57 protein-coding genes (1 of these 57 only partly in view) are annotated in these 54,954 nt (G+C 72.6%); 37 read left to right on the top strand and 20 right to left on the bottom strand.

The genetic code is table 11. From position 1 onward, the window contains the following. On the bottom strand, positions 1-290 hold the start of the coding sequence (locus ACZ47G_RS37695) for an inorganic phosphate transporter (protein WP_465750706.1). The gene continues 706 nt to the left of window position 1, outside the view; only the first 290 of its 996 coding nucleotides appear in the window; the start codon lies at positions 288-290; its stop codon lies beyond the left edge, outside the window. A gap of 5 nt (positions 291-295) precedes the next feature. Continuing rightward, positions 296-916, bottom strand: coding sequence for a DUF47 domain-containing protein (locus ACZ47G_RS37690; protein ID WP_380461634.1), 621 nt, complete (start codon positions 914-916; stop codon positions 296-298). A 357-nt stretch (positions 917-1,273) separates the two neighbouring features. Between ACZ47G_RS37690 and ACZ47G_RS37685 the strand changes: the two genes are divergently transcribed. Then, positions 1,274-1,654: a metal-sensitive transcriptional regulator gene (locus tag ACZ47G_RS37685; protein ID WP_465750704.1), complete on the top strand. Its 381-nt coding sequence runs from the start codon at positions 1,274-1,276 to the stop codon at positions 1,652-1,654. 29 nt (positions 1,655-1,683) lie between these two features. On the opposite strand, the gene ACZ47G_RS37680 is transcribed toward ACZ47G_RS37685, so the two are convergent. Together ACZ47G_RS37680 and ACZ47G_RS37675 are read right to left on the bottom strand one after the other, a co-directional pair. Further along, positions 1,684-1,872, bottom strand: coding sequence for a hypothetical protein (locus ACZ47G_RS37680; protein ID WP_465750702.1), 189 nt, complete (start codon positions 1,870-1,872; stop codon positions 1,684-1,686). Positions 1,873-2,092: 220 nt separating this feature from the next. Further along, on the bottom strand, positions 2,093-2,992 hold the full coding sequence (locus tag ACZ47G_RS37675) for an SCO4651 family lipoprotein (RefSeq protein ID WP_465750700.1): 900 nt from the start codon (positions 2,990-2,992) through the stop codon (positions 2,093-2,095). Between the two features lie 162 nt (positions 2,993-3,154). Here ACZ47G_RS37675 and ACZ47G_RS37670 point away from each other — a divergent pair, with 162 nt between their 5' ends. Then, positions 3,155-3,349 (top strand): hypothetical protein, encoded by a 195-nt coding sequence (locus tag ACZ47G_RS37670; protein ID WP_465750698.1) that lies wholly within the window; start codon positions 3,155-3,157, stop codon positions 3,347-3,349. Between the two features lie 25 nt (positions 3,350-3,374). On the opposite strand, the gene ACZ47G_RS37665 is transcribed toward ACZ47G_RS37670, so the two are convergent. Next, the gene (locus tag ACZ47G_RS37665; RefSeq protein WP_465750696.1) at positions 3,375-4,112 is read right to left on the bottom strand and encodes a phosphatase PAP2 family protein; all 738 of its coding nucleotides are present in this window, start codon (positions 4,110-4,112) and stop codon (positions 3,375-3,377) included. A 225-nt stretch (positions 4,113-4,337) separates the two neighbouring features. Further along, the gene (locus ACZ47G_RS37660; protein WP_465750694.1) at positions 4,338-5,462 is read right to left on the bottom strand and encodes a C40 family peptidase; all 1,125 of its coding nucleotides are present in this window, start codon (positions 5,460-5,462) and stop codon (positions 4,338-4,340) included. A gap of 248 nt (positions 5,463-5,710) precedes the next feature. Between ACZ47G_RS37660 and ACZ47G_RS37655 the strand changes: the two genes are divergently transcribed. The 6 genes from ACZ47G_RS37655 (at position 5,711) to ACZ47G_RS37630 (ending at position 13,303) form a co-directional block, all read left to right on the top strand. Then, positions 5,711-6,061: a hypothetical protein gene (locus ACZ47G_RS37655; RefSeq protein WP_380461641.1), complete on the top strand. Its 351-nt coding sequence runs from the start codon at positions 5,711-5,713 to the stop codon at positions 6,059-6,061. A 166-nt stretch (positions 6,062-6,227) separates the two neighbouring features. Next, positions 6,228-7,043 (top strand): hypothetical protein, encoded by an 816-nt coding sequence (locus tag ACZ47G_RS37650; protein WP_465750691.1) that lies wholly within the window; start codon positions 6,228-6,230, stop codon positions 7,041-7,043. Then, positions 7,033-8,310, top strand: a complete 1,278-nt coding sequence (locus ACZ47G_RS37645) for a hypothetical protein (RefSeq protein WP_465750689.1) — start codon at positions 7,033-7,035, stop codon at positions 8,308-8,310. Before ACZ47G_RS37650 ends, ACZ47G_RS37645 begins: the two co-directional genes overlap by 11 nt. A gap of 7 nt (positions 8,311-8,317) precedes the next feature. After that, a complete protein-coding gene (locus ACZ47G_RS37640) occupies positions 8,318-9,892 on the top strand; it encodes an SCO6880 family protein (protein WP_465750687.1) in 1,575 nt (524 codons plus the stop codon). Between the two features lie 65 nt (positions 9,893-9,957). After that, complete coding sequence (locus tag ACZ47G_RS37635; protein WP_465750685.1) at positions 9,958-11,307, top strand: ATP-binding protein; 1,350 nt, start codon at positions 9,958-9,960, stop codon at positions 11,305-11,307. 196 nt (positions 11,308-11,503) lie between these two features. After that, complete coding sequence (locus tag ACZ47G_RS37630) at positions 11,504-13,303, top strand: bifunctional metallophosphatase/5'-nucleotidase (protein WP_465750683.1); 1,800 nt, start codon at positions 11,504-11,506, stop codon at positions 13,301-13,303. 69 nt (positions 13,304-13,372) lie between these two features. On the opposite strand, the gene ACZ47G_RS37625 is transcribed toward ACZ47G_RS37630, so the two are convergent. From ACZ47G_RS37625 to ACZ47G_RS37605, 5 genes are all read right to left on the bottom strand, one after another. Continuing rightward, positions 13,373-14,815: a HAMP domain-containing sensor histidine kinase gene (locus ACZ47G_RS37625; protein WP_465750681.1), complete on the bottom strand. Its 1,443-nt coding sequence runs from the start codon at positions 14,813-14,815 to the stop codon at positions 13,373-13,375. A gap of 41 nt (positions 14,816-14,856) precedes the next feature. After that, a complete protein-coding gene (locus tag ACZ47G_RS37620) occupies positions 14,857-15,627 on the bottom strand; it encodes a response regulator transcription factor (protein WP_465750679.1) in 771 nt (256 codons plus the stop codon). 110 nt (positions 15,628-15,737) lie between these two features. Beyond that, complete coding sequence (locus ACZ47G_RS37615; protein ID WP_465750677.1) at positions 15,738-16,940, bottom strand: S1C family serine protease; 1,203 nt, start codon at positions 16,938-16,940, stop codon at positions 15,738-15,740. A 129-nt stretch (positions 16,941-17,069) separates the two neighbouring features. After that, positions 17,070-18,128, bottom strand: a complete 1,059-nt coding sequence (locus ACZ47G_RS37610; RefSeq protein ID WP_465750675.1) for a LacI family DNA-binding transcriptional regulator — start codon at positions 18,126-18,128, stop codon at positions 17,070-17,072. A 124-nt stretch (positions 18,129-18,252) separates the two neighbouring features. Next, the gene (locus tag ACZ47G_RS37605; RefSeq protein WP_465750673.1) at positions 18,253-18,984 is read right to left on the bottom strand and encodes a response regulator transcription factor; all 732 of its coding nucleotides are present in this window, start codon (positions 18,982-18,984) and stop codon (positions 18,253-18,255) included. 654 nt (positions 18,985-19,638) lie between these two features. On the opposite strand from ACZ47G_RS37605, the gene ACZ47G_RS37600 reads away from it, so the two are divergent. From ACZ47G_RS37600 to ACZ47G_RS37570, 7 genes are all read left to right on the top strand, one after another. Further along, positions 19,639-19,932, top strand: coding sequence for a MoaD/ThiS family protein (locus ACZ47G_RS37600; RefSeq protein ID WP_380464106.1), 294 nt, complete (start codon positions 19,639-19,641; stop codon positions 19,930-19,932). A gap of 5 nt (positions 19,933-19,937) precedes the next feature. Further along, positions 19,938-21,329, top strand: a complete 1,392-nt coding sequence (locus ACZ47G_RS37595; protein WP_465750670.1) for a hypothetical protein — start codon at positions 19,938-19,940, stop codon at positions 21,327-21,329. Positions 21,330-21,486: 157 nt separating this feature from the next. Then, positions 21,487-22,209 carry an LmeA family phospholipid-binding protein gene (locus ACZ47G_RS37590; protein WP_465750668.1) on the top strand — a complete coding sequence of 241 codons (723 nt, stop codon included), beginning with the start codon at positions 21,487-21,489 and terminating at the stop codon, positions 22,207-22,209. 224 nt (positions 22,210-22,433) lie between these two features. Next, complete coding sequence (locus ACZ47G_RS37585; protein WP_350517234.1) at positions 22,434-22,514, top strand: Ms5788A family Cys-rich leader peptide; 81 nt, start codon at positions 22,434-22,436, stop codon at positions 22,512-22,514. A 233-nt stretch (positions 22,515-22,747) separates the two neighbouring features. Next, on the top strand, positions 22,748-23,584 hold the full coding sequence (locus ACZ47G_RS37580) for a sulfurtransferase (protein ID WP_465750666.1): 837 nt from the start codon (positions 22,748-22,750) through the stop codon (positions 23,582-23,584). Positions 23,585-23,621: 37 nt separating this feature from the next. Then, on the top strand, positions 23,622-23,912 hold the full coding sequence (locus tag ACZ47G_RS37575; protein ID WP_030059605.1) for a DUF1416 domain-containing protein: 291 nt from the start codon (positions 23,622-23,624) through the stop codon (positions 23,910-23,912). A gap of 64 nt (positions 23,913-23,976) precedes the next feature. After that, positions 23,977-24,249: a DUF3099 domain-containing protein gene (locus ACZ47G_RS37570; protein WP_465750664.1), complete on the top strand. Its 273-nt coding sequence runs from the start codon at positions 23,977-23,979 to the stop codon at positions 24,247-24,249. Between the two features lie 3 nt (positions 24,250-24,252). On the opposite strand, the gene ACZ47G_RS37565 is transcribed toward ACZ47G_RS37570, so the two are convergent. Further along, positions 24,253-24,615 (bottom strand): DsrE family protein, encoded by a 363-nt coding sequence (locus ACZ47G_RS37565; protein WP_380461708.1) that lies wholly within the window; start codon positions 24,613-24,615, stop codon positions 24,253-24,255. 405 nt (positions 24,616-25,020) lie between these two features. Between ACZ47G_RS37565 and ACZ47G_RS37560 the strand changes: the two genes are divergently transcribed. From ACZ47G_RS37560 to ygfZ, 3 genes are all read left to right on the top strand, one after another. Next, the gene (locus ACZ47G_RS37560; protein WP_363654256.1) at positions 25,021-25,605 is read left to right on the top strand and encodes a heme-binding beta-barrel domain-containing protein; all 585 of its coding nucleotides are present in this window, start codon (positions 25,021-25,023) and stop codon (positions 25,603-25,605) included. 107 nt (positions 25,606-25,712) lie between these two features. Next, positions 25,713-26,177 carry a Fur family transcriptional regulator gene (locus ACZ47G_RS37555; protein ID WP_380461710.1) on the top strand — a complete coding sequence of 155 codons (465 nt, stop codon included), beginning with the start codon at positions 25,713-25,715 and terminating at the stop codon, positions 26,175-26,177. A 10-nt stretch (positions 26,178-26,187) separates the two neighbouring features. Further along, entirely contained in the window at positions 26,188-27,159 is a 972-nt protein-coding gene (gene ygfZ, locus ACZ47G_RS37550) for a CAF17-like 4Fe-4S cluster assembly/insertion protein YgfZ (protein ID WP_465750662.1), read from the top strand. 89 nt (positions 27,160-27,248) lie between these two features. On the opposite strand, the gene dtd is transcribed toward ygfZ, so the two are convergent. Then, positions 27,249-27,689, bottom strand: a complete 441-nt coding sequence (gene dtd / locus ACZ47G_RS37545) for a D-aminoacyl-tRNA deacylase (protein ID WP_465750661.1) — start codon at positions 27,687-27,689, stop codon at positions 27,249-27,251. A gap of 483 nt (positions 27,690-28,172) precedes the next feature. Here dtd and ACZ47G_RS37540 point away from each other — a divergent pair, with 483 nt between their 5' ends. The 3 genes from ACZ47G_RS37540 to ACZ47G_RS37530 all read left to right on the top strand — a co-directional run bounded on the left by ACZ47G_RS37540 (position 28,173) and on the right by ACZ47G_RS37530 (position 30,159). Further along, positions 28,173-28,790: an RsiG family protein gene (locus ACZ47G_RS37540; RefSeq protein WP_380461713.1), complete on the top strand. Its 618-nt coding sequence runs from the start codon at positions 28,173-28,175 to the stop codon at positions 28,788-28,790. Positions 28,791-28,865: 75 nt separating this feature from the next. Continuing rightward, positions 28,866-29,825 (top strand): asparaginase, encoded by a 960-nt coding sequence (locus ACZ47G_RS37535; RefSeq protein WP_465750659.1) that lies wholly within the window; start codon positions 28,866-28,868, stop codon positions 29,823-29,825. Positions 29,826-29,949: 124 nt separating this feature from the next. Next, positions 29,950-30,159 (top strand): dodecin, encoded by a 210-nt coding sequence (locus ACZ47G_RS37530; RefSeq protein ID WP_380461715.1) that lies wholly within the window; start codon positions 29,950-29,952, stop codon positions 30,157-30,159. Positions 30,160-30,248: 89 nt separating this feature from the next. Here ACZ47G_RS37530 and ACZ47G_RS37525 read toward each other — a convergent pair whose 3' ends face one another. Beyond that, the gene (locus ACZ47G_RS37525; protein ID WP_465750657.1) at positions 30,249-30,917 is read right to left on the bottom strand and encodes a biliverdin-producing heme oxygenase; all 669 of its coding nucleotides are present in this window, start codon (positions 30,915-30,917) and stop codon (positions 30,249-30,251) included. Between the two features lie 217 nt (positions 30,918-31,134). Further along, the gene (locus ACZ47G_RS37520) at positions 31,135-31,626 is read right to left on the bottom strand and encodes an inorganic diphosphatase (RefSeq protein WP_030244505.1); all 492 of its coding nucleotides are present in this window, start codon (positions 31,624-31,626) and stop codon (positions 31,135-31,137) included. Positions 31,627-31,702: 76 nt separating this feature from the next. Between ACZ47G_RS37520 and dacB the strand changes: the two genes are divergently transcribed. The 6 genes from dacB (at position 31,703) to folE (ending at position 39,698) form a co-directional block, all read left to right on the top strand. Beyond that, entirely contained in the window at positions 31,703-33,319 is a 1,617-nt protein-coding gene (gene dacB / locus ACZ47G_RS37515; RefSeq protein ID WP_465750655.1) for a D-alanyl-D-alanine carboxypeptidase/D-alanyl-D-alanine endopeptidase, read from the top strand. Positions 33,320-33,481: 162 nt separating this feature from the next. Beyond that, positions 33,482-34,666 carry a zinc-dependent metalloprotease gene (locus ACZ47G_RS37510; RefSeq protein WP_465750653.1) on the top strand — a complete coding sequence of 395 codons (1,185 nt, stop codon included), beginning with the start codon at positions 33,482-33,484 and terminating at the stop codon, positions 34,664-34,666. A gap of 288 nt (positions 34,667-34,954) precedes the next feature. Continuing rightward, positions 34,955-36,082 (top strand): tRNA lysidine(34) synthetase TilS, encoded by a 1,128-nt coding sequence (gene tilS / locus ACZ47G_RS37505; RefSeq protein ID WP_380461719.1) that lies wholly within the window; start codon positions 34,955-34,957, stop codon positions 36,080-36,082. Positions 36,083-36,152: 70 nt separating this feature from the next. Further along, the gene (gene hpt, locus ACZ47G_RS37500) at positions 36,153-36,707 is read left to right on the top strand and encodes a hypoxanthine phosphoribosyltransferase (RefSeq protein ID WP_045692298.1); all 555 of its coding nucleotides are present in this window, start codon (positions 36,153-36,155) and stop codon (positions 36,705-36,707) included. A 226-nt stretch (positions 36,708-36,933) separates the two neighbouring features. Further along, complete coding sequence (gene ftsH, locus ACZ47G_RS37495) at positions 36,934-38,985, top strand: ATP-dependent zinc metalloprotease FtsH (protein WP_465750650.1); 2,052 nt, start codon at positions 36,934-36,936, stop codon at positions 38,983-38,985. A gap of 107 nt (positions 38,986-39,092) precedes the next feature. Continuing rightward, a complete protein-coding gene (gene folE, locus ACZ47G_RS37490; protein ID WP_465750648.1) occupies positions 39,093-39,698 on the top strand; it encodes a GTP cyclohydrolase I FolE in 606 nt (201 codons plus the stop codon). Positions 39,699-39,764: 66 nt separating this feature from the next. Here the strand turns inward: folE and ACZ47G_RS37485 are convergent, their stop codons facing one another. Further along, complete coding sequence (locus tag ACZ47G_RS37485; protein WP_465750646.1) at positions 39,765-40,553, bottom strand: ferritin-like domain-containing protein; 789 nt, start codon at positions 40,551-40,553, stop codon at positions 39,765-39,767. A 117-nt stretch (positions 40,554-40,670) separates the two neighbouring features. Beyond that, on the bottom strand, positions 40,671-41,822 hold the full coding sequence (locus ACZ47G_RS37480; protein ID WP_465750644.1) for an alpha/beta hydrolase: 1,152 nt from the start codon (positions 41,820-41,822) through the stop codon (positions 40,671-40,673). A 379-nt stretch (positions 41,823-42,201) separates the two neighbouring features. On the opposite strand from ACZ47G_RS37480, the gene ACZ47G_RS37475 reads away from it, so the two are divergent. From ACZ47G_RS37475 to ACZ47G_RS37445, 7 genes are all read left to right on the top strand, one after another. Next, positions 42,202-44,043 (top strand): phosphatidylglycerol lysyltransferase domain-containing protein, encoded by a 1,842-nt coding sequence (locus ACZ47G_RS37475; RefSeq protein WP_465750642.1) that lies wholly within the window; start codon positions 42,202-42,204, stop codon positions 44,041-44,043. 67 nt (positions 44,044-44,110) lie between these two features. Beyond that, positions 44,111-44,983, top strand: coding sequence for a dihydropteroate synthase (gene folP, locus ACZ47G_RS37470; protein ID WP_465750640.1), 873 nt, complete (start codon positions 44,111-44,113; stop codon positions 44,981-44,983). Positions 44,984-45,044: 61 nt separating this feature from the next. Continuing rightward, positions 45,045-45,491, top strand: a complete 447-nt coding sequence (locus ACZ47G_RS37465) for a nuclear transport factor 2 family protein (protein WP_380461729.1) — start codon at positions 45,045-45,047, stop codon at positions 45,489-45,491. Positions 45,492-45,738: 247 nt separating this feature from the next. Next, positions 45,739-46,098, top strand: a complete 360-nt coding sequence (folB, locus tag ACZ47G_RS37460; protein WP_030288941.1) for a dihydroneopterin aldolase — start codon at positions 45,739-45,741, stop codon at positions 46,096-46,098. Between the two features lie 43 nt (positions 46,099-46,141). Then, on the top strand, positions 46,142-46,741 hold the full coding sequence (folK, locus tag ACZ47G_RS37455; RefSeq protein WP_380461726.1) for a 2-amino-4-hydroxy-6-hydroxymethyldihydropteridine diphosphokinase: 600 nt from the start codon (positions 46,142-46,144) through the stop codon (positions 46,739-46,741). A gap of 183 nt (positions 46,742-46,924) precedes the next feature. Next, entirely contained in the window at positions 46,925-47,413 is a 489-nt protein-coding gene (locus tag ACZ47G_RS37450; protein ID WP_465750638.1) for a DUF3180 domain-containing protein, read from the top strand. A gap of 154 nt (positions 47,414-47,567) precedes the next feature. Beyond that, positions 47,568-48,737, top strand: coding sequence for a hypothetical protein (locus tag ACZ47G_RS37445; RefSeq protein ID WP_465750636.1), 1,170 nt, complete (start codon positions 47,568-47,570; stop codon positions 48,735-48,737). A gap of 70 nt (positions 48,738-48,807) precedes the next feature. Here the strand turns inward: ACZ47G_RS37445 and ACZ47G_RS37440 are convergent, their stop codons facing one another. Both ACZ47G_RS37440 and ACZ47G_RS37435 read right to left on the bottom strand, forming a co-directional pair. Then, positions 48,808-49,383 carry a TerD family protein gene (locus ACZ47G_RS37440; protein ID WP_465750634.1) on the bottom strand — a complete coding sequence of 192 codons (576 nt, stop codon included), beginning with the start codon at positions 49,381-49,383 and terminating at the stop codon, positions 48,808-48,810. Positions 49,384-49,528: 145 nt separating this feature from the next. Further along, positions 49,529-50,026, bottom strand: a complete 498-nt coding sequence (locus ACZ47G_RS37435; protein WP_465750632.1) for a hypothetical protein — start codon at positions 50,024-50,026, stop codon at positions 49,529-49,531. Between the two features lie 332 nt (positions 50,027-50,358). Between ACZ47G_RS37435 and arfB the strand changes: the two genes are divergently transcribed. After that, positions 50,359-50,790, top strand: a complete 432-nt coding sequence (gene arfB / locus ACZ47G_RS37430) for an alternative ribosome rescue aminoacyl-tRNA hydrolase ArfB (RefSeq protein WP_465750630.1) — start codon at positions 50,359-50,361, stop codon at positions 50,788-50,790. Positions 50,791-50,845: 55 nt separating this feature from the next. Here the strand turns inward: arfB and ACZ47G_RS37425 are convergent, their stop codons facing one another. Further along, on the bottom strand, positions 50,846-51,373 hold the full coding sequence (locus ACZ47G_RS37425; protein WP_380463903.1) for a flavin reductase family protein: 528 nt from the start codon (positions 51,371-51,373) through the stop codon (positions 50,846-50,848). Between the two features lie 368 nt (positions 51,374-51,741). Between ACZ47G_RS37425 and ACZ47G_RS37420 the strand changes: the two genes are divergently transcribed. Both ACZ47G_RS37420 and ACZ47G_RS37415 read left to right on the top strand, forming a co-directional pair. After that, positions 51,742-53,535, top strand: a complete 1,794-nt coding sequence (locus ACZ47G_RS37420) for a GGDEF domain-containing protein (protein ID WP_380463901.1) — start codon at positions 51,742-51,744, stop codon at positions 53,533-53,535. A gap of 247 nt (positions 53,536-53,782) precedes the next feature. Continuing rightward, positions 53,783-54,778: a carbohydrate-binding protein gene (locus tag ACZ47G_RS37415; protein ID WP_465750627.1), complete on the top strand. Its 996-nt coding sequence runs from the start codon at positions 53,783-53,785 to the stop codon at positions 54,776-54,778. The last annotated feature ends 176 nt before the right edge of the window (positions 54,779-54,954 follow it).

Here is a 54,954-nt window from a genome sequence, read left to right as displayed (position 1 = left end):
CAGGTGATCAGGTTCCACGCGATCGCGCCGACCAGGGCCGCGAACAGGATCGCCATCCCCTGGTTGCCGGTGGGCGTCTCGATGATCCCCTTGGAGACGGTGTGTGCCACGCCGCTGCCGAGGAAGGCGCCGGCCAGGTTCATCACGGCGGCCATCGCGAGCGCGGCCTTCGGGGTCAGAGCCCGGGTGGAGACCGACGTGGCGATCGCGTTCGCCGAGTCGTGGAAGCCGTTGGTGTACGTGAAGAAGAACGCAACCCCGATGACGGCGATGAGTGCTGCCATGTCCACGAGGGTCAGGACTCCTTGACGGCGATGGTCTCCACCGTGTTGGCGACGTGCTCGAACGCGTCCGCCGCCTCCTCAAGGACGTCCACGATCTGCTTGAGCTTGAGGACCTCGATGGCGTCGTACTGACCGGAGAACAGGTGGGCGAGGAGCTTGCGGTGGATCTGGTCGGCCTGGTTCTCCAGCCGGTTGACCTCGATCCAGTACTCGGTGAGGTTCGACATGCTGCGCAGGTTCGGCATCGCCGCGGCGGTGAGCTCCGCGGCCCGGGCGAGCACCTCGATCTGCTGCTCGACGCCCTTCGGCAGGGTCTGGACGTCGTAGAGGACGACCAGGTCGACGGCCTCCTCCATGAAGTCCATGATGTCGTCCAGCGACGAGGCGAGGCTGTAGATGTCCTCGCGGTCGAAGGGCGTGATGAAGGAGGAGTTCAGCTGGTGGAAGACGGCATGGGTGGTGTCGTCCCCGGCGTGCTCGGCGGCGCGCATGCGCTCGACGATCTCCGCGCGGGCCGACACGTCTGATCCCAGCAGTTCCAGCAGGAGCTTCGATCCGACGACGAGGTTCTCCGCGGCGGCGGCGAACATGTCGTAGAAACTCGTCTCCTTCGGGGTCAGGCTAAAACGCACGGAATTCTCCGATGTGCGGGGTAGGGACTGAACGATGCTAGGTGCAACCAAGCGCGATCGCGCAAACGGGGTGGTGCCCGGGGAGGCGGAACCTCCCCTTCCGTTTGGCTGTCACGCCGGCTGCCCGGACCGCACCGCCAGGTACGGACGCAAGGACTCAGTCTGACGGAACCTCGGCGGGATTGCCCCGTCCCGCGTGCGGAAGACCGGGGCGCCGCTCAGACGGGTGAACCCCGCCACGACCCCCACCAGGCCGTTCGGCACATGCCGGGTGAGCCGTCGGAACACCACACACGGCCCCGGTGTTGGACACTGGTGGCCGACGCAGCCACCAGGCACTCAGACGAAGGCGGGCCGATGACCACGACGCAAGCGCGCACCGAGCCGGACCACGCGCCGGGCACCGACCCGCAGGTCGGCGCCCCCGCCGCCGCGGGCCACGGCGGCGGGCACGGCCCGCACGGCTACAGCGCGCAGAAGGACGCCCACCTCAAGCGGCTGCGCCGGATCGAGGGCCAGATCCGCGGCCTCCAGCGGATGGTCGACGAGGACGTCTACTGCATCGACGTGCTCACCCAGGTCTCGGCCAGCACCAAGGCCCTCCAGTCCTTCGCACTCTCCCTGCTGGAGGAGCACCTGCGGCACTGCGTCGCCGCGGCCGCCGAGCAGGGCGGCGTCGAACTGGACGCCAAGGTGGCGGAGGCCTCGGCCGCGATCGGCCGACTGCTGCGAAGCTGACCCGGCCCCGGGGCGGCCCGGGGCTCCCGTCAGCCGTCGCCCTCCCGCTCGACCCGGGCCGGGTCCACCCGGTCCAGCAGCACCTCGTCGATCCGCTCGGTCGGCAGCCGGTCCCCGCTGCTGGCCGTCGCGGCGATCATCAGCTCGCCGGCCAGCTCGATCTCGTCGAGGGCCGCGTCGTCGTGGCCGCCGTTGCGGCCGCCCGTGGACGACACCACCTGCACCACCCCTTCAGTGCCTCGCCAGCCCGGGCGGCAGCCACCCGGCGTCCAGCCTAGGCACTCCGGGGCCCGTCCACATGGCACGGACGGGCCATCTCGGCGCCGCCGAAACGGGTGGCCGTCGCTCCCCGGACGGCCACCCGCCCCGGCGGCGCCCCGTTACGCCCCGGCGCCGGAGCGCTGCCCCCCGGCGGCCCCGGGGCGTGTTCGAGCAGCTCTACTTCGGGCTCTCCGAGGGCTTCATCTGATAGATGTCCGAGGACGGCGGCTCGGCCGCCTCGACCGGCTTGCCGAAGTCCGACAGCGCGGTCGTCGAGGTGACCTTCACCTGGTCCTTGGCCTCCTTCGAACCGGCCACCCCGGCGAAGGTGAACACCTCCACCACCTTGTGCAGCCGGCCCTGGTCGTCCAGCCAGGCGTCGTACGGGACCTCCTTGACGGTGAAGGTCTGCCCGCCCATCCGCAGACCGTCCCCGCCCCGGCCGCCGGTGGCGTCGGCCGCCTTGGCCAGGTCCAGGGTGCCCCGGTAGTGGTGCAGCGGGGTGCCGTCCACGGTCTCGGTGCCGACCAGGTCGGCCTTCTGGACCCCGCGCAGCGCACCCGCCGCGGTGGCCGGATCGGTAGCGCCGCTGCTGACCAGGTTGCCGTCCGGCAGCTGGCGCACGTCCAGCTTGACCCACTTGCCCTCGGGCACCTTGGCGCCGCTGTTCTGCAGGTAGACGGTGCCCGGCAGGACCACCTCGACGATCTTCCCGGTGGTCGCCGCCCCCGGCGGCACCTGGACCTCCAGCCGGCCGATCCGCTTCACGTAGTCGTAGCCGCCGGCTCCGGAGAAGGAGGCCTTCTTGTCGGCGGACTCCGTGACCAGCTCGGTGGCGGCGTGCGCGGAACCCGTCCGACCCGTGATGTCGGCGGCGTTGCGCACCGCCGTCACCGGGTCGCCGGCCAGCTGGTCCGGGGCGCTCGACTGCTGGTCGGAGGAGCCGCCACCGGAACCACCGGAGCACCCGGCGGCCCCCGCGGCCAGGGCGGCGGCGAGCAGGGCGGCCCCGGCCGCCGAGCGCAGGTGCGGCCCCGGGCGGCGCGCTGGCCGCCCGGTTCGCTGCTGGTCGGTCATCTTCATCCTCGCGACAACCCCCTCGGGCCCGACTGCCCCGCCGGCCACCACCGGGCGGGCAGAGCTCTTTCCGGGCAAACGAGTTGGGCCGCCAGGGGTTACGGGCCCGGCGGAAACCGGCGGCGTCGCGCCCGGGGCGTCCGGCACGTTACGGTGAATCCCGTGCACAGTGAGCTGCCGGTGGCCCCCGGCACCACCCCGATGCCCGAGCACCGCGTCGCGGTCAGCGAGCGCGGCTCCTTCGCCTTCGCGGCCTGCAGCTGCGGCTGGTACTCTGCGGCCCGCCGCTCCCGCGACCTGGCCCGTCGTGAGGCGGCCGACCACCTCACCGAATCCGGCGGCGGGGCGCCGGACTAGCTTCGGTCCGGCGGATCCGGTCGGATCAGGCCGCGAGGTCGGACTCCGGCGGCTGCTCCTCGGAGCGCACCGCCCCCCGCCCGCGTCGGCGGCCGCGCTGGGCGCCGCCACGGCCGACCCCACTGGCCCCGCCGGTGCCGCCGCGCTCCGGGGCCCGGATCAGCGGGGCGACCGCCGTCCGGCTCAGCGCGTGGCAGAACGGGACCAGCACCGCCATCGCGATCGGCGCCAGCAGCAGCACCACGGCCACGGCGAGCGCGAAGCCGCCGATCACGTCGGTCGGGTAGTGGACGCCCATGAACATCCGGCAGAAGCCCTGCAACAGGGCCAGCCCGCCGGCGATCCAGCCCAGTCTCCGGTTCACCAGGAACAGCGACACCGCCACGGCCATCGTCATGGTCGAGTGGTCGCTGACGAAGGAGTGGGTGCCCGCCTTGCCGTCCACCAGCACCAGCAGGCCCGGGTGGTCGACGAAGGGCCGCGGCCGGTCCACGATCGCGGCGATCGGCAGATTGGCCAGCTCGGCGATGGCCACCGAGAGCGGCACCCAGAGCAGCCCGGCGATCGCCACCGGCGCGTCCGGGCGGCGTCTGGCCTGCAGCCACCCCACCAGCCCGAGCATCGCGAGGCCGATCAGGATGCCGTACTCGCCTGTCCACGAGACCAGGTGGTCCAGCCACTGGGGGGCGCGCTTGGCCAGGCCGTTGACGGCGTAGAGCAGGCCGAGGTCGGGGTTGGTCGTGTCGGCAAGCGGCGTCGACACGCCGTACCTCCTTCTTCTGGTCCGCTGCACCTGTTCGTTCCCGCCGGGGCCCCCGACGCGTGAAGCTGACGAGGGGCCACCGGACCCAACGTCATCGCCGGGACACAGCGTTCCACGGAAACGCGCGGTTATGGAAACTTGACTCAGCGTCCACAGGCCGCACACAGGTGCACGGACGTTTCGGCCGGTCCCACCGGTTCCGCCGGTCCCGCCGGTCCCGCCGCCTCAGCCGGTCCGCCCCGGGGCGGTCGGGGCGGGAGGGGCGGCGAGCGCGGGCTGGGCCGGGGCCGCCGGGGTGGTCGGCGCCGTCGTGCCCGGGCGGCTCGGGGCGTTGACCGCGCCGCTGTTGTCGTTGCGGGTCGGCAGCGCCTGGGCGCCGTCCGTGGTGACCCGGGTCGCCCCGATGTACTCCTTGGTGTCGATCTTGTCGTAGCGGATCACCGCTCCGGTGTGCGGCGCGTTGATCATGTAGCCGCCGCCGACGTAGATCCCCACGTGGTGGATGGTCCGCGGATCGCTCAGGTCCGTCGCGAAGAACACCAGGTCACCCGGCCGCAACTGATCCCGCGACGGGTGCGGCCCGGCATACCACTGGTCGTTGGCCACCCGGGGCAGGGTGATGCCCACGGTGCCGAACGCGGCCACGGTGAGCCCGGAGCAGTCGAACCGCCCGTTCTGCCAGGCCGCCCCGTCACCGCCCCACAGGTACGGGGTGCCGAGCTTGGTCTGCGCGAAGTAGATCGCGGCGGCCGACTGCGCGGACACCGCCACCGGCGCGGTCGGCGCGGTGAAACTGCGGGCCATCGCCTGGATGTTCCGCACGTACCCCTGGGTCTCCTTGTACGGCGGGATGCCCCGGTTCGTCGTCACCGCGTACGGGCCGGCGTTGTAGGCGGCCAGCATGTTGGCCTGCGGATCGCCCGGCACCCCCGCCACGTCCTTGGCGAGGGCGCAGTCGTAGACCGCCGCCGTGGCGATCGCGTCGTACGGGTTCCAGACGTCCTTCTTGCCGTCCCCGTCACCGTCCGTGGCGTACCCCGGCCAGGTGCCCGGCATGAACTGCGCCATTCCCTGGGCCCCGACGCCGGATTGGGCCTTGGGATCGAAACCGCTTTCCTGGTACAGCTGCGCCGCGAGCATCGGCGGGGAGATCTCCGGGCAGAGCGAGCCCCACTTCTGGATCGCGTCCTGGTAGGCCGCCGGCACCGTCCCCGGAGAGAGGGCGGAACGATTCGCCGACTGCTGCGGCGCCCCACTCGCCGCAAACGTCCCCATGGTCACCAGACCGAGGAACCCGAACGCAACAACTCCCGCAGCAGCGGCGGCCGTACCGCCCTTCCGGAGTACCATCAGCACCATCCCGACGAATCGTCAGTCGAAGTGTCCCGGAAGGCGTTGCTCACCGCAATCATCAGAGATACAAAGAGTGAGCGCTATCCTTCGTACGGTGGACATCCTCGCGTACGTGTCCGATGCCTCACGACCAATCCGCGAGAAGTAGCCAAGTCGACATCAGATCTGGCCAAGAATAGGCACCGGCCCTTCGCGCGGACGGGGTCCGGGCCCTTGAATTTGCCTGATCGGGCGGTGAGATGGAAATGAACCTGAGCAGCGTGCACAGCTATGCGGTCGGCCACCTGGCCGAGGACCCCCCCAAGAAGCCGAATATCGACACCATCATCGGCGGGATCGCCCCGGACTGGGGCCCGTTCGCGAGCCTCGGGTCGGAGGCCCGGGTGATGGTCGAGGTCATCATGGCCGTCGCCATCCTCGTCTGCCTCGGCCTCGCGGTCTGGGGTGCGGCCAAACAGCGGATCGGCGCGACCGCGATGCGCGACAGCTTCGGAGCCGAACAGGGCAAGGGGCTGATCGTCGCCGGCCTGACCGGCGTGTTCATCATTGGATCACTCGGCACTCTGTTCACCATTGTCTACGGCATGGCTATCTGACGATCGGACAGCAGCGACCCGGCCCTCCTGAGGGCAGGTTCCCGCCCGGACCTCCCCAGCGGGCCGACCGCCAGGAGTCCACCCCCGTTCCCACCCTCCGTCCGCGCCCGCCCCCGGCCGGAGGGCCCCCGGAGCCGCCCCGGCTCCCCGCACCAGGAGGGCCGCCGTGCCGTTGTCCGACGACCAGCCGCACACCCGTACGCGGCTGCCGGTCGACGAACAGCCCTCCGCTCCGGCGACCGCCCGTCAGTCCCGGCCAGTGAGAACCCTGCTGACGGTCCTCGTGGTCGTCACCCTGCTCGTCGTCGCCATCTCCATCGCCAACCGCGGCAAGCCCGGCCCCGGCGGCAACGGCAGCTCCGCCGACCGCGCCGCCCCCACCACTGGCACCGGCGCCGGCCCGGCGCCCAGCGGCGACCAGCCCGTCGGCACCACCGTCAACGGCATCGCCTCCGGCTTCCCGCACAGTGACCAGGGCGCCCAGTCCGCCGCCGCCAACTACGCGGTGGCCATCGGCTCCGCGGACATGTTCCGCACCGACAGCCGCCACACCATCGTCGCCACCATCGCCGACCCGGGCGCGGCGGGGGCCCTGCAGAGCCGACTGGACCAGGGGTTCGGCGGCGACACCGCCGCCCGCTACGGCCTCGACGCCCAGGGCCGTGCACCCAAGGGGCTCACCTTCGTCAGCCGCACCGTCCCGGTCGGCACCAAGTCGACGGCCTACGGCGACGGGGACGCCAAGGTCGAGGTGTGGTGCACCGGCCTCACCGGCCTCGCCGGCGAACGCTCCGTCCAGCCGGTGACCGCCAACTGGTTCACCCTCGCGCTCTCGCTCCACTGGACGGGGAGCGACTGGAAACTCAGCGACTTCACCAGCAGGCAGGGCCCCGCGCCGATGCCCGGAGACCAGCAGGCCGCCACCGCCGAGGAGATCACCGGCGCCGTCCAGCAGTTCGGGGGGTTCCGCTATGCCCGTTGACCAGACCGCACGCCGTACGACCGCACGCCGCGCGGGCGCACTGGCCGGTGTCCTGGCCACCTTGCAGGTGGTCGCGATGCTGGCGGCCCAGCGGGTGGTCGCCGACCCGTCGCCGACCGCGACGCCGACCTGTCAGAAGGTCGACCTTCCGATCCCGGGCAGCGATGCCGGATGTGCTCCCAACGGAGCCGTCGTCATCCCCGGCAGTGGGACCGTCGGGACCGTGACCGATCCGCTCGGGTCGTTGGCCAAGGGGTGTGCCCAGGCGGCGGCTTGGGTGGTGCGGAAGTTGTCGGGGGCGATCGACGGGACGACGGCGGTGGACTTCACCAACCAGTCGTTCCTGCAGCAGTACGCCGTGGTGTTCGCGGTGTCGACGGTGATCACGCTGGTGCTGTGGCTGCTGGCGGTGACCAAGCGGGCGGTGCGGGGGGCGCCGTTGACGACGGCGATCTCGGAGGCGGTCGGCTTCCTGTGGCTGACGGTGGTGGCCTCCGCGTTCACGCCGTTGATCCTGTTCACCGTGGTGAGCGTGACGGACGGGCTGACGAAGGCGATCGCGGTCGGGACGAAGTCGGACACCGGGACGTACCTGGGCGGGTTCGCGGACACCCTGGAGAAGGGGGACGTCGGTGGCGGGCCGCTGATCCTGGTGATCGTGTCGCTGGTCGCGGTGCTGGCGGCGGCGGTGCTCTGGATCGAGCTGGTGATCCGCGCGGCGATGCTGTACGTCGGGGCGCTGCTGGGGACGGCGGTGTACGCGGGGCTGGTGGACCGGCAGTTGTGGAAGCACGTGCGCCGCTGGGCCGGGATGATGCTGGCGGTGGACCTGGCGAAGCCGATCATCGTGATCATCATGGGGCTGGCGGGCGCGGTGGCGACCGGGGCCGGGGCCAACGACGACTTCGCCCGGGTGCTGTCCGGGCTGGCGATCCTGTTCCTGTCGATCTTCGCGAGTGCCGCGGTGTACCGCTTCGTCCCGACCTTCGGCGACGAGATGCTGAACATGCGCCGGGCCCGGGCCAGCGCGGTGCAGGCCGGTTCGGCGATGATCAACGGCACCGCGAACCTGATGAAGCAGGGCATCAGCACCCACGGCGACCGCGGTGCGCCGGCGGTCGGCGGGGGCGGCGGTGCGGGGGGTGGCTCGGTGGCGCCCGGCATCGCCGCGCACGCCGGCCGGACGCCGGCCCCACCGCCGCAGGCCGGGCCGCCGCAGGCCGCCCCGGTTCCGATCCGCGACAGCAATCCAGCGAAGGGAGGGTGACGGGTAAGTGAGCAGCGAACCGCTCGGTCAGTACGGTGCCCAGTACGCCCAGCCGTACGTGCACCAGCGCCGCACCTACCTGATCGGCAAGGCCCGCCCGAACGCGCCGATCGGCCGGAACCGGGAGTCCGGCGAGATCATACTGATCATCTTCGGGGCGTTCCTCGGGATGCTCTGGGGTCTGCTGATGCCCGTCCTGCCGCTGCGGATCGCCGGTCTGATCGGCCTGCCGCTGCTGGCCATCGCGGCGGTCTACGTGCCGTACCGCAAGCGGACGTTCTACAAGTGGGTGGAGATCAACCGCACCTACCGCCGGACGATCCGCAGCGGGCGCGCGGTGTGGCGTTCGGAGGCGATGGACTCGGGCACCCGGATGGACGGCCGCGAGGTGGAGATCGGCCCGCCGCCGGGGGTGGGTCGGCTGCGCTGGCTGACCGCGCCGTTCGGGCCGGACGAGGTCGGGGTGCTGATGCACCTGGAGCGGCGGACGGTGACGGCCGCGATCGAGATCGAGGGTCCGGGCGTCGGGCTGCGGGACTCGGAGGACCAGGAGGCGCTGGTCGACCGCTTCGGCACGCTGCTCAAGCACGTCGCCAACGGGGACGGCTTCGTGACCCGGCTGCAGATCCTGGCCCGCACCCTGCCCGCTGACCCGGACGCCCACGCCAAGGACGTCGAGCGGCGCGGCGACCACGACGCGCCGCGCTGGCTGCAGGAGTCGTACGACCAGCTGCAGTCGATGGTGTCGACCTCCTCGGAGCAGCACCGGGCGTACCTGGTGGCCTGCATGCACTACACCCGGGACCTGGCCGCCGAGGCGCACGCGATGGGTCGCACGGCCACCGGCGGGCGGGCCCGGGACGACGACGGGCTGGCGGCCGTGATGGCCCGCGAGCTGACCGACATCTGCGCCCGGCTGGCGGAGGCGGACATCCGGGTGCGCCAGCCGCTGGGCCAGGCCCGGCTGTCCTCGCTGCTGCACTCGATGTACGACCCGGACCACCCGATCGACCACATCCAGGCGATGTCCCGGCGCAACGCCTGGCCGGCCGAGCTGGACGCGACCCACCCGCAGTACTTGACCGCGAAGACCCGCGAGTCGGCGACCCGGGAGCCGTGGTGCCACGCCACCGCGTGGGTCAAGGAGTGGCCGCTCACCCCGGTGGGCGTCAACTTCCTGGCGCCGCTGCTGGTGCACACCCCGGACGTGATCCGGACGGTCGCGGTGACGATGGACCTGGAGCCCACGGACGTCGCGATCGAGCGGATGCTGACCGAGAAGACCAACGACGAGGCGGAGGCCAGCCGCGCGGCCAAGATGAACCGTACGGTCGACCCGCGCGACCTGGCCCACACCGGCCGGGTGGACCAGCGCGGTGACGACCTGGCCTCCGGCGCGGCCGGGGTGAACCTGGTCGGCTACATCACGGTCTCCTCGCGCAACCCCGAAGCGCTGGCCCGCGACAAGCGGACCATCCGGGCCTCGGCCGGCAAGAGCTACCTCAAGCTGGAGTGGTGCGACCGGGAGCACCACCGGGCGTTCGTCAACACCCTGCCGTTCGCCACCGGCATCCGCCGCTGACCGTCGCGCCGGTCCGCCCCGGACCGCGCTCGTCCACCCCTACCGCTGGCACCAGGAGGCCGCCCATGGCGCTCGGCAACCTCACCGACGCGTTCACCAGCCTGATGTTCGGCAAGGTGGAGACCACCCGGCTGCCGGTGCGCACCTCCACCGGCCAGGCGCAGGCGGTCTACCTGCCCACCGCCGCACCGGGGTTGGGCGATTCCGGAGTGATCATCGGGCGCGAGGTGTACAGCGGCAAGGGCTACGTCTACGACCCGTTCCAGTTGTACGGGCAGCAGCTGCCGGCCCCGCACTGGCTGGTGCTGGGTGAGTCCGGCAACGGCAAGTCGGCGTTGGAGAAGACGTACGTGCTGCGGCAGTTGAGGTTCCGTGACCGGCAGGTCGTGGTGCTCGACGCGCAGGGCGAGGACGGCGTCGGCGAGTGGAACCTGATCGCGAACGCGCTGGGCATAAAGTCGATCCGGCTCGACCCGATGGCGGCCCGGGACGGCGGGGTGAAGCTCAATCCGCTGGATCCGGCGATCACCCAGACCGGCCAGCTGTCGCTGCTGCGCACCATCATCGAGGTGGCGATGGGGCGCGGTCTGGAGGAGCGGGCGGGCTTCGCGCTGAAGGCCGCGCACGCCCATGTGGTGGCCACGGTGAAGGACCGCCAGCCGGTGCTGGACGACATCATCGACACCCTGCGCAGCCCCGAGCTGTCCTCGGTGGAGTCGCTGGGCGTGGCGGTGGACGAGGTGCAGTCCTGGGGCCTGGACGTGGCGCTGGTGCTGGACCGGCTGGTCGACGGTGACCTGCGCGGCATGTTCGACGGCCCGACCAGCGACGGCATCGACCTTGACGCGCCGCTGATCGTCTTCGACCTCTCGCACATCGACCGCAACTCGATCGCGATGCCGATCCTGATGGCGATCGTCGGGGTGTGGCTGGAGCACACCTGGATCCGGCCGGACCGGAGGAAGCGCATCTTCCTGGTCGAGGAGGCCTGGCACATCATCAACAGTCCGTTCGTGGCCCAGCTGTTCCAACGGTTGCTGAAGTTCGGCCGCCGGCTCGGGCTCTCGTTCGTGGCGGTGGTGCACCACCTGTCGGACGTGGTGGACGGCGCGGCGGCCAAGGAGGCGTCGGCGATCCTGAAGATGGCCTCCACCCGGACGATCTACATGCAGAAGGCCGATGAGGCGCGGGCCACCGGCCGGGTGCTGGGCCTGCCGCGCTGGGCGGTGGAGATCATCCCGACGCTGTCGCCGGGCATCGCGGTGTGGGACGTCAACGGCAACGTCCAGGTGGTCAAACACATCATCACCGACACCGAGCGGCCGCTGGTCTACACCGACCGCGCGATGACCGAGGACGCGGTGGCCGAACGCACCCGGGCCGAGCGGCAGTTGGCGGCCGAGCCGGGGGTCTGAGCCGGGCCGGGGAATTGGTGCGCAGGCTGCCCGTCCGGCTCCGGCGGCGATGGTTCGTCAGCAGGTAATCCTCTCGTTACGTCCGACCTCCTGACAGCTACGCGCGTTGACCCTAGGCTGCACTCGCGCAACACATCGCCCGCACGCCGCTGCGCTCCGCTGCCGCGTGCTCCTCCAAGGTGCAGGGGAACCTCTCATGCTCACCGTCAGATCCCGACGGTCGGCGTTCGCCGTCGTCGCCGCCGCAGGTCTGTTCGGCACGGTGGTCGTGCCGACGGCCGCCCAGGCCGCCGACGCCAACGCCAAGCGTCACAAGACCGTCAACCTCCAGCTGTTGGCGATCAACGACTTCCACGGCAACCTGGAGCCGCCGGCCGGCTCCTCCGGCACGATCAAGGAGGTCGACCCGGCCACCGGGCAGGTCGTCTCGACCCCGGCCGGCGGCATCGAGTACCTGGCCACCGAGCTGCGCAAGGCGCGGATCCCGGCCGACGACTCGATCACCGTCGCGGCCGGCGACATCGTCGGTGCCAGCCCCCTCACCTCGGCGCTGTTCCACGACGAGCCGACCATCGAGGCGATGGACAAGCTCGGCCTGGACGTCACCTCGGTCGGCAACCACGAGTTCGACCAGGGCGCGGCGGAGCTGCTGCGCAAGCAGGAGGGCGGCTGCCACCCGACCGACGGCTGCTACGAGCCCGGCCGCACCTTCAAGGGCGCCAACTTCAACTACCTGTCGGCCAACGTCACCGACGAGAAGTCCGGCAAGCCGCTGCTGCCGCCGTACTGGGTGACCAAGTCGCAGGGCGTGAAGATCGGCTTCATCGGCGTCACCCTGGAGGGCACGCCGAACATCGTGACCGCCGAGGGCGTCAAGGGCCTGAAGTTCGCCAACGAGGTCACCACGATCAACAAGTACGCCGCGGAGCTGAAGGCCAAGGGCGTCAACTCGATCGTCGCGCTGATCCACGAGGGCGGGTACCCGGCCAGCAGCGTCTACAACTACGACTGCGGCGCGGCCGGCCAGGGCATCTCCGGCCCGATCGTCGACATCGCCGAGCAGATCGACCCGGCGGTCGGCGCCATCGTCACCGGCCACACCCACAACGCGTACGCCTGCACCATCCCCGACCCCGCCGGCGTGCCGCGCTCGGTGACCAGTGCCGCCTCCTTCGGCCGGCTGTTCACCGAGATCGACATGAAGCTGGACAAGACCACCGGCGAGATCGTCCGCCCGTCGGTCAAGGCCGAGAACCACGTGGTGCGCCGCACCGTCGAGAAGGCCCCGGACATGACGGCGCTGATCGACCACTACTCCAAGCTGGCCGCGCCGAAGGCCAACCGCCCGGTCGGCTACATCTCCGCGGACATCAACGGCCGCGGCAGCGCCGACCTGGAGAAGCCGCTCGGCGACGTGATCGCCGACGCCCAGCTGGAGGGGCTCGCCCCGGCCGGCAAGGGCGGGGCCCAGGTCGCCTTCATGAACCCGGGGGGCCTGCGCTCCGACCTGGTCCACAAGGCCTCCGGCGGTGAGGGCGACGGGGTGGTGACCTACGGCGAGGCGTTCACCGTCCAGCCGTTCACCAACATGATGCAGGTCAAGACGCTGACCGGCGCCCAGCTCGTCCAGGTGCTCCAGCAGCAGGTGAGCGGATTCAACGACGCGGCGCCGAAGATCCTCCAGGTGTCCTCGAACCTCCACTACACCCTGGACATGCGCAAGACCGGCGCGGACCGCGTCGTGCTGGACTCGATCCGGCTGAACGGCGCGCCGGTCGACCCGGCCGCCACCTACCGGGTCGCGGCCAACGAGTTCCTGGCCGGCGGCGGTGACGGCTTCCCGGCCTTCGCGGCCGGCACCGACAAGCTCGTCGGCGCGTCCGACCTGGACGTCTTCACGGCCTACCTGACGGCCCACAGCACGGCGGGCTCGCCGCTGAAGCCGCCGGCGCAGGACCGGATCAAGGTCCTCGGCCCGGGCAGCGACATCGACTGACCCGTGAGCCGGACATGAGGAGGGGCGGGGCGCTGTCGGGGCGCCCCGCCCCTCCTGTTCTCCCGGCGGCTACTCGGGGGCGGGGCCGCCGGGAAGTCGTACGGTCGCCAGCGCGCCGGGGCCGCCGTCCGCGGCCGGGCCGAGCGTGACCTCGCCGCCGGCCTCCCGGACGCTCTGCGCGACGATCGACAACCCCAGGCCGGAGCCGGGGAGTTGACGTGAGGACGGGGAACGCCAGAACCGGTCGAAGACGTACTGGAGTTCGTCCGGCGGGATGCCCGGGCCGTGGTCGCGGACGGTCAGCACGCCGTGCCGGAGCCGGACGTCGATGGTGCCGCCGGGCGGGCTGTACTTCACCGCGTTGTCCAGCAGGTTGATCACGGCCCGCTCCAGGCCGGCCGCGTCACCGTGCGCGTACCAGGGCTCGGTGCTCGTCTCGAAGACCAGCCCGGGGCCGCGGAGCTTGGCCCGTTCGACCGCCCGTCCGGCGATCTCGTGCAGGGCGACCACGGTGAGGTTCGGCCCGGCCTTGGGGGTGTCGGGGCGGGAGAGCTGCAGCAGGTCGCCGATCAGCACGGTGAGTTCCTGCATCTGGGCCTTCATGTTGCCCAGCAGCTTGGTCTTGGTCGCCGGGGGCAGCGGGCGGCCGGTGTCGTTGCTGCGGATCAGCAGGTCGACGTTGGTCCGCAGCGAGGTGAGGGGCGTGCGCAGCTCGTGGCCCGCGTCGGCGATCAGCCGGGTCTGGCGCTCGCGGGAGTTGGCCAGGGCGGTGCTCATCGAGTTGAAGGAGGTGGACAGGCGAGCGATCTCGTCGTCGCCGTTGACCGGGATGGTGGTGCCGACCTCCTCGGTGCGGGCGATGTGCTCGACGGCGTCGGTGAGTTGGTCGACGGGCTTGAGGGAGGAGTGGGCGACGAGACGGCCGGCGACGGCGGCGAGCAGGATGCCGCCGAGGGAGACGGCGCCGAGGAGGATGGCGAGGCCCTGGAGGGAGTCCTCGATGGGCTGGGTGGGGGTCGCGACCATCGCGACGGTGGGCTGCGAGTAGTGCGGCACGGAGGTGAGCCGCACGAGTGCCGGGTCGCCGTTCGTGTAGCGCCCGTCACGGATGATGTATTGACCGGGCTTGAGTCGGAACGCGGCCGCGTCCTCCGGCTTGATCACAATCGCTCGGGTCGAGCCGGGGGGCAGGCCCACGCCGCTCGGTGTCACGAACTGAGTGTCCCGGGGAGCCGCCCCGCTGAACTCCGGTGTGGTGGTACGAGGTTGGTTGGCTGCCAGGGCAGCTTCCGGGCCGTCGTACAGGTTGAGGTTCTTCCCGACCATGGCGGGGGGCGCACTGACCAGGTCGGTCCGGACCTGGCCGTACAACTGCTTGTCCACGATGAACCAGCAGGCCAGTGCCGACAGGGCGATGGCCACCGCCACCGCGGCCGCGCTCAGGAAGGTGAGGCGGCCGCGCAGCGAGCGGGAGCGGTACCAGCCGACGAGGCGCCGGCGTCTACCGGGCACCACACGTGGCGGCGCCAGCGGCGGGGGAGGCGGAACAGTGCTCACGCGCTGGTGCCGGTGGCCGGGCGCAGGGCGTAGCCGACGCCTCGTACGGTCTGGATGAGGCGCGGCATGCCGCCCTGCTCGGTCTTGCGGCGCAGGTACATCACGTACACGTCCAGGGAGTTGGAGGACGGCTCGAAGTCGAAGCCCCAGACCGCCTTGAGGATCTGCTCGCGGGTGAGGACCTGGCGGGGGTGGGAGAGGAACATCTCCAGCAGCATGAACTCGGTGCGGGTGAGTTCGACGGACTTGCCGGCCCGGGTGACCTCGCGGGTGGCGGTGTTCATCCGCAGGTCGGCGAAGGCGAGGACCTCGCTGTCGTCCTCGACGACGGCGCGGGCGGCGGCCTCGGCGGCGAGGGCGTTGCGGCGCAGCAGGGCGCGGACGCGGGCGAGGAGTTCGTCGAGTTCGAACGGCTTGGCGAGGTAGTCGTCGGCGCCGACGTCGAGGCCGGTGACGCGGTCGCCGACGGCGTCGCGGGCGGTGAGCATCAGCACGGGGACGGTGTCGCCGCGGGAGCGCATCCGGCGGACGGCGGTGAGGCCGTCCATCCGGGGCATCATGATGTCCAGCAGGACGAGGTCGGGCTTGTCGCGTTCGACGGACTCCAGGGCCTCGTAGCCGTCGGTGGCGGTGGCGACCTCGTAGCCCTCGAAGGCGAGGCTGCTCTCCAGGGCGTCCCGGAGGGCGGGTTCGTCGTCGACCACGAGGAGCCGGGCGGAGGGGTGACCGGCCTCGGCGGTGCTGCGGTCGTCGGCGGACGGGGTCATGGGCTGGTGCCCTTTCTCGTCGGGTGGAGGGCGTGCTGGGTCGCTCTGCTGGGTCTGCTGGAGGTAATTGTCCGCCTCGCGGACGCCTACCGGTTCCTACGGATTGTGGCTCACAGGCTCTGGCCGGATTCGAGCTTCGGCAGGACCTGCTTGATGTCGTTGATCGGGATGGCGAAGCCGAGGCCGACGCTGCCGGCGCCGCTGCTGCCGGAGGAGCTGGATCCGCCGGGCGCGTACATCGCCGAGTTGATGGCGATGACCTGCCCGTTGGCGTTGATCAGCGGGCCGCCCGAGTTGCCGGGGTTGAGGGCCGCGTCGGTCTGGAAGGCCTTGTAGGTGGTGGTGTCGCCGTTGCTCTGCTGCTGCTGGGCGCCGCCGCCGCGGGTACCGGGCAGGCCGGGCAGGAACGGGAGGCCGAAGCCGCCGTTGCCGCTGGTGGAGCCCTCGTCGAGCTGGACGGTGACGTCGCGGTTCTCGGCGCTGATGATGCCGGAGGTGACGGTGCCGGTGAGGCCGTCGGGGTTGCCGATGGCGACGACCGGGTCGCCGATGGCCGTGGTGGAGGAGTCGCCGAGGACGGCGGGGGTGAGGTTCTTGGCGCCGCTCGCGGTGATCACGGCGACGTCGAGCTTCTTGTCGGTGCCGGTGACGGTGGCGGAGGCGGTGGAGCCGTCCTTGAAGGTGACGGTGATCTGTCCGCCGTCGGAGGCGGTGGCGATCACGTGGAAGTTGGTGAGGATCCGGCCGTCGGTGTTCAGGACGACGCCGGTGCCGGTGGCGGTGCCGGTGCGGTCCTTGACGGTGATCTGCACGACGCTGGGCGAGACGGCGGCGGCGACGGCGGGCACGTTGGCGGTGCCGTCGGTACGGGCCGAGACGGGGCTGGCGATGGTGCCGACCCGGGTGTCGGCGGACTGCCGGTCGGCGGCGATGACCCCGCCGGTGACCCCGCCGATCACGGCGGCGATCGCGGCGACGGCGGTCACCAGGGCGATCCGCCCGCGCAGCAGTCCGCGCCGGGCCCGGCCGCCGTGGTCGCCGTGGTCGCCGGGGCCCTCGGGGCCCGAGGGGTGACCGAGCAGGGTGGGCGGCTCGGGCGGCATGGGCGGCGGGGGCGGCGTCGCGCCGAAGGCGCCGCCGGAGTGGTCCTCGTGGTGGCCGTACCCGGCGTACGGGTCGGTGCCGCCCTCGCGGTGGCCGTACCCGGCGTGCGGGTCGGTGCCGCCGGTGTCGGAGCCCAGCACGGTGCCCTCGATGACGCGGGGCTCGTACTGGCCGTACTGCTCGCTGGGGTTGTGCCGCTGTTCGCTCATGCCGACCAAGCTCCGCCTGGTGGATGAGGACGGGATGAGAAGCGGCTCAGAACGTGCCGAGAACCCCGTTGGGTTCTCATAAAGCCTGGTCAGGCCGCCGATGGAGCGGAACCGGCAGTTCCGCTCCGGTTACTCCTGGGCGGCCCGGCCGGGGGCGGCGCCGTCGCAGCCGCAGGAACGGCGGATGACCAGGCGGGACGGGAACTTGCGGACCCGTTCGGTGTCCGATCCGGGCACCATCAGGGAGTCGTCCAGCACCAGGTCCACGGCGGCCCGGGCCATCGCGTCGCGGTCGGAGGCGACTGTGGTCAGCGGCGGGTCGGCGAGCGCGGCCTCGGGCACGTCGTCGAAGCCGGCCACCGCGAGGTCCTCGGGGACGCGCAGGCCGACCTCGCGGGCGGCCCGCAGCACGCCGATGGCCTGGTCGTCGGTGGAGCAGAAGACCGCCCGCGGCCGCTCGGGGGAGCGCAGCAGTTCGAGCGCGACCTCGTAGGCGCCGTAGCGGTGGAAGGGCGCGTCGATCAGGTGTGGTTCGGTGGGGATGCCGTGGGCGTCCATGGCGCGCTGCCAGCCCTCGACGTGGTCGATGACCGGGTCGCCGGGCGCGGGGGACTCCACCGGGCCGCCGAAGCAGGCCACGTACGGGTGTCCGTGCTCCTCCAGCAGGTGGCGGACGACGGCCTCGGCGCCGCCGACGTCGTCGGTGACCACCGCGACGTCGTCGATCGCCTCGGGACGGCGGTGCAGCAGGACGACCTTCGCCCCCTCCATCGCGGCGAACTCCTCGGCGGCGCGCTGCGAGGGGCCCTGGCTGACCAGGATCAGGCCGGAGACCCGCATGCCGAGGAAGGCGCGGACGTAGTGCACCTCGCGGTCGTCGACGTAGTCGGAGTTGCCGATCAGCACGAGCTTGCCGCGCTCGGAGGCGGCCCGTTCGACGGCGTGCGCCATCTCGGCGAAGAAGGGCTGGCGGGCGTCCGGGACGACCATGCCGATCAGGTTGGTCCGCCGGGAGGCCATCGCCTGGGCGACGCTGTTCGGCCGGTAGCCGAGCTGCTCGATCGCCGCGAGGACCTTCTCCCGGGTCGCGGGCGCGACCGGGCGCGGACCGTTGTTGATCACGTAGCTGACGACCGCGGTCGAGGTCCCAGCCAGTCGGGCTACATCGTCGCGCGTCACCTTGGCCACGGGGGGAGTCTACGCGTGTGGCCCCCGGGGCGGCAGTGGGAGCGGGGCCGCTCCGGGGGCGCACCGGGAGCAATCCGGACGAGCCGGGCGGGGGACGGCCCGCCCGGCTCGTCGGGCGGGGAGGTCAGGCCTCCAGCGGGGTCGCGGGGCGCTGGGCGCGCTCCGGGCGCTCGCTCTTCTCGGCCTTCTCCGGGACGACGAAGCGGTAGCCGACGTTGCGCACGGTGCCGATCAGCTGCTCGTTCTCGACGCCGAGCTTGGCGCGCAGCCGGCGGACGTGCACGTCCACCGTGCGGGTGCCGCCGAAGTAGTCGTAGCCCCAGACCTCCTGCAGCAGCTGGGCCCGGGTGAAGACCCGGCCGGGGTGCTGGGCGAGGTATTTGAGCAGCTCGAACTCCTTGAAGGTGAGGTCGAGTGCCCGGCCCTTGAGCTTGGCGGAGTAGGTGGCCTCGTCGACCGAGAGGTCGCCGTTGCGGATCTCCATCGGGCTGTCGTCGGTGACGACCTGGAGGCGGCCGAGCGCCAGCCGAAGCCGGGCCTCGACCTCGGCCGGGCCGGCGGTGTCCAGCAGGACGTCGTCGATGCCCCACTCGGCGGTCACGGCGGCCAGGCCGCCCTCGGTGACCACCAGGATCAGCGGGCAGCCGATGCCGGTGGAGCGCAGCAGCTGGCACAGGCTGCGGATCTGCGGCAGGTCGCGCCGCCCGTCGACCAGGATGACGTCCGCGCTGGGGGTGTCCACCAGGGCCGCTCCCTCGGCGGGGGCCACCCGGACGTTGTGCAGCAGCAGGCCGAGGGCCGGCAGCACTTCGGCGGACGGCTGCAGTGCGTTGGTGAGGAGGAGGAGTGAACTCATACCCGGTGGTCCCCTTTCCGGGTCGTCGCGGTAGCGCCACGGTTGCCGCCGCAGCCGGAGGGCGCAAGTGCTGAGGGGAGGGGGAAGGACGCCCGGGCGGGGTCGGGGGAGCGCTCGACGGGCCGGGGGTCCCGCAACCCCTGGTGCACCGTTCCTGCCCTGCTCATCCCGCGAACCCTCCGGTCTGGTCCGGTCCCGGGTGGCGGCCCGGCGCCGGGTGGCGTCACCCCGCCGACCCGGCACGTCCTTGTGCCGCGAGAGGCGGGGCGGTCCCTGCGGCGCGCCGGGGGTGGGCCGGCGAATCGCACGAACGTCCGTACTGGCGTCCTGAAAGCACAAAAGGACCCGGGGGCGACTCTGCCCGGATCCCTCTTGGTCCATGAGGATAGCCGACCGCCTTCCGCGCCGGGAGTGCGCGAATCCGGCGGTTCGCCCAATCCGGGCGCACGCCGGGTGAGCCTGGACACAGCTTCGAGCGCCGCCGCGGGCCCGTCCGACCGGGGCGATTGCCGCTGGGACCGGCGGACACGCCATCATGGGACCCACATCGGCGGCGATGTCGGGGTCCATCGTTCGGGTGGTCGGACGGCGCTGCGGTGGCGAGCCGGACCGGGTCACCGGGGCCGGGCGAGGACGAACGGAAGGGGTGGCCCGATGGGCGCGACCACCGAGCCCGCCAGCGGCGCCCGGGTGCGCGGGACGATCCGCTACTGGGCGGCGGCGAAGTCCGAGGCCGGGCTGGCCGAGGAGCCGTACGAGGCGGCGACCCTGGCGGAGGCGCTGGCGGCGGCCAAGGAACGGCACGCCGACCGGCCGAAGTTCGTCGGGCTGCTCGGGCACTGCTCGTACCTGGTCGACGGGGCGCAGGTGGGCGGCCGGGACCACGCGACCGTGGCCCTGACCGAGGGCGGGACGGTCGAGGTCCTCCCGCCGTTCGCGGGAGGCTGAGCGGCGTGACGGACATGAACTACCCGAACGACGGCGGCGGCTACGGCGACTGGCCGCAGCAGCCCCGGCAGCCCCATCCGCATCCGCAGCAGCAGGCGCCGTACCCGCCGCAGCACGCGCAGCACCCGTACGGCTATCCGGTGGACGACGACGCGGCGACCACGGTGCTGCCGCCCGTCCCGCCGATGGACGACCCGGCCGCGACCACGCTGCTGCCGCCGGTGCCCCCGATGGACGACGCGGCGACCACGCTGCTGCCGCCCGTCCCGCCGATGGACGACGCGGCGGCCACCACCCTGCTGCCGCCGGTGCGGGTCTCCGGTGCGATGCCGGTCGCCCCGCCGCAGCACGCCGGCCGGCCGCCGCGGCAGCCGGTGCAGCAGCCCCCGATGCAGCCCCCGATGCGGCATCAGCCGATGCCGCAGCCGGTGATGCCGCAGCAGCCGCAGCAGCCGTCCCGGGCACGGCACGCGGCCCCGGTGCCGCAGCCCGCCCCGCAGCAGGCCGCGCCCGTCGGCCACCCCGCGGCCGGGATGCCGCCCGCCGCCGGGCTCGGCTTCGACCCGCCGACCATGACGCTCAAGCGCCCGGACGCCCCCGCCGCCCCGCCGCACGCCGCCCCGCCGTACGGCGCCCGGCCGGCGCAGCCGGTGCCGGCCGCCCCGGGGGCCGCGGCCCCGCAGGGCCGGACCGGTTCGCCGATCATCGACCCGGGCCTCCAGCCCGCCCTGATCACGGCCGGCGCGGCCGCGCTGCTGGCCGGCGGCGCGGCGCTGGGGCAGGTGGCGCTGGCCCTGGTGGTGGCGCTGCTGCAGCTGCTGACGGCGGCCGGCTGGTTCCGGCTGAACGGCATGTGGCCGGCCCGGCAGGGCATCCTGCTGGCGGCGCTGTCCGGGTTCGTGGCCGACGCGGCGGTGCTGCTGGCGGACTCGGACGGCGGCGTGGCGGCCGTGGTGGGCACCCTGGGCGGGTTCTTCCTGCTGGTGCTGGTGCTGCAGACGTTCCGGCCGTCGGACCCGAAGGAGCGGTTCTACGCGCTGACCGTGCTGGGTTCGGCCACCGTGGTGACGGCGCTGTGCACCACGCTGCTGCTGGCCGACTGGGTGCCGGCCGGGGTGGGCGCGGTGGCGCTGGCCACCGTGCTGGCGGCGGCGCCGCTGCCCGGGCCGAAGCAGCTGGGCCCGGTGCTGGGCCTGGTCGCGGCGGTGCTGCTGGGCTTCCTGGTGGGCGCGCCGGTGGCGCTGGGTGCGCTGGCCGGGCTGGGTGCGCTGGTCGGCCGCCGGGTCGCGGCGTACGACTTCCCGTCCCGCTTCGTGCACATGACGGCGGGCGTGGCGCTGCCGCTGGCGGTGGCCGCGCCGCTGATCTGGATGGCCACCGGCCCGCTGGCCGGCTGAGCCCGGTCCGCCGCGACCGCGTCCCGCCCCGGAACCACCTTCCGGGGCGGGACGTCGTACGGTCGTGCGGTAGGGGCCGCGTCCGGGACGGTCCAGGGACGGGACGGCGGCGGACCGCGGCGGGCGACGACGGCGACCGGTGACGACGGGGGACACGATGCGCGGATGGCTGAAGGCGACGATCGGCGTGGCGGTGCTCTTCGGGCTGCTGCTGGGCGCGGACCGGATCGCGGTCGGCGTGGCCGAGGACGAGGCCGCCGACCAGCTGGTGAAGAGCGGCCGGATGAGCAAGCGGCCGGACGTCACGATCGAGGGCTTCCCGTTCCTCACTCAGGTGGTGTCGAAGAAGCTCGACGACGTCCGGATCTCCTCGGACGGACTGACCGTGCGCGACAACGGCCAGCAGGTGGCGCTGCACTCCTTCAAGGCCAAGCTCTCCGGGGTCGAGGTGAGCGACAACCTGAACAGCGCCACGGTGGACACCGGCACCGGCAGCGGCGTGATCACCTACCAGGACCTCGCCCAGTTGCTGCCCCCGGCCTCCCAACTGCTGGGCGGCGCCTCGCTGCCGGTCGGCGGCAACTCCCGGCTGAGCCTGTCGTACGGCGGGCCGGGCAAGGTCAAGGCCTCGCTGGGGCCGGTCTCGGTCGGCGAGGCCACCGTGCACAACGACGGCAACACCATCACGGTGGACGGCCTCCGGCTGAGCTCGTTGGCCGAGATGTTCGCCGGGATCTCCAACCGGAAGGTCGAGCCGGCCAGCGTCACCCTGGACTCGATGCCGGCCGGGCTGAAGCTGGCGGCGAAGGACGGTGTGACGCCGCTGCCGGAGGGCCTCCAGCTGTCCTTCGAGGGCAAGGGCGTGAAGCTGCTGGGCTGAGCCCGGCCCGTGTGCTCCGTTCCGCTCCGCGAGACGCGCTGTCCAGCGCGGACCGCGGAGCGGCGTCGTTTCCGCCCGTTGTGCGCCGCCGCGGGGTGCTCGGTCGGGGCCCGGCGGGGCGCCGGTCGGGCGGCGTGGAGGCGAATCCCAGCATTCGATCATTTTGATCTCGGCATTCGATACGCTGATGACAGGCGGCCCCCGGTGTCCCTAGCATCGTCGGCATGAAGCGACAGACGGATCTCACGAAGCGGCGGGCGGTCGACCTGTGCCGCGTGGCCGCCTGTCTGTGTCGAATGCGCTAAGTCGGCATCCTGGCAGGGCAGTTGACGCCCGCCGCCGATTCCCCGGTGACCTCGTGGAGCCCTTGCGGCCGCTGGTCGCCGCCGTACTCCGCAGTCCCCCGCCCGGTCGTCCCGGCTTCGCTCCTCCGTCCCATCATTCGGACGGGTATTCGGACCGCACCCGTTTCGGGCACCCCTGCAGCACCTGTTGAGCAGCACCTTCCGCCAACCGCCCCCGGATGGAGAACACCACCATGAGCCGCAGTGACGTCCTGGTCGACGCCGACTGGGTCCAGGCCCGCCTGGACGACCCGAAGGTCGTCATCGTCGAGGTCGACGAGGACACCTCCGCGTACGACAAGAACCACATCCGCAACGCCGTCCGGATCGACTGGAAGAAGGACCTCCAGGACCCGGTCCGCCGCGACTTCATCGACCAGGCCGGCTTCGAGGCGCTGCTCAGCGCCAAGGGCATCGCCAACGACGACACCGTCGTCCTGTACGGCGGCAACAACAACTGGTTCGCCTCGTACGCCTACTGGTACTTCAAGCTGTACGGCCACGGCGACGTCCGCCTGCTGGACGGCGGCCGCAAGAAGTGGGAGCTGGACTCCCGCGACCTGGTCTCCGAGGTCCCGGCCCGCCCGGCCACCGAGTACACGGCGCAGGCCGCCGACTCCTCGATCCGCGCCTTCCGCGACGACGTGATCGCCGCCATCGGCACCCTCAACCTGGTCGACGTCCGCTCGCCCGACGAGTTCTCCGGCAAGCTGCTCGCCCCGGCGCACCTCCCGCAGGAGCAGTCGCAGCGCCCCGGCCACGTGCCGAGCGCCCGCAACATCCCGTGGGCCAAGAACGCCAACGACGACGGCACCTTCAAGAGCGACGAGGAGCTCAAGGCCCTGTACGAGGCCGAGGGCATCGACCTGGCGAAGGACACCATCGCCTACTGCCGCATCGGCGAGCGCTCCGCGCTCACCTGGTTCGTGCTGCACGAGCTGCTGGACCAGCAGAACGTCAAGAACTACGACGGTTCCTGGACCGAGTACGGCAGCCTCGTCGGCGTGCCGATCGAGCTCGGCAACAACTGAGCCCCCGGCTCGACCCGTAAGTCAGAAGGAGACAGACATGTGCGGTGCGAAGGCCGGCGGCCCGGACCTGGCAGGAGTTGACGTGGCGAACGAGACGATCATCCAGGGTTCGGTGACCCGCGACGGTGAGCCGGTCAACGGCTACGTCCGGCTGCTCGACGAGGGCGGCGAGTTCACGGCCGAGGTGCCCACCTCGGCGACCGGCCAGTTCCGGTTCTTCGCCCGCCCGGGCAAGTGGACCCTGCGCGCGCTGGTCCCGGGCCAGACCGTGGACCGTCAGGTGGTGGCCTCCCAGGGCACCGCCGTCGAGGTCGCGATCGCGGTCTGACCGGTTTGGACGATCACACCGGGGCCCCTGCCGTGCAGGGGCCCTCGGTCGTACCGTGGAAGACGTGCAGACGAGGCGCCGGCGGCGCTACTACTACGCCATGATGGGCGTGTGCCTGGGCCTGTTCGTCCTGGCCTGGGGCGTGGTGCGGTTCTTCTCGGTGGCCGCGGCGGTCGGCCTGTGCGTGGTCGCGATGGTCATCCCACCGCTCGCCGCGGTGTTCGCCAACAAGCGGGACCCGGACGACGACTGGTGGAACGACCCGCGCTGGGACGACCCGAAGTGGGACGACCCCGGCCATGACCGGGACCGCCCCGACCACGACGACCGGTCGTAGCGGTCAGTAGACGAGTGCCTGGACGCCGTCCGCCATGATCTCGCTGAGGAAGACCTGCGCGCCCGCGATCCGGACGCCCTCGACGGTGTCCTTCTGCTCGATCCCGCGCCGGGCCGCGCACTGGGTGCACAGGGTCACCGAGCCGGCCGCCAGGACGGACTCCAGGAGGTCCGGCAGCGGCGCGGCGTGCGGCAGCTCGAACTCCGCCGCCCGACCCGGCACGGCGAACCAGGACGACTCCCCGGTCAGCCAGAGCGAGACGTCGATCCCGCTGGCGACGGCCACGGCCGCCACCGTGAAGGCCTGTGAGCACCGCTCGGGCGCATCCGCCCCGGCGGTCACCTTGATGACGAGCTTCTTCGACATGGCGCCACCTTAGAGGCCGCGCGGGCCCCGTCCGCCGTCATCGCGGAATCCCTTGGGCAAACCTTGGACGGCGCCCGGACGCGGCCCCGGCCGGTCGGCCCGGCAACCGGCGCGGCGGGGCTCGAAACCCGACGCGGCGGGACGCGAAACCCGACGTGGTGGGGCTCACCGCGACCGGCCGTAGCCCGCCGGATAGAGTGAGCGCGAGCAAAATCCACCACACTGTCGCCGCCTGGGAGCCCCCCGTGTCCGGTCTGGAAATCTTCTTCGACGGTCTGCTGGCCCTGATGGCCGTGCTGATCACCTGGTTCGCCATCTTCTCGGTGATGAAGCTGTACCAGGGCCAGCGCTGACCCTGCCGTACGGTTGAGGCAGACCGCACCGACCACGACAGCGACCAGGAACATGATCGAGATCCCTTCTGACCTCCACAGGGACGTCGTCCCGCTCGCCTTCCTCCTCGGTACCTGGGAGGGCGCGGGCGTGTACGACTTCCCGGGCACGGAGAAGTGCAACTTCGGCCAGGAGATCGTGATCCGGCACGACGGCCGTCCCTTCCTGGAGTTCCGCTCCCGCACCTGGGTGCTGAACGAGGAGGGTGAGAAGGTCCGTCCGCTGGAGAACGAGCACGCCTTCTGGCGCATCACCAGCAACCACGACGGCACCAGCGGCGCCCGGGGGATCGAGATCTCCTCCGTCCGCGACGACGGTACGGTCGAGATCTGGTACGGCGAGCTGGCCGACGGCAAGCCGCAGGTCGACGTCTCCACCGACGCGGTGGCCCGCATCGAGGGCTCCCCGGAGTACTCCGGCGGCAAGCGGCTGTACGGCTTCGTCAACGGCGAGCTGCTCTGGGTCGGCGAGAAGGCCGCCCCGAACGTGCCGCTGCGCCCGTACATGTCCGCGCAGCTGAAGAAGGTGCTCAGCCCGGCCCAGCTGATCAAGGACATCAACGACCTGCCGGACGACGGCATCGCGTTCTTCAAGTGACCGGCTTCTCCGAGTAGGCCCGCACGATCCGTGCACGAGGTAGGGACCGGCCCCCGGCCGGTCCCTACACTTGCCTCAGGACCCCCGACCTTGGCAGGGACAGAACCGTGGCGGACACCGGCACCACCGACTGGCAGCTCTCCGGCGACTGGAAGGCCGACCTGCGCGAGCGCGGCTACCGCCTCACGCCGCAGCGACAGCTCGTCCTGGAGGCCGTGGACGTCCTCGACCACGCCACCCCCGACGACATCCTCTGCCACGTCCGCAAGACCGCCAGCGGCGTCAACATCTCCACCGTCTACCGGACCCTGGAGCTGCTGGAGGAGCTGGGCCTGGTCTCGCACGCCCACCTCGGCCACGGCGCCCCGACCTACCACCTGGCCGGCCGCCACCACCACCTGCACCTGGTCTGCCGGGACTGCGAGAAGGTCACCGAGACCGGCACCGAGATCGCCCAGCCGCTGATCGACCGGCTGCGCGAGCAGCACGGCTTCGACACCGACCTCAAGCACTTCGCCATCTTCGGCCGCTGCGCCGACTGCGCCGCCGGGCAGGACGACGGCCGGTCGTAAGCTGGCCGGTATGACCGGTGAGAAGAGCCCGCTGCTTGCCCTGCCCGGAGCCGTCCCCGCCGAGGGGGCCGACGAGGGAGTCGCCGCCCACTACGGCGACATCTTCCGTGAGCAACGGAACCTGTCGCGGGGCACCGGCTTCGTCGACCTCTCGCACCGCGGCGTGGTCACCGTCACCGGCGCCGACCGCCTCGCCTGGCTGCACCTGCTGCTCACCCAGCACGTCAGCGGGCTGGAGCCGCAGCACGCCACCGAGGCGCTGGTGCTCTCCCCGAACGGGCACGTCGAGCACGCGCTCTACCTGGTCGACGACGGCACCACCACCTGGGCCCACGTCGAGCCCGGCACCCAGGGCGCGCTGGTCGGGTACCTGGAGAGCATGAAGTTCTTCTACCGGGTGGAGGTCGCCGACGCGACCGCCGAGTACGCCGTGGTGCATCTGCCGGCCGGCTCCACCGGCTCCGTCGAGGGCGCCGCCGCCGTTCGCGAACTCCCGTACGGGCGCGACCTGTTCGTGCCGCGCGCCGAGCTGGAGAAGCTCACCGCCGGGTACGGTCCGGCGGCCGGGGTCTGGGCGTACGAGGCGCTGCGGATCGAGGGCCACCGGCCCCGGCTCGGCTTCGAGACCGACCACCGGACCATCCCGCACGAGGTGGACTGGCTGCGCACCGCCGTCCACCTGCAGAAGGGCTGCTACCGCGGCCAGGAGACCGTCGCCCGGGTGCACAACCTGGGCCGCCCGCCGCGCCGGCTGGTCTTCCTGCACCTGGACGGCACCGAGGAGACCCTGCCCCCGCACGGCACCGAGGTGCGGCTGGCCTCCGACCCGGACGGGCGGTCGCTGGGCTTCGTGACCTCCTCGGCCCGGCACCACGAGCTGGGCCCGATCGCGCTGGCGATCGTCAAGCGGAACGTCCCGGTGGACGCGGTGCTGCTGGCCGGGACGGTGCCGGGCACCCAGGACGTGATCGTCCCGCAGTAGCCCAGTAGCCCAGTAGCCCAGTAGCCCAGTAGCCCAGTAGCCCAGTAGCCCGGTAGCCCGGTAGCCCGGTGTCTCGGCGGCTCTCTGGCTCAGACCTCGACCAGGACGGTGAACGGGCCGTCGTTCACCAGCGCCACCTGCATGTCGGCGCCGAACCGGCCCGTCTCCACCTTGGCGCCGAGCGCGCGCAGTTGGGCGACCACCTCGTCCACCAGCGGCTCGGCGACCGGGCCGGGGGCGGCGGCGTTCCAGGTGGGGCGGCGGCCCTTGCGGGTGTCGCCGTAGAGGGTGAACTGGCTGATCACCAGCAGCGGGCCGCCGATGTCCGAGCAACTCTGCTCCACGCCCTGGTCGTCGGCCGGCAGGATCCGCAGCGTCCAGAGCTTGCGGGCCAGTTGGGCCGCCTTGGCCGGGGTGTCCTCGTGGGTCACGCCGACCAGGACGCACAGTCCGGGCCCCTCGATCGCGCCGACGGTCTCTCCCGCCACGGTCACCCGGGCCTCGGTCACTCGCTGCACCACTGCTCGCATGCCGCCATTGTGCCGGAGCGCCGCCCCGCCCCGCGGGGAGAGGTGCGCATGAGGGGCGCACATCAGGGGCGCGCGAAAGGGTGGCGCACGCCATGCAGCGCGCGCCTGCGCAGGGTCGGGCGCCACTCTTCCTGCGGAAAGGCCCGGTCATATCAGCCACCCCCGTTCGCCAGGGGGGCCGTTCGGGTGCACGGGCGGTGCGCGCGCGCCGGGTGGGGTGGCACGCTGGGGGCCGTACGAAGGGCCCGGCGCGCCTGAAGGTCCGCCGCACCGGGCCGGGGTTCGGCCGGGCGGTCGAGCCGGTAGGTCAGGCGTTCTGTCGGGGTCGCCCCGGCGGGTGGTCCCGGCCGGGGTGTGGAACCCTTCGGGGCTCCCGGGCGTGCCAACGGACGGGACGCCCGAGCCCGTCGGGGGACGGGCCGGGCCGGCGGCAGGGACGGGCTGCCGCGAGCGGGCGGGATCGGACGACGGCAGGTGGGCTGGATGATGGACGCGAGCAGCGCGGCGTGGAGTCGCTCCGGGCAGGTGGCGCAGGCCCCCGGGGGCCCGTCCTGGGCGGTCGGCCCGGACGGCGAGCCCGACCTGGAGCGGCTGGGCCTGGACCAGCTGCGGGTCCTGCGCCGGGAGACCCTGGAGCAGGAGGCCGACCTGTCCTACCTGCGGCGGCTGCTGCACGGGCGGATGGACATCCTGCGCGCCGAGCTGGACCGGCGCCCCGGCGGCGGCCCGGCCCACCCCGCCCGGGCGGCCGGCGAGGAGCCCGGCGGCGACCTGCTGGACCGGCTGCCGGCCATCCTGACCGACGCGCCCTCCACCGTGCGGCGCTCGGCCCGGCACGTCACCCTCGGCCCGCCGCGCACCCAGGAGTCGCAGCTGGAGGCGGACGCCCTGATGGGAGACGTCCAGCTCGCCGACCTGGCGGCCCACCCGGCCGAGGAGCTGCTGGCCGCCCTGGAGCGGCTGCGGGCGCACGAGCGCGAGGTGTCCGGCCGGCGCCAGCGGCTGCTGCGGACGGCCGACGGTTGCAATGCCGAGATCACCCGCAGGTACCGTGATGGGGAAGCACGGGTCGACGACCTGCTCTCGGAGAGGCCGCTCTGACCGGCTGAGGCGTCGCGGGCGGGTGGGACTCCGGCTTCCTCCCGGCCCACACCCTCGCCCCCGGAAGGCTCCCCGATGTCCCAGTCCGCCAACCCGCCCGTGCTCGCCGAGGTCATACGCTCGGGCTTCACCGAGGGCCGTCACCACGGCTCGCTGGTCCTGCTCGCCGCCGACGGCTCGGTGGAGTTCGCGCTCGGTGACCCCGACGCGCCGGTCTTCCCGCGCTCCACGGCCAAGCCGTTCCAGGCGGTGGCCACCCTGCGGGCCGGGCTGGCGATCGAGGGCGAGCTGCTGGCGTTGGCGGCCTCCAGCCACTCCGCAGAATCGTTTCACCTCGACGGTGTGCGGGCCATCCTCGGTTCGGCCGGCCTCGACGAGTCGGCCCTGCGCACCCCGGCCGACCTCCCGCTGGACGAGACCGAGGCGGAGCTGCTGCTCGCGGCCGGCGGCCGGCGCGCCCCGATCCTGATGGACTGCTCCGGCAAGCACGCCGGCTGGCTGGCCGCCTGCGTCGCCAACGGCTGGAGCACCGAGGGCTACCTCCACCCGGCGCACCCGATCCAGGAGCTGGCCCGCGAGGCCCTGGCGGAGGCCACCGGCGAGACCCCCGGGCACACCGGGGTGGACGGCTGCGGCGCTCCGCTGCTGGCCGTCTCGCTGACCGGCCTGGCCCGCGGCTACCGCAGCCTGGTGCTGGCCGCCGAGGGCACCGCGCAGCGCCGGGTGGCCGACGCCATGCGCACCCACCCCGAGTACGTGGCCGGCACCCGCCGGGCGGACACCTGGCTGATGCGGGCCGTCCCGGGCGCGCTGTCCAAGATGGGCGCCGAGGCCGTCCAGCTGGTCGCGCTGCCGGACGGCCGGGCGCTCGCCTTCAAGATCGACGACGGCGCGGAGCGGGCCCGCGGCCCGGTGCTCGCGGCGGCCCTGCGCCGGCTCGGCGTGACCGGCGCGGACGACACCGTGGAGCGGATCGGCGCGGCCCCGCTGCTCGGCGGCGGCGCCCCGGTCGGGCTGGTCCGGGCGGCGTTCTAGGGCGGCGTTCCAGCCGGCCCCGGCGGCCCGCCGCGGCGGCGGCCCCGGCGGCCGTCGGGGTGCGGGCGGCCCCGGGGCGGTGCACGGTGGACCGGGGGCCGTCGCACAGCTGAGGGAGTCCGCCATGACCGACCACGTGTACCGGGTGACCGAGATCGTCGGGTCCTCGACCGAGAGCGTCGACGCCGCGATCCGCAACGGGGTGGAACGGGCCTCCCGGACGCTGCGCAACCTCGACTGGTTCGAGGTCGGGCAGGTCCGGGGCCACCTGGAGGACGGCCGGGTCAAGCACTACCAGGTGTACCTCAAGGTCGGCTTCCGGCTGGAGGACTGAAGCAGCGGCAGCGGGGCGCGCCGGGCCGGCGCCCGGGCCGGCGCCATCCGCGCCCGCTCGCCGGGGCCGGCTCCGCGGGCGCGGGGGCCTCAGGCGCTCAGCGGGTAGCCGGCGTCCAGGTCGTGGAAGACCGCCCCGTTGAGCACGAAGGCCCGCTTGCACTCCTCGACCACCCGGCGCCGCTCGACCTCGTCCATCGCCGCGCCCGCCGCGTCCAGCTTGGCCCGGTACTCGCGCTTGAAGGCGGCCGGGTTGTCGATCTCCTCGAAGACGTAGAACCGCACGCCGTCGCCCTTGCGCTCGAAGCCCCAGGTCTTCTCGGCCACGCCGCGGATGATCTGGCCGCCGGAGAGGTCGCCCAGGTAGCGGGTGTAGTGGTGGGCCAGGTACCCGGCCGGCCACTCGGCGGCCAGTTCCTCGATCCGGGCGACCAGGGCGGTGGTGGCCGGCAGCGGGGCCAGTCCGTCCCGCCAGTCGGGGCCGCGCAGGTGCGCCAGGTCGCGCTCGACGGCGGCGGTGCGCAGCAGCGCCGTGTCGATGAAGGGCCCGGCCAGCGGGTGGTCCGCGAGCTGCCCGGCCCGGCTCTCCAGGGCCCGGTAGACGTGCCAGAGCTGGCCGGTGAGGTCGGCGTAGGCCTCGATCCCGAGCTGTCCGCCCAGCAGGCGGCTCATGAACGAGGACTGCTCCGCGGCCTCGTGCTCCTCGCTGCTGGCGGTGCGGAGCACCGTGGAGAACGGGGTGGGCTCGGGCGTGGTCATGCGGCCTCCTGGGATCGGGATCGGCCCTAGATTTGGTTAGGCTAACCTAAGTCGATACTCTTGCCGACAGCCTGTCGGTAAAACCGTACGGCCATCGCCCCCGGAAACGACAGGGGCCGGGGCCCGCGGACGAATCCGCGGACCCCGGCCCAGGCTGTCCCGACCTACCTCGAACTCCCCCGATCGAACGGGGAGCGAACGAGATCGGAACGACGGCTCAGTGGCCGCCCTGCTCCGCGAGGCGCTTGATCGACGCGGTGACCTCGGCCTCGGCCTCGGCGCGGCCGACCCAGTTGGCACCCTCGACGGACTTGCCCGGCTCCAGGTCCTTGTAGACCTCGAAGAAGTGCTGGATCTCCAGGCGGTCGAACTCCGACACGTGGTGGATGTCGCGCAGGTGCTCCCAACGCGGGTCCGTCGCCGGGACGCACAGCAGCTTGTCGTCGCCGCCGGCCTCGTCGGTCATCTGGAACATGCCGATGGCGCGGCACTTGATGAGGCAGCCCGGGAAGGTCGGCTCGTCCAGGATGACCAGGGCGTCCAGCGGGTCGCCGTCCTCGCCGAGCGTGCCCTCGACGTAGCCGTAGTCGGCCGGGTAGCGGGTCGAGGTGAAGAGCATCCGGTCGAGCCGCAGCCGACCGGTCTCGTGGTCGACCTCGTACTTGTTACGAGAGCCCTTCGGGATTTCGATAAGGACGTCGAACTCCAACGGTTCCTCCAAGGTAGGGACTGACAGAATCCAAGTGTCTCCTACGGGAGTGAGTGCTCGGGAAAGGGGCCGGTCGGTGGGAGCTGGGGTGGGGGCGGCGCGCCGTCGCAGGGGGACGGCGGCCGGACTGTTCGGAGCGGCCCTGCTGGTCGCCGGAACGGTGCTGGGGGCGGGCGGTGCGTACGCGCAGCCGTCTCCCGGCGCGGCCGGGCACAGCGCGGGGCAGGGCGAGGACGGCAACAGCCAGGGCGACCAGGGCGGCCAGGGCGACCAGGGGGGTCGCGACGGCCGCAAGGGCGACCACGGGAAGACCAAACCCGGGCCGGGCCAGAGCTCCACCGGGCCCGCCCGCCGGAACGGGTCGCCGAGCACCACGCCCGGTGACAGCGCTTCGCCGACCGCGCGCCCGGCGCCCGGGGCGGGCGCCGTCCTGGCCACCGCCGGCAGCGACCCGGAGGCCGCCGTCCCCACGACGCAGGGCCTCCAGCAGGCGCTCGCCCCCGCCCTCGGCGACAAGAGCCTGGGCACCGTGACGATCGCCGTCGCGGACGCCGCCGACGGCCGACTCCTGTACGGCTCCGGGGAGAACACCCCGGCCACCCCCGCCTCCACCACCAAGCTGGCCACCACGGTCGCGGCCCTGTCGCTGATCCCCGCCGACACCCGGCTCACCACCCGGGTGGTCCGCGGCGCGGACCCGGGCACGGTGACCCTGGTCGGCGGCGGGGACCCGACGCTCACCGCGCTGCCCGCCGACCAGGTGCAGATCGGCGGCCAACCCGCCGACGCCGACACCGCCCCCGCCTCGCTGGAGGCCCTCGCCCGGCAGACCGCCACCGCCCTCAAGGCGGCCGGGACCACCACGGTCAAGCTGGACTACGACCTCTCCCTGTACAGCGGCAGCCCGCAGCACCGGAACCCGGACAACCAGAACATCGCCCTGGTCGTCCCGCTGATGGTGGACGAGGCGAGGATCGACCCGAAGAGCAAGGAGGACGCCCCGGCCCGGGTCGCCGACCCGGCCGGCGCGGCCGCCACGGCCTTCGCCACGATGCTCGCCGGCCAGGGCGTCACCGTCGAGGGCAAGGCCAAGCCGGCCGCCGCCCCCGCCGCCGCCGACGCCCCCGTCCTCGGCAAGGTCGACTCGCCCACCGTCGCCCGGCTGGTCGAGCGCCTGCTGACCACCTCGGACAACCAGCTCGCCGAGGCGATCGCCCGCCAGGTCGCCCTCGCCGGTCACCAGCCGGCCAGCTTCGAGGGCGCGGCGACCGCCGTCACCCAGGAGCTGGCCACGCTCGGCGTGCCGATGACCGGCGTGGTCCTCAACGACGGCAGCGGGCTGCACCCGGACAACGAGATCCCGCCCGCCGTGCTGGTCAAGCTGCTCGCCCTGGCCGGCTCCGACCAGCACCCCACCCTGCGCCCGGTGCTCACCGGCCTCCCGGTCGCGGGCTTCACCGGCACCCTCAACAAGCGCTACGGCTCCGGCTCCGGCGCCGCCGACGCGGCCGGCCTGATCCGCGCCAAGACCGGCACCCTCAGCGGCGTCAACACCCTGGCCGGCACCGTCGTCGACGCCGACGGTCGCCTGCTCGCCTTCGCCGTCATGACCCGCACCGCCGCCCCCGCCGACACCGCCCGCGCCGCCATGGACCGGATCGCCGCCCGCCTCACCTCCTGCGGCTGCCACTGAGCCCCACCCCTCCCGCGCCCGGCCGGTCGGCGAGGGCTTCCGGGTCCTTCGAGGGAGCCGCCGGGCGGGTTCGCGGGGGCCGGGGAAGGGCAGGGAGGAGGGTGGGTCGGTGTTGGGATCCGATGGCTGCCGTCGGTGGTGGTGAGCACGTACGGTGAGGGCATGACGAGCGCGAGTGGCGGGGCTGACATGGTCGACTGGAATCTCGCGGTCGCAACCGCGACCAGGTTGGTGCGGCCGGGGCCGGAGGTGAGCCGGGCGGAGGCGGCGGCGGTCGTCGCCGAGCTGCGCCGGCACGCGCTGGAGGCCGAGGAGCACGTGCGGGCGTTCACCGGGATGCGGTCGAGCAGCCTGGCCGCGGCCGCCGCGACGCCGGTGCTGGTGGTGGACCGTCCGGGCTGGGTGCGGGCGAACGTGGCGGGCTTCCGCACCGTGGTCCAGCCGCTGGTGGAGAAGCTCCAGGCGCGGCGGGCGAACAGCGCGGCGGCGGGCGTCTTCGGGGCGGTGGGGGAGAAGGCCACCGGGATCGAGGTCGGCGCGCTGCTGGCGTTCCTGGCGACGAAGGTGCTGGGCCAGTACGAGACCTTCGCCCCGGCCGAGCCCTCGCTGGAGGCGCCGGACAGCCCGGCGGCGCTGTTCGACAAGCCGCGGCGGGGCCCGGAGAGCCCGGGCCCGGGCCGGCTGCTGCTGGTGGCGCCGAACATCGTGCACGTCGAGCGCGAGCTGGACGTCGACCCGTCCGACTTCCGGCTCTGGGTCTGCCTGCACGAGGAGACCCACCGCACCCAGTTCACCGCGGTGCCCTGGCTGCGCGACCACATCCAGTCCGAGGTGCAGTCCTTCCTGGCCGAGACGGACGTGGACCCGGGCGCGCTGCTGGACCGGCTGCGCGACGCGGCGGGCGTGCTGGGCGGCGGGCTGCCGGGGACGGGCGGCCGGGAGGGCCGGGACGGCGCCCCGGCCGGGACCCTGCTGGAGATCGTCCAGTCGCCCGCGCAGCGCGAGATCCTGGCCCGGCTGACGGCGGTGATGTCGTTGCTGGAGGGCCACGCGGACGTGGTGATGGACGGCGTCGGCCCGGCGGTGGTGCCGACGGTCGCGGAGATCCGGGAGAAGTTCCAGCAGCGCCGCGACCGCGGGGCGAACCGGCTCGACCTGGTGCTGCGCCGGCTGCTCGGCATGGACGCCAAGCTGCGGCAGTACCAGGACGGTGCGGTGTTCGTCCGGGCCGTGGTGGAGCAGGTCGGCATGGAGGGCTTCAACCGGGTGTGGACGTCCCCGAACACCCTGCCGACCAAGGACGAGATCCACGACCCGGCCGCCTGGGTCGCCCGGGTCGCCCGCTGAGGGACCCCGGGGGCCCGATCGGGCAATCCCGGCGCGCAGTGGGACCGCCGTCGGTCGGCGGCGGTCAAACCCGCTCGTACGAGTGGTCCAATCGTGCAGAGCGTGGGTGAAGATACGTTTCTCCATTCACCCGAACGTGGGACGGTGGTCGTACCGGTGGCGCGGGTGGCGTAGTGGGTCCCCACTATCTGCCACCATCTGTGAGCGCCCGGTAACGCGGCGCAACGCTGGTGCGCGGTTCCGGCCGCCCGCCGCAGTCCTGTCCCCTCCGTCGAGGAGTCGTCCGCCGTGGGCCCTCACCCCGCAGTCGCCGCGATACGCCTGGCCGTTCGCCGCACGCTCACCGACCTCGCCGCCGAGGCCGGTACCACCTTCACCGCGCCCGTGCGCGAGCCCCGCGAGCGCCCGGCCGGGGCGCCGCTGGTGGGTGCCGCCGTCGGCACCACCCTGATCGGCAACGCCGCCCGCCACCCCTCCGGGCTGCCCCGCACCCCGGCCGCGCCCGGCTCGCCGCTGGTCCTGGTCGCCGTCAGCGGCGGCGCGGACTCGATGGCGCTGGCCATCGCCACCGCCTTCGAGGCCCCCAAGATCGGCCTGCGGGTCGGCGCCGTCACCGTCGACCACGGCCTCCAGGCCGGCTCCGCCGACCGGGCCGCCCAGGTCGCCGAGCGCCTGCGCTCGCTGGGCCTGGACCCGGTCGAGGCGGTCCCGGTGCTGGTCGGCCGCTCCGGCGGCCCGGAGGCCGCCGCCCGGGACGCCCGCTACGCCGCCCTGGACGAGGCCGCCGAGCGCCACGGCGCGATCGCGGTGCTGCTCGGCCACACCCGGGACGACCAGGCCGAGACGGTGCTGCTGGGCCTGGCCCGCGGCTCCGGATCCCGCTCGCTGGCCGGGATGCCCGCCCAGAAGGGCCGCTACCGCCGCCCGCTGCTGGAGCTGGACCGGGCGGCCACCCGGCAGGCCTGCTCCGCCCAGGCGATCCCGGTCTGGGACGACCCGCACAACTGTGATCCCGCCTACACCCGCTCCCGGGTCCGCCACGAGGTGCTGCCGGTGCTGGAGAAGCACCTCGGCGGCGGCGTGGTGGAGGCGTTGGCCCGGACCGCCCGGCTGTTCCGCGACGACGCCGACGCCCTCGACCAGTGGGCCTCCTTGGCCGAACGCGACCTCCGTACGGGCGAGGGCGCCCTGGACGCCGTGAAACTGGCCGAACTGCCGTCCGCGGTGCGGCGCCGGGTGCTGCGCCGGGCCGCGCTCCGCGCGGGCTGTCCGGCCGGGGACCTCTTCGCCCGGCACCTGGAGACGGTGGACCTGCTGGTCACCGGATGGCGAGGCCAGGGGCCGCTGCACCTACCCGGGGGCGTCGAGGCCACCCGCAGGTGTGGCACGCTGGTCTTTCGGCGGCAGGGCGACTGAGGGCGAGGCATGTCCCGGGGGAGCCGGCCGCCGGCCACACAGACCCCGAACGTTTGAGGACGTATCCCCGGTGGACCAGAACGACATGGGCGCTGACCTCGCGAAGGTGCTCATCAGCAAGGACGAGATCGACGCCAAGCTCCAGGAGCTGGCCGAGCGTATCGACCGGGACTACGCAGGCAAGGACCTGCTGATCGTCGGCGTCCTCAAGGGGGCCGTGATGGTCATGGCCGATCTCGCCCGGGCCCTGCACTCGCAGGTCACCATGGACTGGATGGCCGTCTCCTCGTACGGCATGGGTACCAAGTCCTCCGGCGTCGTGCGGATCCTGAAGGACCTGGACACCGACATCGCCGGCCGGGACGTCCTGATCGTCGAGGACATCATCGACTCCGGCCTGACGCTGTCCTGGCTGCTGGGCAACCTGGGCTCGCGCGGCCCGGCCTCGCTCGAGGTCTGCACCCTGCTCCGCAAGCCGGACGCGGCCAAGGTCGAGATCGACGTGAAGTACGTCGGGTTCGACATCCCCAACGAGTTCGTGGTCGGCTACGGCCTGGACTACGCGGAGAAGCTGCGTAACCTGCCCTTCATCGGCACCCTCGCTCCGCACGTCTACGGCGGCTGAGGGCCCGTTCGGGCTACGGGTGGGAACAGTAGGCCGTTCCCGCCCGTTGGACCCGGGGGGACAAAGAACGACAGCCGTGTCGCCGTGCTCCCGCCATGGGCGGGTCCGACTGCGGTACGGTCCAATAAACCGCTCTTCACATGAGCATCGACCGGATGCGCCGCGGCCCACAGCCGGCCGGCGCCGCTGAGTGGCAGGAGGGACGGGGCGGCAACGCCCCGCATGGATGGACGTCAAGCGATACTTCCGTGCGCCGATCATGTGGATCGTGCTGGCCGTCCTCGCCGTCATCGTACTGATGCAGGTCGTTTCGGACTCGAACGGCTACAAGACGGTCGACACCGGTCAAGTTGTCGCGGCGATCGACGCGCACAACGTCAAGTCGGCGCAGATCACCACCGGTGACTCGAATACGATCAAGATCCAGTTGAAGGACGGCGCCACGCTGTCCCCGGCCGGTACGGGCAAGGCCCCTTCCGGCACCAAGTTCCAGGCCTCGTACATCGGTGACCAGGGTGTCGCGATCGCCGACAAGCTGCAGTCGCAGATGAACGACAAGAGCAGTTCGCTCAGCGAGGGCTACACCGTCAGCCCGGAGAAGCAGAGCACCTTCGTCAGCCTGCTGCTGTCGATGCTGCCGATCGTGATCATCGTCCTGGTCTTCCTGTTCCTGATGAACCAGATGCAGGGCGGCGGCTCCAGGGTCATGCAGTTCGGCAAGTCCAAGGCCAAGCTGCTGACCAAGGACACGCCGAAGACCACCTTCGCCGACGTCGCCGGCGCGGACGAGGCGGTCGAGGAGCTCCACGAGATCAAGGAGTTCCTGCAGGAGCCGGCCAAGTTCCAGGCGGTCGGCGCCAAGATCCCCAAGGGTGTGCTGCTCTACGGCCCGCCCGGTACCGGCAAGACCCTGCTGGCGCGTGCCGTCGCGGGCGAGGCCGGGGTGCCGTTCTACTCGATCTCCGGTTCCGACTTCGTCGAGATGTTCGTCGGCGTCGGCGCCAGCCGCGTCCGCGACCTGTTCGAGCAGGCCAAGGCGAACGCCCCGGCGATCATCTTCGTCGACGAGATCGACGCCGTCGGCCGGCACCGCGGTGCGGGCCTCGGCGGTGGCCACGACGAGCGCGAGCAGACCCTCAACCAGCTGCTGGTCGAGATGGACGGCTTCGACGTCAAGGGCGGCGTGATCCTGATCGCGGCGACCAACCGCCCCGACATCCTGGACCCGGCGCTGCTGCGCCCGGGCCGCTTCGACCGCCAGATCGCGGTGGAGCGCCCCGACCTCCAGGGCCGTCTGGACATCCTCAAGGTGCACCAGAAGGGCAAGCCGATCGCGCCCGACGTCGACATGTCGGCCGTCGCCAAGCGCACCCCCGGCTTCACCGGCGCGGACCTGTCGAACGTCCTCAACGAGGCCGCGCTGCTGACCGCCCGCTCGGACAAGAAGCTGATCGACAACGGCATCCTGGACGAGGCGATCGACCGCGTCGTGGCCGGTCCGCAGAAGCGCACGCGGATCATGTCCGACAAGGAGAAGAAGATCACCGCGTACCACGAGGGCGGTCACGCCCTGGTCGCGGCGGCCTGCCAGTACAGCGACCCGGTGCACAAGATCACCATCCTGTCCCGCGGTCGGGCCCTCGGCTACACCATGGTGCTGCCGGAGGAGGACAAGTACTCCACCACCCGCAACGAGATGCTCGACCAGCTGGCTTACATGCTGGGCGGGCGTGCGGCGGAGGAGCTGGTCTTCCACGACCCGACCACCGGTGCCTCGAACGACATCGAGAAGGCCACCGCCACGGCGCGGGCCATGGTCACCCAGTACGGCATGACCGAGCGCCTGGGTGCGATCAAGTTCGGCAACGACAACTCGGAGCCCTTCCTGGGCCGCGAGATGGGCCACCAGCGCGACTACTCGGAAGAGGTCGCCGGGCTGGTCGACGAAGAGGTCAAGAAGCTCATCGAGAGCGCGCACAACGAGGCCTGGGAGATCCTGGTCGAGAACCGTGACGTGCTCGACAACCTGGTTCTGGAACTCCTGGAGAAGGAGACCCTGAACAAGGAGCAGATCGCCGAGATCTTCGCCCCGATCGTCAAGCGCCCGGCCCGGCCGGCCTGGACGGGCTCCGCCCGCCGCACGCCGTCCACCCGGCCGCCGGTGCAGTCGCCGAAGGAGCTGGCGCTCACCAACGGCGCCGCCGCCTCGGACACCGCGCCGGTCGACATCGTGAAGCTCCCGCCGCTGCCGGCCACCGAGCCGCCGACCGAGAGCTGATTTCGGCCACCGTAGGGAATGGATGCCGCGTCACCAGGGTTTGTACCCTGGAGGCGCGGCATCCGTGCTGTTCAGCCAGAGTCTTCCCACGAGTTAGCGAGGCCCGCATGATCGACCCGGTGACGCTCGACGGTCCGCCCGCCGTCGGTGCCTTCGACCAGAAGCGGGCCGAGAACGCCATCCGCGAGCTGCTGCTGGCCGTCGGGGAGGACCCGGACCGCGAGGGCCTGCTGGAGACGCCGGCCCGGGTCGCGCGGGCCTACAAGGAGATATTCGCGGGCCTGTGGCAGGTGCCCGAGGAGGTCCTGACCACCACCTTCGACCTCGGCCACGACGAGATGGTGCTGGTCAAGGACATCGAGCTGACCTCGGTCTGCGAGCACCACCTGGTGCCGTTCCGCGGCGTGGCGCACGTCGGGTACATCCCGTCCACCAGCGGCAAGATCACCGGGCTGTCCAAGCTCGCCCGGCTGGTCGACGTCTACGCCCGCCGCCCCCAGGTGCAGGAACGGCTGACCAGCCAGGTGGCCGACGCGCTGATGCGGATCCTGGAACCGCGCGGGGCGATCGTCGTGGTCGAGTGCGAGCACATGTGCATGTCGATGCGCGGCATCCGCAAGCCCGGCGCCAAGACCATCACCTCCTGCGTCCGCGGCCAGCTGCGCGACCCGGCCACCCGGGCCGAGGCGATGAGCCTCATCATCGGTCGATAGAGGGGCATCGGTCGATAAGCGGGGCATCGGTCGACAGGCGGGACCGGACGGCGGTCCGGTGACGACTCAGGGCACCTCGGGCTCCGCATGCGGCGGAGCCGGGGTGCCCAGTGCGTTGCGGCGCTCCGGCATCCGCAGCGTGACCATCCGGCGCCAGCCGAAGGCCCGGTCGTACAGGTAGAGCGCGTGCACCCCGAGGGTGACCACGGTCAGCCGCCAGCGCGACCAGCGCAGGATCCGGGCCATCCGGGCGGTGACGGCCAGCCCGACGTCCCGGTGGGTGCGGATCTCGCCGCGGGCGCTGGTCTCCAGGACGTGCCGGATGTACGGGCCGTGGCCCTCGGCGCTCAGCCGCAGCAGCTCCTCGTGGCAGTACGCGAGGTGGTTGTCCTCGTCGGCGGAGATCATCCGCATCGCCCGGCCCAGCTCGGGGTTGTCCTTGTACACCCGGACCAGCTGGCGCATCTGCTCGGCCGCGCGCTGCTCGGTCACCCGGCTGTGCGCGAGGTAGGTGATGATCTCGCGGTCGGTCAGCGGGGCGTCGCTGTTCAGCCGTTCGTGGGAGAGGCCGACGCCCAGGCGCTCCAGCAGCATGCAGTAGTCGGCCTCGTCCGGGACGGGCACCTTGGGCAGGCCGCGCTTGTGCAGCAGCTGGTTGAAGATCCGGCCGTGCTTGCGCTCGTCCGCGCCGTGCCGGGCGATCTTCGGGGCGAGCACCGGATCCCGGGTGAGGGCGGTGATCCGCTCGTTCTCCCAACCGCCCTGGTCCTCCCCGTCGGCCGCGATGCTGCAGAACAGCTGGTACGCCTGGTCGTTCCGGTAGATCTCGTCGAAGAGCGATCTGGTACTCAGCACGGCGCCTCCTGCGCGGATCCGGGGCGACCGCCCGCCCGGGGCCGGACGGGCGGTCGCGATACGTCCCCCCGGGTCGCCGGCCGGGCGGGCCGACCGGCGGGTAGTCACCCGTCCGCGCTAGCCGAGGTGGGAGCCCAGCCATTCGAGCGAGGCGGGCAGCTCCCTCGTCCAGCTGTCGAAGTTGTGCCCGCCGTCGTCCAGGTACAGCGAGTCCACCTTGAACTGCGGGTTGGCGGCCGCGACCTGGGTGGCCTGGTCGACGAACTGGACGGTCTGCGGGTAGTCCCCCTCCTTGCGGGTGGAGACCACCAGCAGGTTGAGCCGCGGGGCCGGGAGGTTCTGCAGCCGCCAGCCGAGGTCGTGCTGCTGGGCCAGCGTCTTGTCACCGTTGAAGAGGTCGCCGCCGGTGTACTGGTCCTGGCGCACGGAGAAGTCGCCGTGCAGGCCGACCGCGTTGCCGTAGACGTTCGGGAAGCGCATCGACAGGCGCATCGCGCAGCTGCCGCCGGTGGAGTAGCCGAACACGCCCCAGGAGCCGGCCGAGCGGCCGAGCCGGTAGGCGCTGTGCAGGGCCTCGGGCAGGTCCTTGACGAACCAGGTCTCAGTGCGCGGGCCGCCGGGGACGTCCACGCACTCGGTGTCCCGGGACGGGTTGACCGCCGGGCGGGCCAGCACCAGGACGGTCGGCGGCATCTTGCCGGAGCGCTGCAGCTCGATCGCGGTCTGCAGCAGCGGCAGCTCCTTCATCAGGTTCAGGGTGGTGCCCGGGAACCCGGCGAGGGCCACCATGGCCGGGAAGCGGACCAGGGCGAACTTCGGGTCGAAGTACTCGGGCGGCAGGTAGACGAACATCTGGTCGGAGAAGCCGGTGTCCTTGCCGTTGACCCGGACCGACTCGACCTTCCCGACCTCCTCCGGCGTGCCCTTGGGCAGGTTGGAGACCCCCTCCAGGCCGCCCTCGTTGGTCGGCTGGACCAGCTGCTCGGAGACCGGGGTGCCGTTGTGGTTCTCGTTGCCGGCCAGCGCGAGCTTGGCGCCGCCGGGGTTGAGCAGGTCGTCCCAGGAGGTGTAGAACCCGAAGGAGTTGTTCACCGACAGCGCCAGCACCGCGAGGATCGAGACTTGAACGACTGTCAGCAGACCGATCCGGCCGAGTACCGGCAGCGGGCGCTGCCGGGCCAGCCGGGGCCAGATCCACAAGGTGGTGACCAGGGCCGCCGCTCCGAGGGCGAGCAGCGAGTTCACCAGTACGTCGCTGGTCAGTTCCATGCGGTCGGCCTTCCGGTGGGACGCTGTCGATGCAGGCTTCATCGTCTGGCGGGGCGTCAGGCCGGGCCACCGCAGCTAGGCTGTCCGGGCACCCCGGCGGCGTCGGGAGGGTGGGGGGAGGTCCGGGGCAACCGGCGCCCTAGAATGCGGCGTCCACCGTACGTACCACGTACCGGAGGGCCCTGTGCCGCCACGCGGCGGCGGGCCCACGGCTTCCACCCCCGGCTCAACCCGCAGCGCGCCCACGGCACCGGATTACCGTCCGTTTCCGGATCCTTGGTATGCGCATTGCCTGATGAAGGAATAGGCATGAAGGTCCATCACACGTGCTCCCCCGGAGTGAACGGACACCGCCCCGCAGCCTCTACGCTGAGCTTCCATGAGCGTTCCCGTGTCCGTTGAGCCGAGCCCCGAGCAGCCGCCGCGCCGTCGGCGCGGTCTGCAGACGCTGCGCAACCAGGCGGCCGCCGTCCCGAGGGCCTGGCTCCCTGGCGCGGTCGGCTACGCCTGTCTGCTGATCGGGCTGGTGGACATCGCGAGCGCGGTGTTCCCCAAGCTCCGGCACACCAAGATGCACACCTTCGCCGGGCAGCTGCCGGGCGGCACCACCAGCCTGGCCGCGGTGGGCACGCTGATGGTCGGCATCCTGCTGGTGCCGCTGGCGCACGCGCTGCGCCGGCGCAAGCGGCGGGCCTGGCGCGCGGTCTGCGTGCTGCTGCCGCTCAGCGCCGCCCTGCACATCGCGCGCTGGCACCAGATCGGCCCCGCGGTCGTCTCGCTGGTGGTGTTCGCCGTGATGCTGGTGCACCAGCGCGAGTTCTACGCCAAGGCCGACCCGCGCACCCGCTGGGGCGCGGTGGTCAACCTGGTCGTGATGGGCACCTTCAGCGTGCTGCTCGGTCTGCTGATCGTGAGCACCCGCACCCGGTACGAGTTCGGCCACCCCGGGCTGTCCGAGCGGCTGCAGCACGTCGGGTACGGGCTGTTCGGCTTCGAGGGCCCCGTCCGCTACACCAACGAGCGGATGTCCGACCTGGTCGCCTACCTGCTCGGCGGCCTCGGCCTGCTGACCGCCTTCACCACCGCCTACCTGGCGCTGCGCCCGGGCAAGCCGAAGCCGGAGCTCACCGCCGAGGACGAGGAGAAGGTCCGCGAGCTGCTCAAGCGGCACGGCGAGCGCGACTCGCTCGGCTACTTCGCGCTGCGCCGCGACAAGAGCGTGCTGTTCTCGCCCACCGGCAAGGCCGCGATCTCCTACCGGGTGGTCTCCGGCGTGATGCTCGCCTCCGGTGACCCGGTCGGCGACGTCGAGGCCTGGCCGGGCGCGATCAAGGTGTTCATGGCCGAGGCCCGCGAGCACGCCTGGGTGCCGGCCGTGATGGGCTGCAGCGAGGTCGGCGGCGAGGTCTGGACCCGTGAGGCGGGCCTGGACGCGCTGGAGCTGGGCGACGAGGCGATCGTCGACACCGGTGCCTTCTCGCTCTCCGGCCGGGCCATGCGCAACGTGCGCCAGATGGTCAAGCGGATCGAGCGCAACGGCTACTCCTGCAAGGTGCGCCGGGTCTCCGACCTCACCGCCGAGGAGAAGTACCGGATCGCCGACGCCGCCGCCCGCTGGCGCGGCACCGACACCGAGCGCGGCTTCTCGATGGCCCTGGGCCGCTTCGGCGACCCGCTGGACGACGACTGCGTGGTGGTCACCGCCCACAAGGCCCCGGAGGAGGGGGAGAGCGGCGACGACCTGAAGGCCGTGCTGCACTTCGTGCCCTGGGGGCCGGACGGCATCTCGCTGGAGCTGATGCGCCGCGACCGTGCCGCCGACCCGGGCCTGAACGAGCTGCTGATCGTCGCCGCGCTGCAGGAGGTGGGTGCCCTGGGCATCCGCCGGGTGTCGCTCAACTTCGCGATGTTCCGCTCGGCGCTGGCCCGCGGCGAGCGGATCGGCGCCGGCCCGGTGCTGCGGGCCTGGCGCGGACTGCTGGTGTTCCTGTCGCGCTGGTTCCAGATCGAGTCGCTGTACAAGTTCAACGCCAAGTTCCAGCCCGAGTGGGAGCCGCGCTTCCTGGTCTTCCCGAGCACCCGGGACCTGCCGCGGATCGGCTTCGCCGCGATGCAGGCGGAGGCCTTCATCACCCTGGGCATGCCGCGCTTCGGCCGCAAGCGCCAGCGTCAGGGCCTGATGCCCGTCCCGTCGACCCGCGAGGTCGGCGAGGCCGCCTGAGGCACCTCGCACCGTCCGGGGCCCCCGCCGAGAATCCTCGGTGGGGGCCCCGTTCGATAATGGGGGCATGAGCAACTCGCCGTCCTTCTCGCTGCCGGCCGGACTACCGCGGCTCGACCGCTGCGCCGTGATGGGCGTGGTCAACGTCACGCCGGACTCCTTCTCGGACGGCGGGCTGTGGTCGGACCCCGCCAGGGCGATCGCCCACGGGCTGGCGCTGCGGGCCCGCGGCGCGGACCTGGTGGACGTCGGCGGCGAGTCCACCCGGCCCGGCTCGGCGCGGGTGCCCGAGGAGGAGGAGCTGCGCCGGGTGCTGCCGGTGGTGCGCGAGCTGACCGACGCCGGGGTGATGGTGTCCGTCGACACCATGCGGGCCTCGGTCGCCGAGCGGGCCGTGGAGGCCGGTGCCGCGATCGTCAACGACGTCTCCGGCGGCCTCGCCGACCCGGCGATGGCCCGGGTGGTGGCTGAGACCGGCGCGCCCTTCGTGGTCATGCACTGGCGCGGGCAGTCCGCCGACATGGACCGGCTGGCCGTCTACCAGGACGTCGTACGGGACGTGGTCGCCGAGCTGACCGCGCGGATGGAGGCGCTGCTGGCCGCCGGGGTCAAGGAGGACCAGCTGATCCTCGACCCCGGGCTCGGCTTCGCCAAGACCCCCGAGCACAACTGGGCGCTGCTGGGCCGGCTGGACGCGCTCACCGCGCTCGGCCGTCCCGTCCTCGTCGCCGCTTCGCGCAAGCGGTTCCTGGGTACGCTGCTCGCCGACCCGGGAACCGGGGAGCTGCGCCCGGCCCGGCAGCGGGACGACGCGACGGCGGCGGTCTCGGTGCTGTCGGCCCAGGCCGGAGCCTGGGCGGTACGGGTACACGACGTGTCCGGTACGGCGGACGCCGTCCGCGTGGTCGCGGCCTGGCAGCGCGCGGCGCGGCTGGGGTGAGGGAGGGTCTGTGACAGGTGACGGCAGGTTGAGCGGCGGGACGGCCGGGAAGGCCCGGGAGATGGACCTGGAGGCGGTGCTCGCGGCGAACCGGGCGTTCTACGAGGCGCTGGAGCGGGGCGACCTGGAGGCGGTCGAGGAGGCCTGGCTGGGGCCGGAGCACGCCGACGACAAGGGCGGCGTGGTCTGCGTGCACCCCGGCTGGCCGGTGCTGCGCGGGCGGGCGCAGGTGACCCGCTCGTACATGCTGATCATGATGAACACGGAGTACATCCAGTTCTTCCTGACCGATGTCGAGGCCGAGGTCCACGGAGATGTGGCCCTTGTCACGTGCACCGAGAACATCCTCTCCGGCGGTGAGGCGGAGGAGGAGGGGGAACTCGGGCCGCTGGTCGGCGGAAAGGTCGTGTCGAGCAATCTGTTCCGTCGCACCCCGGCCGGGTGGAAGCTCTGGTCGCACCACGGTTCACCCGTTCTGACCAGCGGGGACGAGGACGACGAGGACTGATTCCGGGGGCCGTGGGAAATCGGCGCCGGGTGGTTGCCGGGGAATTTCCGGGTGGTCACCGAACGTTCACGTCAATCGCCATTCCGGTGCGCGTGGCGACGGTTCGTGCCGGGTAGGACGGTCAGGCGTTGTCCGCGCTCGCGGGTAGATTCGAAACGGAGTGGCGGGCGTGCTGCCCGCCTTCGCCCTGCCCGTCCATGCCTTTTCCCGGGTGGGGCCCGTCCGACTGGGAGCAGTGATTCGTTTGCTGGACCGCGTCACCCTGCGGGGGCTGCGAGCCCGGGGCCACCACGGCGTCTTCGAGCGCGAGCGCGTCGAGGGCCAGACCTTCGTGGTCGATCTCGTGCTGTACCTGGACACCCGCCCCGCCGCGTCCGGAGACGACCTCACCCGCACGGCGCACTACGGCATCGTGGCCGAGGAGGTCACCGCGATCATCGCCGGGGAACCGGTCGACCTGATCGAGACCCTGGCGCAGCGGATCGCCGACCAGTGCCTGAAGCACGACGCGGTCGAGGAGGTCGAGGTCACCGTTCACAAGCCGGACGCCCCGATCACCGTGCCGTTCGACGACGTGACCGTGACCATCCACCGGGGCCGCGCATGACCCCCACCGCGCGCCTGGTTTCCGATGCAGAGGGATTTCTTCGATGAACAGCAGTGACCCGATCGCCGAGCCGAACGCGTTCGACCTGGAGAGCCGGGTGGACTCCGCCGACACCACGCTGCACAGCCAGCGCTGTGCGGTGATCGCGCTCGGCAGCAACCTGGGCAACCGGCTGGACACCCTGCAGGGTGCCGTCGATGCCCTGGCCGACACCCCGGGGCTGAGGATCAAGGCCGTTTCGGCGATCTACGAGACCGCGGCCGTCGGCGGCCCGGAGGAACAGCCCAACTACTACAACGCGGTCGTGGTGCTGCGCACCTCGCTGCCCCCGCGGGACCTGCTGGAGCGCGGCAACGCGATCGAGGACGCCTTCGGGCGGGTGCGGGAGGTCCGCTGGGGCCCGCGCACCCTGGACGTCGACATCCTGGCCTACGAGGGCGTCGTCAGCGAGGACCCGCAGCTGCTGCTGCCGCACCCGCGCTCGCACGAGCGGGCCTTCGTGCTCGCCCCCTGGCTGGACGCCCAGCCGGAGGCCGAGGTGCCCGGGCACGGGCAGGTCGGCGCGCTGCTGGAGGCCCTCGGCGGCCCGGACGCGCAGGGCGTGAAGCGGCGCGACGACATCCGGCTGACGCTGCCGGAGTAGCACCGTGCGGGACCGGCCGGCGGCCCGGTCGGTCGGGTCCACCGGGTCGGCCGGGGAACTCGGCCGCCGGGCCCGGTCGTACGAGTGGATGTCAGCCCGTCCGGTCCCGGTACGGTGGCCTGACGCCGTCGACCGGGCCACCGGGCCGGCCCGCTCTGGTACCCCGGGAAGGACCACCTCCGAGTGAAGCTGCTTCGCCTCCGCCTGCTGATCGGCATCACCGCCGCGACGACGGCGCTGTCCTGGGCCGGCTCCAAGCTGTGGGCCTCCCTGGACACGCTGCCGGCCGTGCCGGCGGCCGCTCCCGTGGTGCTGGCGGCGGTCGCGGTGATCCTGCTGGCGACCGCGCTCTCGCTGCGGTCCCGGCTCAAGGCGGTGCGCGAGCGGCAGCCCGGCGCGAAGCGGGTCGACCCGCTGCTGGCGGCCCGGGCGGTGGTGCTCGGGCAGGCCAGCGCGCTGGTCTCCTCGGTGGTCACCGGCATCTACGCCGGGGCCGGGATCTTCCTGCTCGGCGAGCTGGACGTGTCGGCCCGCAAGGACCAGGCGGTGACCGCCGGGCTCTCGGTGCTCGCCGGGGCCGCGGTGATCGCGGCGGCGCTCTGGCTCCAGCACGTGTGCAAGCTGCCGGAGAACCACGACGATCCGAGCGGTCCGGCGGCCTCGCCCCGCTGACGGAACGGCCGGATCCCGACGGACCTCGCTGAGCAGGGCTTTTTTCGTGATCTTGAGTGAAAAGCCGGGCACGTGCGGTAAAAACTGCGCACTGTCAAGGGTGAAGGGGGACCCTGGGCTGACACGGCCCCAATTCGCACGCTAGTTTCTTGGCATGTCTCGCGGACGCCACCGTCATTCCTCCGTCCTCGGCCGGGTCTTTCCCCCCACCGCCGCCGGCGTACTGCTGGTCGCCGCACTGGCCGCTCTGCTTTTCAGTCAGGACACCGTCCTGGTGCGCTCGGTGGGCATCGCCGCACTGATCGCCACGCTCGGCTTCGCGGTGCTGCTGCGCCAGCGCGACAAGGCGGCCCGGGCGGCCGCCGAGGTGTCCGCGGCGCAGCGGTTGCGGGCCGAGGAGCGGTTCGAGGAGCAGCTGGCCGAGGCCGAGTACGCGGCGGAGGTCGCCGAGGAGCGGGCCACCCGGTTCGGGCGGCGGCTGACGGCGGAGAAGTCGCGGCTGGCGAAGGCCGAGACCGAGATCGCCCGGCTGCTGCGGGAGCGGGCCGTGGCGGTGGCCGAGCAGGCGCTCAAGGAGGCCGAGGCGGCCCAGCGGGCGCTCGCCGCGAGCCGCCCCAAGTACCCGGCCAGCCCGGCCGCCTTCGTCCGCGCCGCGTCCGTGCTGCGGTTGCTGGAGCGGCGCGCCGCTGAGCAGGAGGCGCAGCGGGAGCGTACGGCGGGGGCGGAGGTCGCGCTGCGGGCGCGCACTGCCCCGGTCGAGGCCACGCCGGCCGCGGCCCCGGCGGCCGGGTCGGTCTCCGTGCCCGCCCCGGTGGCGCCCTCGGTGCCCACCCCGGCGCAGGCGCCGGCGGGCCGTACGCCGGTGCGGGCCACGCCGCTGCGCCCGGCGCTGACCGCGACGGTCGGTCAGCTGGGCGGGGCGGCCGGTGCTCCGGCCGTCGCGCCGGTGCCGGCTCCGGCTGAGCGGCAGCGTCCGCGGCCGGCGCAGTCCGGGCAGGCGCGCGGGCACGGCTTCAGCTTCTTCGGCCGGGGTACGGGCGCGGCGGTCCGGCCGACCGCTCCGGCGCCGGCGGTGGGCAGCGTCGCCGAGCTCGGGGAGCGCGCGGACCTGGCGGACGTGGTGGGTGACGAGGCGGTCGCCGCGAAGGCCCGGGCCGAGGCCCAGGAGGCCCAGGAGGCGCGGGAGGCCGGCGCGGGCGTGCGGCCGGAGCAGCAGCCGGTCCGCGCCGGGGACGCCGAGCCGGGTGAGCCGACCGTGGTGGACCTGACGCCCGAGGACGAGACCGAGCTGATCGAACTGCCGGAGCTGCGCGCCTCGCGCTGAGCGGCCCGGAACGCCGAGGGGCGGGAAGTCGACCGACTTCCCGCCCCTCGGCGTTCCCGCCCGTGCCGCGTCAGAGCTGGACGCCGAAGTCCTGGGCGATGCCCGCCAGGCCGGAGGCGTAGCCCTGGCCGACCGCGCGGAACTTCCACTCGCCGTTGTTGCGGTAGAGCTCGCCGAAGATCATCGCCGTCTCGGTGGCCGCGTCCTCGGAGAGGTCGTAGCGGGCGATCTCGGCGCCGCCGGCCGCGTTGACCACGCGGATGTAGGCGTTGCGGACCTGGCCGAAGTTCTGGCCGCGGGCGGTGCCGTCGTAGATGGTCACCGGGAAGGTGATCTTGGCGGCCTCGGCCGGCAGGCCGGCCAGGTTGACGTTGATCGACTCGTCGTCGCCCACGCCCTCGCCGGTGCGGTTGTCACCGGTGTGCACGACGGTGTTGTCCGGCGAGCTGGTGTTGTTGAAGAAGACGAAGTGCCCGTTGGAGAGCACCTTGCCGTCCGCGTTCAGGACGATCGCGCTGGCGTCGAGGTCGAATTCGGCGCCGGTCGTGGTGCGGACGTCCCAGCCCAGACCGACGCTGACCGCGGACAGGCCGGGGGCCTCCTTGGTCAGCGAGACGTTGCCACCCTTGGAGAGGCTCACTGGCATGGCGATTGCAGTCCCTTCGTTCGCTTTTCCCGGGACAACGCAGTACTCCGGTGGCTTGGTTCCGGGGATCCCGTGAATTCTTCGCGGACGTCAAACCCGGGCAAAGGACGGGCAAAGCGATGGCCGGTCCGGTCGGTTCCGGGTGTCAGACCCGGGGGAAGCGGCCCTGCAGCGTCCAGATGTTCGGGTTGTCGGCCAGGTCGGGGTGCATGTCGAACAGGTCGGCGAGGGTGTCCTGGAGGAAGTCCCGGGCCTCCCGCCGCAGCTCGCTGTGCCGGACCACGGCGGGCGGCTCGTCCCGCAGCCAGGTCGCGGTGACCTCGACCCAGTTGAAGCGGCGGGCGAAGCGCAGCAGCTCGGTGTTCTGGGTGAAGTCGAGGTCGGCGGTCTGCACCCGGGCGGCCCGGGAGCCGTCCGGGTCGCGGTCGAGCTGCTCGACGATGTCGCACAGCGCCCAGGCGAAGTCCAGCACCGGGACCCAGCCCCAGCGGGTGGAGAGTTCGGCGCCCTCGGCGTCCAGGTAGACGTCGCCGCAGAACAGGTCGTACCGCAGCGAGCGCACCGGGGCGGTGCGGTAGTCGGTCTGCGGGGGGTCGGGGAAGCGGTTGGAGAGGGAGTAGCCGAGCTCGATCACGTAGGCCATTGTCGGGGCTCCGGGCAGGTGCGGGTAACCGGGCCCGCTCCGAGCCGAAGGGCCCTGCCCCGAGCCGAAGGGCCCTGCCTCGAGCCGAAGGGCCCGCCCCGAGCCGAAGGGGCGCGCCGGTGCCGAAAGGGAGAGCGCGAGGGAGCGACGGAGGAGCGAGGGAGTGCCGACCGTCGGCGCCGGGTCGGAGCGCCCCGGAGGCGAGTGGGCGAGTATGACGCAGGAGCGAGGGAGTGCCGACCGTCGGCGCCGGGTCGGAGCGCCCCGGAGGCGAGTGGGCGAGCAGCAGATAACCGGGTGACCGGGCGGGGGTCGCGCGGGATGATGGGCGCATGTCCGAGCCCATCCGCGTACGGGGGTCGGTGGTCGTCCCCGACGCCGAGCTCGTCTGGCGCTTCTCGCGTTCCTCCGGCCCCGGCGGCCAGCACGTCAACACCTCCGACTCCAAGGTCGAGCTGCGCTACGACGTGGCCGGCTCGAAGGCGCTGCCCGAGGTGTGGCGCACGCGTGCCCTGGAGCGGCTGGCCAACCGGCTGGTGGACGGCCGGGTGCTGGTGATCCAGGCCTCGGAGTTCCGCTCGCAGTGGCGCAACCGGGAGGCGGCCGCGGTGCGGCTGTCGGCGGTGCTGACCGAGGCGTGCGCGCCGCCGCCGAAGGCCCGCCGGGCGACCCGGCCGAGCCGGGGGATGGTCGAGCGGCGGCTGGAGAACAAGCGGCACCGGTCCGATCTGAAGCAGGGGCGGCGCTCGCCGCGGGCCGAGTAGCCGGGCCCGGCGAACCGTTTCGCCCCGGACGCCGGCGCGGGCCGGCCGGTCGGGTTCAGCCCAGGGTGCGGTAGCCGCCGCGGAAGTACAGCAGCGGCCGGCCGCCGGGCGTGGGGACGGCGGCCTCCAGGACGCGGCCGACCAGCAGGGTGTGGTCGCCCGCGGGTATCCGCTGTTCGGTGCGGCACTCGACGGTGGCCAGCGCGCCCTCGATCAGCGGGGCGCCGGTGTGCTCGCCGCGGCGGTGCGGGGTCTCCGCGAACAGCAGCCGGTCGCTGAGCCGGCCCTTCATGGCGAAGCGGGAGCCGAGCGTCTTCTGCGCCTCGGTGAGCACCGAGACCGCCCAGGTGTCGTTGCGGGAGAGCACTTCGTCCATCCGGGAGTCCTCGCGGACCGAGATCAGCACCAGCGGCGGGTCCAGCGACACCGAGAGGAAGGACGTGGCGGTCATGCCGACGTCCTCGCCGTCCTCCTCGTCGTGGACGGTCACCAGGCTCACACCGGCGGCGAGCTGGGAGAGTGCGGCCCGGAACTCGTCGGGCGTGGCGTGGGGGGCAGCTTCGGGCTGCGGGGACGAGTACACGTACCGCACGGTAGTCGTCGCTCCCGGGTGACGGCATCGGGCCGTGGTCGTAGGACCACCGGCGCGGGTCCCGTTCGGTCGCGGGGCGCGGTCACTCCCAGGGGTGAAGCGGTTGGACCGGCGGGTGCAGTGGGCTTCAGCGTGCGGCCAATGCGGTCGACCACGAGAAATGTGCCGATAGCGCTTTATGTCCCGCTATGGGGCGGATGAACTGATTAAAGACGCATTAGTGTCGTGTGATTTAAGTCACAAGTGGTGGCCTATTGCTGACCGAGCGTGCCGAACGCTGTGCTCCCTGTGATTCAGTTCTTCTGGCAATCGGACGATAACCAATCAAGAACTATCCGAAGCAGCCGGGGAGCCCCCGCATGGAAGCCGAGTCGGAGCCGTACGTCCGTCTCGCGACCCTCCGCACCTTGCACCGGGTCGTGGCGGACCTCAACGCTGCCCGCAGCCTGGCGGGCACGCTGCAGGCCGTCGTCGAGGGCGCGGTGCACGGACTCGGCTTCGACGCCGCCGCGGTCAGCCTGGTCCGGCCGGACGGCGACCTCGTGGTGGCGGCCGTCTGGGAGCTGGAGGAGAGCCCGATGGGCGGGCCCTCGGTGCTCCTCGGCCAGGTCGGCTCGCGGGAGTCCTGGGACCGGCTGCTCGGCGTCAGCGACCACTGGGGCACCCTGCGCTTCCTGCCGTACGACCGCGGCTGGGCCGTCGCCAGCGACATCCCGCGCTGGATCGGGGACGGCCCGCTGCCCGTCTACGCCAACGACTGGCACCCCGCCGACGGACTGCTCGCCCCGATGTACAGCGCCGGCGGCGACCTGCTCGGGGTGCTCTCGGTGGACCGCCCGCGCAGCGGCAAACGGCCCGGGGCGTGGACCCGCGAGGCACTGGAGATGTTCTCGCTGCAGGCCTCCATCGCGATCGGCAACGCCCGGCTGCGGGCCGAGATGCAACGGGCGCTGGCCCGGCTGGAGAAGGAGCAGCAGGCGCTGCGGGCCAGCGAGGAGAGCTTCCGGCAGGCCTTCGAGTACGCCCCCAGCGGGATGGCCATCACCGAACTGCACGGCGCCGGGCGCGGCCAGCTGACCAGGGTGAACGACGCGCTCTGTCGACTGCTCGGCCGCCCCCGCGCGGTGCTGCGCCAGCAGAGCTTCGCCGACCTCGTCCACCCCGAGGACCGGGCCCTGTTGGAACGCACCAGCGCCGAGAGCGGCCGGGCGGAACTGAGGCTGTCCCGGCGGGACGGCGGCTACCAGTGGGTCTGCCTGCGCAACTCGATCGTGGCGGACGCGGCCGAGGGCCCGAGCTTCCTGCTCACCCACGTCGAGGACATCGAGGACCGCAAGCGCCACGAGTTCCAGCTCGCCCACCGGGCCAGCCACGACGCGCTCACCGGCCTGCCCAACGGCGCCGAGCTCAAGGCCCGGCTGGCCCGCCGGCTCTGCGCCGAGCCGCAGCCGGCCGCCGCCGCGGCCGCCGCGATGTCCGGCGAGGCCGGCTACCCGCAGCCGTACGCCTACCAGGCGGACTCGTACAGCGCGCACACCGCGTACGAGGGACTGGAGGGCGCGGACCCGTACACCGGGCCGGTGCACGGTTACGGACCGGCCGACGGCCTGCTGCCCGGCCTCGGCGCGGGGTACGGGGAGCACGTGCACGCCGTGGTCCCGGCCGAGTACGGGCCCTCCGGGGACACCTGGTCCGCGCCGTTCCGCTCCGGGGCGACGGCGCCGGTGGACAAGGGGCTCGCGGTGCTCTTCTGCGACCTGGACGGCTTCAAGTCGATCAACGACCGGTTCGGGCACAACGCGGGCGACTCGGTGCTGGTCGAGGTCGCCCGGCGGCTCAGCGGGGCGGTCCGGGACGGCGACACGGTGGCCCGGCTGGGCGGCGACGAGTTCGTGGTGCTGGCCGACGGCATCGGCCGCGAGGAGGCCAAGGACCTCGCCCACCGGCTGCGCAACGCGATCATCCCGCCGATGCGGATCGACGGACGGGCGATGCGGGTCGGGGTCAGCCTGGGGATCGGCTGGGCCGGCTGCGGGATGAGCATCGAGGAGGTGCTGCACACCGCGGACGAGCGGATGTACGACGAGAAGCGGGCCCGGGGCGGCGCGGTGCGCGGGGCGCGCGGCGAGCGCTCGCACCGGCGCGCGGGCTGACCGGGAGGGGCGTTCCGCGCGCTCCCCGGCGGCCTTCCGGCGGTCGGCGGGTCGGTCGGCAGGTCGGTCGGCGGATCGGTCGGCGGATCGGTCGGGTGCCGAGCATCCGGCGACGCACAGGTTACCCACGGGTTGTCAAGGGTTCTTTTCCTGCTGTCAGGTACGGCAGGTAGGGTTCCCGGTACGACAGCGTCCATGATCCGCGCCGCCCGCGCGCGGCGTACACCGGATGGGGGAGCAGACCACCGTGACGACCGCCGGCGACAACGGATTGCCCGAGGGCCAGGCGGGCGGTGCCCCGCAGGACGACGACCCGTTCGGCTACCTCTACCGCCCGGCCGACGGCTCCGCCGGACAGCCGGCCGAGCCGCAGCAGGGGGTGCCCCGGACGTCGTACAACCGGCCGATGGAGGTCGGGCGGGCGCAGTACGGCCAGCCGACCCGCACCCAGCAGCCGGCCTACGGCCAGCCCGGACCGGCGCAGCCGCCGTACGGCCAGCAGGGCATGCCCCCGCAGGGCCCGTACGGGCAGCCGGGCGTGCCCCCGCAGCAGGCCGAGTACGGCGGGGGCACCCAGCAGACCCGCTACGCCGAGCACTCCCGGCCGCAGCCGGGGGACGAGCGGCCGAGCAGCGGCCGGAGCAAGGGCGCGGTGATCGGTGCGGTCGCCGTGGTCGCGGCGATAGCGATCGGTGCCGGGATCGCCCTGTCCACCGGGGACCCGGACGGCGACAAGTCCGCCAAGGGCGGCACCACGACCGCCGCCCCGCCGGCGCCCAGCGGCACCGCGGCGTCGAGCGGCTCGGCCGGAACGGCCTCGCCCTCGGCGAGCGCCACCGTCTCCGCCGGCCCGGCGACCGTGGACGCCGGCCAGCTGCAGGGCCAGAACGCGCCGTCCGGCAACACCGTCAAGGGCGCCAAGTCCGCCGACGGCAGCTACCTGACGCTCCAGCAGGGCGGCACGGTGACCTGGAACGGCCAGATCGCGACGGCCGGGACGTACAAGCTGACCGTGCACTACAACAACGCCGGTGCCGACGTGAAGGGCGCGGCGTCGGTGAACGGCAAGGACTGGCCGAGCGGGCTGACCTTCAAGAACTACTCGCCGGGCAAGGATCCGGCGTCGTCCTGGTTCAGCACCTGGATACTTCCGCAGTTCCAGGCCGGGGCGAATTCGGTCACCTTCACCGTCCCCTCGGGGCCGGTCCTGATCGACCAGATCACGGTGGAGCCGGGCAGCTGAGACCCGCTCCGGACGCACCGCGGCCGCCCGTCCCCTTCGGGGGAGGGCGGCCGTCGCCTTTGCTCAGGCGGACTTGACGGAGCGGAACCTCTCGCCGCCGACCACCCAGCGGCCCCGGCGCATCACGGCGACCAGGTCGTAGCCGTCGGAGTCGACCACGACCAGGTCGGCGAGCT

The sequence above is a fragment of the Kitasatospora sp. NPDC030952 genome (assembly GCF_055571335.1).
Note: the sequence above shows the minus strand (reverse complement) of the source record. Positions and strands in the feature narration are given on the sequence as shown.

Excerpts from the sequence above, each read along its gene's own strand:
- ACZ47G_RS37645 (WP_465750689.1), top strand. The coding sequence starts at position 7,033 with ATGCCCGTTGACCAGACCGCACGCCGTACGACCGCACGCCGCGCGGGC.
- ACZ47G_RS37580 (WP_465750666.1), top strand. The coding sequence starts at position 22,748 with ATGAGCCGCAGTGACGTCCTGGTCGACGCCGACTGGGTCCAGGCCCGC.
- ACZ47G_RS37535 (WP_465750659.1), top strand. The coding sequence starts at position 28,866 with ATGTCCCAGTCCGCCAACCCGCCCGTGCTCGCCGAGGTCATACGCTCG.
- ACZ47G_RS37605 (WP_465750673.1), bottom strand. The coding sequence starts at position 18,984 with ATGAGTTCACTCCTCCTCCTCACCAACGCACTGCAGCCGTCCGCCGAA.
- ACZ47G_RS37540 (WP_380461713.1), top strand. The coding sequence starts at position 28,173 with ATGATGGACGCGAGCAGCGCGGCGTGGAGTCGCTCCGGGCAGGTGGCG.
- ACZ47G_RS37565 (WP_380461708.1), bottom strand. The coding sequence starts at position 24,615 with ATGTCGAAGAAGCTCGTCATCAAGGTGACCGCCGGGGCGGATGCGCCC.
- ACZ47G_RS37525 (WP_465750657.1), bottom strand. The coding sequence starts at position 30,917 with ATGACCACGCCCGAGCCCACCCCGTTCTCCACGGTGCTCCGCACCGCC.
- ACZ47G_RS37660 (WP_465750694.1), bottom strand. The coding sequence starts at position 5,462 with ATGGTACTCCGGAAGGGCGGTACGGCCGCCGCTGCTGCGGGAGTTGTT.
- ACZ47G_RS37510 (WP_465750653.1), top strand. The coding sequence starts at position 33,482 with ATGACGAGCGCGAGTGGCGGGGCTGACATGGTCGACTGGAATCTCGCG.
- ACZ47G_RS37420 (WP_380463901.1), top strand. The coding sequence starts at position 51,742 with ATGGAAGCCGAGTCGGAGCCGTACGTCCGTCTCGCGACCCTCCGCACC.
- ACZ47G_RS37560 (WP_363654256.1), top strand. The coding sequence starts at position 25,021 with ATGATCGAGATCCCTTCTGACCTCCACAGGGACGTCGTCCCGCTCGCC.
- ACZ47G_RS37435 (WP_465750632.1), bottom strand. The coding sequence starts at position 50,026 with ATGGCCTACGTGATCGAGCTCGGCTACTCCCTCTCCAACCGCTTCCCC.
- ACZ47G_RS37675 (WP_465750700.1), bottom strand. The coding sequence starts at position 2,992 with ATGACCGACCAGCAGCGAACCGGGCGGCCAGCGCGCCGCCCGGGGCCG.
- folE (WP_465750648.1), top strand. The coding sequence starts at position 39,093 with ATGATCGACCCGGTGACGCTCGACGGTCCGCCCGCCGTCGGTGCCTTC.
- ACZ47G_RS37440 (WP_465750634.1), bottom strand. The coding sequence starts at position 49,383 with ATGCCAGTGAGCCTCTCCAAGGGTGGCAACGTCTCGCTGACCAAGGAG.
- ACZ47G_RS37615 (WP_465750677.1), bottom strand. The coding sequence starts at position 16,940 with ATGAGCGAACAGCGGCACAACCCCAGCGAGCAGTACGGCCAGTACGAG.
- ACZ47G_RS37600 (WP_380464106.1), top strand. The coding sequence starts at position 19,639 with ATGGGCGCGACCACCGAGCCCGCCAGCGGCGCCCGGGTGCGCGGGACG.
- ACZ47G_RS37475 (WP_465750642.1), top strand. The coding sequence starts at position 42,202 with ATGAGCGTTCCCGTGTCCGTTGAGCCGAGCCCCGAGCAGCCGCCGCGC.
- dtd (WP_465750661.1), bottom strand. The coding sequence starts at position 27,689 with ATGCGAGCAGTGGTGCAGCGAGTGACCGAGGCCCGGGTGACCGTGGCG.
- ACZ47G_RS37530 (WP_380461715.1), top strand. The coding sequence starts at position 29,950 with ATGACCGACCACGTGTACCGGGTGACCGAGATCGTCGGGTCCTCGACC.
- ACZ47G_RS37655 (WP_380461641.1), top strand. The coding sequence starts at position 5,711 with ATGAACCTGAGCAGCGTGCACAGCTATGCGGTCGGCCACCTGGCCGAG.
- ACZ47G_RS37575 (WP_030059605.1), top strand. The coding sequence starts at position 23,622 with ATGTGCGGTGCGAAGGCCGGCGGCCCGGACCTGGCAGGAGTTGACGTG.
- ACZ47G_RS37620 (WP_465750679.1), bottom strand. The coding sequence starts at position 15,627 with ATGACCCCGTCCGCCGACGACCGCAGCACCGCCGAGGCCGGTCACCCC.
- ACZ47G_RS37465 (WP_380461729.1), top strand. The coding sequence starts at position 45,045 with ATGGACCTGGAGGCGGTGCTCGCGGCGAACCGGGCGTTCTACGAGGCG.
- ygfZ (WP_465750662.1), top strand. The coding sequence starts at position 26,188 with ATGACCGGTGAGAAGAGCCCGCTGCTTGCCCTGCCCGGAGCCGTCCCC.
- ACZ47G_RS37585 (WP_350517234.1), top strand. The coding sequence starts at position 22,434 with ATGAAGCGACAGACGGATCTCACGAAGCGGCGGGCGGTCGACCTGTGC.
- arfB (WP_465750630.1), top strand. The coding sequence starts at position 50,359 with ATGTCCGAGCCCATCCGCGTACGGGGGTCGGTGGTCGTCCCCGACGCC.
- ACZ47G_RS37635 (WP_465750685.1), top strand. The coding sequence starts at position 9,958 with ATGGCGCTCGGCAACCTCACCGACGCGTTCACCAGCCTGATGTTCGGC.
- ACZ47G_RS37445 (WP_465750636.1), top strand. The coding sequence starts at position 47,568 with ATGTCTCGCGGACGCCACCGTCATTCCTCCGTCCTCGGCCGGGTCTTT.
- ACZ47G_RS37480 (WP_465750644.1), bottom strand. The coding sequence starts at position 41,822 with ATGGAACTGACCAGCGACGTACTGGTGAACTCGCTGCTCGCCCTCGGA.
- ACZ47G_RS37685 (WP_465750704.1), top strand. The coding sequence starts at position 1,274 with ATGACCACGACGCAAGCGCGCACCGAGCCGGACCACGCGCCGGGCACC.
- folK (WP_380461726.1), top strand. The coding sequence starts at position 46,142 with ATGAACAGCAGTGACCCGATCGCCGAGCCGAACGCGTTCGACCTGGAG.
- ACZ47G_RS37630 (WP_465750683.1), top strand. The coding sequence starts at position 11,504 with ATGCTCACCGTCAGATCCCGACGGTCGGCGTTCGCCGTCGTCGCCGCC.
- ACZ47G_RS37590 (WP_465750668.1), top strand. The coding sequence starts at position 21,487 with ATGCGCGGATGGCTGAAGGCGACGATCGGCGTGGCGGTGCTCTTCGGG.
- ftsH (WP_465750650.1), top strand. The coding sequence starts at position 36,934 with ATGGACGTCAAGCGATACTTCCGTGCGCCGATCATGTGGATCGTGCTG.
- folP (WP_465750640.1), top strand. The coding sequence starts at position 44,111 with ATGAGCAACTCGCCGTCCTTCTCGCTGCCGGCCGGACTACCGCGGCTC.